Source organism: Ralstonia soli (assembly GCF_023955655.1).
Taxonomy (GTDB): Bacteria; Pseudomonadota; Gammaproteobacteria; order Burkholderiales; family Burkholderiaceae; genus Ralstonia; species Ralstonia soli.
Map to the genome: position 1 here is coordinate 1 of NZ_JAMXHT010000014.1, position 40,514 is coordinate 40,514.

36 protein-coding genes, 3 pseudogenes and 1 riboswitch are annotated in these 40,514 nt (G+C 64.4%); of the genes and pseudogenes, 15 read left to right on the forward strand and 24 right to left on the reverse strand.

Going from position 1 to position 40,514, the window contains the following annotated elements; genetic code table 11:
• From NG900_RS25710 to NG900_RS25740, 7 genes and pseudogenes are all read right to left on the reverse strand, one after another.
• Positions 1–407: pseudogene (locus tag NG900_RS25710) on the reverse strand (CbbBc protein); the annotation flags it as partial.
• A gap of 28 nt (positions 408–435) precedes the next feature.
• Positions 436–2,091, reverse strand: a complete 1,656-nt coding sequence (locus NG900_RS25715; RefSeq protein ID WP_252685097.1) for an OFA family MFS transporter — start codon at positions 2,089–2,091, stop codon at positions 436–438.
• 305 nt (positions 2,092–2,396) lie between these two features.
• Complete coding sequence (locus NG900_RS25720) at positions 2,397–2,810, reverse strand: Hpt domain-containing protein (protein ID WP_252685099.1); 414 nt, start codon at positions 2,808–2,810, stop codon at positions 2,397–2,399.
• Between the two features lie 155 nt (positions 2,811–2,965).
• A complete protein-coding gene (locus tag NG900_RS25725; protein WP_252685101.1) occupies positions 2,966–6,061 on the reverse strand; it encodes an efflux RND transporter permease subunit in 3,096 nt (1,031 codons plus the stop codon).
• Positions 6,062–6,063: 2 nt separating this feature from the next.
• Positions 6,064–7,218: an efflux RND transporter periplasmic adaptor subunit gene (locus NG900_RS25730; RefSeq protein WP_252685103.1), complete on the reverse strand. Its 1,155-nt coding sequence runs from the start codon at positions 7,216–7,218 to the stop codon at positions 6,064–6,066.
• Between the two features lie 4 nt (positions 7,219–7,222).
• Positions 7,223–8,476, reverse strand: a complete 1,254-nt coding sequence (locus NG900_RS25735) for a TolC family protein (protein ID WP_315862393.1) — start codon at positions 8,474–8,476, stop codon at positions 7,223–7,225.
• A 289-nt stretch (positions 8,477–8,765) separates the two neighbouring features.
• Complete coding sequence (locus NG900_RS25740) at positions 8,766–9,152, reverse strand: MerR family transcriptional regulator (protein WP_252685107.1); 387 nt, start codon at positions 9,150–9,152, stop codon at positions 8,766–8,768.
• 83 nt (positions 9,153–9,235) lie between these two features.
• Here NG900_RS25740 and NG900_RS25745 point away from each other — a divergent pair, with 83 nt between their 5' ends.
• Positions 9,236–9,667: a hypothetical protein gene (locus tag NG900_RS25745; RefSeq protein ID WP_252685109.1), complete on the forward strand. Its 432-nt coding sequence runs from the start codon at positions 9,236–9,238 to the stop codon at positions 9,665–9,667.
• Here NG900_RS25745 and NG900_RS25750 read toward each other — a convergent pair.
• From NG900_RS25750 to NG900_RS25785, 8 genes are all read right to left on the reverse strand, one after another.
• Positions 9,664–10,080 carry a BON domain-containing protein gene (locus NG900_RS25750; RefSeq protein ID WP_252685111.1) on the reverse strand — a complete coding sequence of 139 codons (417 nt, stop codon included), beginning with the start codon at positions 10,078–10,080 and terminating at the stop codon, positions 9,664–9,666. The genes NG900_RS25745 and NG900_RS25750 overlap by 4 nt on opposite strands.
• Before the next feature lie 55 nt (positions 10,081–10,135).
• Entirely contained in the window at positions 10,136–10,603 is a 468-nt protein-coding gene (locus tag NG900_RS25755; RefSeq protein ID WP_252685112.1) for a DoxX family protein, read from the reverse strand.
• Positions 10,600–11,376, reverse strand: a complete 777-nt coding sequence (locus NG900_RS25760) for an HvfC/BufC N-terminal domain-containing protein (protein WP_252685114.1) — start codon at positions 11,374–11,376, stop codon at positions 10,600–10,602. Before NG900_RS25760 ends, NG900_RS25755 begins: the two co-directional genes overlap by 4 nt.
• Complete coding sequence (gene bufB / locus NG900_RS25765) at positions 11,363–12,232, reverse strand: MNIO family bufferin maturase (RefSeq protein WP_252685116.1); 870 nt, start codon at positions 12,230–12,232, stop codon at positions 11,363–11,365. The genes NG900_RS25760 and bufB overlap by 14 nt, the downstream gene beginning before the upstream one ends.
• Before the next feature lie 24 nt (positions 12,233–12,256).
• Positions 12,257–12,523, reverse strand: coding sequence for a BufA1 family periplasmic bufferin-type metallophore (locus NG900_RS25770; protein WP_252685118.1), 267 nt, complete (start codon positions 12,521–12,523; stop codon positions 12,257–12,259).
• A gap of 220 nt (positions 12,524–12,743) precedes the next feature.
• Positions 12,744–13,265, reverse strand: a complete 522-nt coding sequence (locus tag NG900_RS25775; RefSeq protein WP_252685120.1) for a DNA-binding protein — start codon at positions 13,263–13,265, stop codon at positions 12,744–12,746.
• A gap of 113 nt (positions 13,266–13,378) precedes the next feature.
• On the reverse strand, positions 13,379–13,639 hold the full coding sequence (locus tag NG900_RS25780) for an H-NS family nucleoid-associated regulatory protein (RefSeq protein WP_252685122.1): 261 nt from the start codon (positions 13,637–13,639) through the stop codon (positions 13,379–13,381).
• Between the two features lie 147 nt (positions 13,640–13,786).
• A complete protein-coding gene (locus tag NG900_RS25785; RefSeq protein ID WP_252685124.1) occupies positions 13,787–14,686 on the reverse strand; it encodes a DMT family transporter in 900 nt (299 codons plus the stop codon).
• Between the two features lie 125 nt (positions 14,687–14,811).
• Here NG900_RS25785 and NG900_RS25790 point away from each other — a divergent pair, with 125 nt between their 5' ends.
• From NG900_RS25790 to ggt, 3 genes are all read left to right on the forward strand, one after another.
• Positions 14,812–15,264 (forward strand): Lrp/AsnC family transcriptional regulator, encoded by a 453-nt coding sequence (locus NG900_RS25790; protein WP_252685126.1) that lies wholly within the window; start codon positions 14,812–14,814, stop codon positions 15,262–15,264.
• A 90-nt stretch (positions 15,265–15,354) separates the two neighbouring features.
• The gene (locus tag NG900_RS25795; RefSeq protein ID WP_252685128.1) at positions 15,355–15,831 is read left to right on the forward strand and encodes an Lrp/AsnC family transcriptional regulator; all 477 of its coding nucleotides are present in this window, start codon (positions 15,355–15,357) and stop codon (positions 15,829–15,831) included.
• 166 nt (positions 15,832–15,997) lie between these two features.
• Positions 15,998–17,713 carry a gamma-glutamyltransferase gene (gene ggt, locus NG900_RS25800; RefSeq protein WP_252685130.1) on the forward strand — a complete coding sequence of 572 codons (1,716 nt, stop codon included), beginning with the start codon at positions 15,998–16,000 and terminating at the stop codon, positions 17,711–17,713.
• A gap of 60 nt (positions 17,714–17,773) precedes the next feature.
• On the opposite strand, the gene NG900_RS25805 is transcribed toward ggt, so the two are convergent.
• Both NG900_RS25805 and eutB read right to left on the reverse strand, forming a co-directional pair.
• Positions 17,774–19,027, reverse strand: a complete 1,254-nt coding sequence (locus NG900_RS25805; RefSeq protein ID WP_252685132.1) for a D-amino acid dehydrogenase — start codon at positions 19,025–19,027, stop codon at positions 17,774–17,776.
• Positions 19,028–19,173: 146 nt separating this feature from the next.
• Positions 19,174–19,269: riboswitch (glycine riboswitch) on the reverse strand.
• An 82-nt stretch (positions 19,270–19,351) separates the two neighbouring features.
• Positions 19,352–19,499, reverse strand: a pseudogene (eutB, locus tag NG900_RS25810) (ethanolamine ammonia-lyase subunit EutB); the annotation flags it as partial.
• A 236-nt stretch (positions 19,500–19,735) separates the two neighbouring features.
• On the opposite strand from eutB, the gene NG900_RS25815 reads away from it, so the two are divergent.
• The gene (locus NG900_RS25815) at positions 19,736–20,206 is read left to right on the forward strand and encodes a phosphate-starvation-inducible protein PsiE (RefSeq protein WP_252685134.1); all 471 of its coding nucleotides are present in this window, start codon (positions 19,736–19,738) and stop codon (positions 20,204–20,206) included.
• Between the two features lie 253 nt (positions 20,207–20,459).
• On the forward strand, positions 20,460–21,884 hold the full coding sequence (locus NG900_RS25820) for an aminotransferase-like domain-containing protein (protein ID WP_252685136.1): 1,425 nt from the start codon (positions 20,460–20,462) through the stop codon (positions 21,882–21,884).
• 24 nt (positions 21,885–21,908) lie between these two features.
• Here NG900_RS25820 and moaD read toward each other — a convergent pair whose 3' ends face one another.
• From moaD to fdhD, 3 genes are read right to left on the reverse strand one after another with little or no spacing between them, the layout of a single operon-like run.
• Positions 21,909–22,166, reverse strand: coding sequence for a molybdopterin converting factor subunit 1 (gene moaD, locus NG900_RS25825; RefSeq protein WP_252685138.1), 258 nt, complete (start codon positions 22,164–22,166; stop codon positions 21,909–21,911).
• Positions 22,167–22,174: 8 nt separating this feature from the next.
• Positions 22,175–22,729: a molybdenum cofactor biosynthesis protein MoaE gene (locus NG900_RS25830; protein ID WP_252685140.1), complete on the reverse strand. Its 555-nt coding sequence runs from the start codon at positions 22,727–22,729 to the stop codon at positions 22,175–22,177.
• A 26-nt stretch (positions 22,730–22,755) separates the two neighbouring features.
• The gene (fdhD, locus tag NG900_RS25835; protein ID WP_252685142.1) at positions 22,756–23,628 is read right to left on the reverse strand and encodes a formate dehydrogenase accessory sulfurtransferase FdhD; all 873 of its coding nucleotides are present in this window, start codon (positions 23,626–23,628) and stop codon (positions 22,756–22,758) included.
• A 326-nt stretch (positions 23,629–23,954) separates the two neighbouring features.
• Between fdhD and NG900_RS25840 the strand changes: the two genes are divergently transcribed.
• From NG900_RS25840 to chrA, 7 genes and pseudogenes are all read left to right on the forward strand, one after another.
• Positions 23,955–25,343 (forward strand): cytochrome ubiquinol oxidase subunit I, encoded by a 1,389-nt coding sequence (locus NG900_RS25840; protein WP_252685144.1) that lies wholly within the window; start codon positions 23,955–23,957, stop codon positions 25,341–25,343.
• Between the two features lie 4 nt (positions 25,344–25,347).
• Entirely contained in the window at positions 25,348–26,361 is a 1,014-nt protein-coding gene (gene cydB, locus NG900_RS25845; RefSeq protein WP_252685146.1) for a cytochrome d ubiquinol oxidase subunit II, read from the forward strand.
• Between the two features lie 48 nt (positions 26,362–26,409).
• On the forward strand, positions 26,410–27,330 hold the full coding sequence (locus NG900_RS25850; protein WP_252685148.1) for a bestrophin family protein: 921 nt from the start codon (positions 26,410–26,412) through the stop codon (positions 27,328–27,330).
• 52 nt (positions 27,331–27,382) lie between these two features.
• A pseudogene (locus tag NG900_RS25855) lies at positions 27,383–28,324 on the forward strand (Dyp-type peroxidase); the annotation flags it as partial.
• 318 nt (positions 28,325–28,642) lie between these two features.
• A complete protein-coding gene (locus NG900_RS25860; RefSeq protein WP_252685150.1) occupies positions 28,643–31,378 on the forward strand; it encodes an ATP-dependent Clp protease ATP-binding subunit in 2,736 nt (911 codons plus the stop codon).
• 101 nt (positions 31,379–31,479) lie between these two features.
• Positions 31,480–33,756 carry an FdhF/YdeP family oxidoreductase gene (locus NG900_RS25865; RefSeq protein ID WP_252685152.1) on the forward strand — a complete coding sequence of 759 codons (2,277 nt, stop codon included), beginning with the start codon at positions 31,480–31,482 and terminating at the stop codon, positions 33,754–33,756.
• Positions 33,757–33,842: 86 nt separating this feature from the next.
• A complete protein-coding gene (gene chrA / locus NG900_RS25870) occupies positions 33,843–35,078 on the forward strand; it encodes a chromate efflux transporter (protein WP_252685154.1) in 1,236 nt (411 codons plus the stop codon).
• Between the two features lie 10 nt (positions 35,079–35,088).
• Here chrA and NG900_RS25875 read toward each other — a convergent pair whose 3' ends face one another.
• The 3 genes from NG900_RS25875 to NG900_RS25885 are packed head-to-tail and all read right to left on the reverse strand — an operon-like array spanning position 35,089 to position 36,615.
• On the reverse strand, positions 35,089–35,784 hold the full coding sequence (locus NG900_RS25875; protein WP_252685156.1) for an aquaporin: 696 nt from the start codon (positions 35,782–35,784) through the stop codon (positions 35,089–35,091).
• A gap of 5 nt (positions 35,785–35,789) precedes the next feature.
• Entirely contained in the window at positions 35,790–36,284 is a 495-nt protein-coding gene (locus tag NG900_RS25880) for an arsenate reductase ArsC (RefSeq protein ID WP_252685158.1), read from the reverse strand.
• Positions 36,285–36,291: 7 nt separating this feature from the next.
• Positions 36,292–36,615 carry an ArsR/SmtB family transcription factor gene (locus NG900_RS25885; protein WP_252685160.1) on the reverse strand — a complete coding sequence of 108 codons (324 nt, stop codon included), beginning with the start codon at positions 36,613–36,615 and terminating at the stop codon, positions 36,292–36,294.
• A gap of 188 nt (positions 36,616–36,803) precedes the next feature.
• Between NG900_RS25885 and NG900_RS25890 the strand changes: the two genes are divergently transcribed.
• Both NG900_RS25890 and NG900_RS25895 read left to right on the forward strand, forming a co-directional pair.
• A complete protein-coding gene (locus tag NG900_RS25890) occupies positions 36,804–39,221 on the forward strand; it encodes an arylsulfatase (RefSeq protein WP_252685162.1) in 2,418 nt (805 codons plus the stop codon).
• Positions 39,222–39,264: 43 nt separating this feature from the next.
• Complete coding sequence (locus NG900_RS25895) at positions 39,265–40,182, forward strand: formylglycine-generating enzyme family protein (RefSeq protein WP_420804185.1); 918 nt, start codon at positions 39,265–39,267, stop codon at positions 40,180–40,182.
• A gap of 140 nt (positions 40,183–40,322) precedes the next feature.
• On the opposite strand, the gene NG900_RS25900 is transcribed toward NG900_RS25895, so the two are convergent.
• The coding region (locus NG900_RS25900) for a hypothetical protein (protein WP_252685166.1) at positions 40,323–40,514 on the reverse strand (192 nt) is incomplete at its 5' end.

Sequence of the window (40,514 nt, forward strand, 5' to 3'; positions counted from 1 at the left end):
GCGATCAGCGCGAAGGCGGCGTCCCACTCGATCGGGACGTACTTGTCGCTGGCCGCGTCGTAGACCATCGGGTACGTCAGGCGCCCCTGGTCTTCGAGCGCGTAGTCGGACCATTCGGCGAGTTCATGCACGGTGTGCCGGGCGAAGAACTCCGGCGTGGTGCGGCGGGACGTGGCTTCTGCTGCAACGGCTTTGACGCCGTTCTCGCAGAACTCGAACGTGGAGGCGTGATCCCGATCAGGCCATGCGCAGCCGGGGCAGTCGAAACCATCGGGCTGGTTGGCCGACAGCATCGTCTTGGCGCCCTTGGCCGCGATGCCTTGCGACAGCAGTTGATGCGCGACGCTCTTGAGCGCGCCCCAGCCACCGGCCGGATGACGGTAAAACTCGATTTTTTGGTGCTTCATTGGTGGCGGAGCGGCTTCAAATCAGGGGTCAGGAGAACAAAACTGCAGCTTTTTGCAGTGTAATCCAAACCCCCCAGCCCAACGGCAGGCCGACGGCTGCCCAGGCCAGCACCACAGCCAACGCGGAACCTGGGTGTGCCTTCCATTCCAGCGACGTTTCCGGCGCGACAACCGACGGTGTCGGGCTCTTGGTGGCAGCGGCGTGGCGCTGTTCGTCCAGCTGCGCCTCGGTCATGAAGTGCTTCGGGGCCACCGGGCGCACCAGCAGGTTGCACAAGAAGCCCAGCACCAGCAGGCCGGCCAGCAGCATCATCGTGATGTCGTACACCGCAGCGCGTTCCACACCATGGGCGATCTGGTACTCGCGCAGGTAGTTCACGAGCACGGGGCCCAGGATGCCGGCCGTCGACCATGCGGTCAGCAGGCGGCCGTGGATGGCGCCCACCATTTGCGTACCGAACATGTCCGCGAGATACGCTGGCACGGTCGCGAAACCGCCGCCGTACATCGACAGGATCACGCAGAAGGCCAGCGCGAACAGCGCGATGTTGCCCGAGTGCGACGTCCACGGAATCGATGCGTAGAGCACGACGCCGAGCACGAAGAAGATCGCATACGTCGTCTTGCGGCCCAGTCGATCCGACAGCGATGCCCAGAAGAAACGGCCGCCGATGTTGAACAGGCTCAACAGGCCCGTAAAGCCCGCAGCGATGGCCGCGATCTGGCCCTTCTGCGCCGCCGTCAGCTCGGTGAACGACGTCGACACGCCCAGAAGCTTGCCGCCAAACACTTCCTGCAGCAGCGGCGATGCCATGCCCAGCACGCCAATGCCCGCCGACACGTTCAGGCACAGCACGGCCCAGATCAGCCAGAACTGCGGCGTCTTCAGGGCAGCATTCACGTGGACGTGGCGCTGCGTGACCATGGTGTCTTTCACCTTGGCGGGCGAGGGTGTCCAGCCGGCGGGTTTCCAGCCGGTGGGCGGCACGCGATAACCCAGGGCGCCGGCCATCATGAATACAAAGTAGATACCGGCCAGCACGATGAACGTTTGCGCGACGCCCACGGATTCCGGCGTGGCGAACAGCTTCATCAGGCGGTCTGCCAGTGGGGCGCCGATCATCGCGCCGCCGCCGAAGCCCATGATGGCCATGCCGGTCGCCATGCCGCGCTTGTCCGGGAACCACTTGATCAGCGTCGATACGGGCGAGATATAGCCCAGCCCCAGGCCGATGCCGCCAATCACGCCCGAGCCTACCCACAACAGCCACAACTGGTGCAGTTGGATGCCGAGCGCCGAGAGCAGCAGCCCGCCGCACCAGCACACCGCCGACACCACACCAGCCTTGCGCGGGCCGACGCGTTCGAGCCAGCCGCCCCACATGGCCGCCGACGCGCCCAGGAAGACGAAGAACAGCGTGAACATCCAGCCCAGACTGGAGACGCGCCAGTCGCAGCTGGTGGTGAACAGCTCGGCAATCAGCGAGACATCGGCGCCGCAGGTGAGCGGCTTGCTAATGCCCAGCGCGCGGCCCAGCGGCAGCCAGAAAACAGAGAAGCCATAAGCCATGCCGATGCACAGATGGATAGCCAGCGCGGCAGGCGGAACCAGCCAGCGGTTGAACCCCACCGTGGCGATGGTGCGTTCGCGCGAAAAAAATGGATGCAGGACTGCTTCGGACATCGAATCCCCCCGGATAAGTTGAGTGCCCGTGTTGTGACGTAGTGACGTGATGAAGCGGTGCGGCCGCGCCGGTCATGGCCGGTGCGTGCCTGCCGGCTGCGGTTGCAGTGCGCCGACGTTGCCCGCGAACGATAGTGGGGGTCCGTGCTCTAGATCAATAGTTGTAATGACCCGTTGTATGGTGATTTACGCATCCCACAGCCGAACTGTTTTATTTATGTGGGGGAAAACATAACAACGCGATGAGGGATCGCCGTGCCGTGCCGCAGCTGTTCAATCGGCGTTCCGTCGAACGCCACGCTCGCCTAGCCCGCAACCGCTGAATCGGGCCACGCGCGGGTGTTTGCCAGCTGGCGGAATTCGCTGGCCAGCATGTGCAACTGGGCGAGGGCGGATTCCATCTCCGTCTTGCGTTCGTGAAACGGCCCGATGCTTTGGGCCGTGCGTTCGATGATGCGGGCGGCGTCCCCAATGGGCTGATGCCCCAGCATGCGCGCAGAGCCCACGATGCGGTGCGCGGCTTCGATGATCTGCGCATCTTCGCCACTGCGGATGGCTTTTTCCAGATTAGCAAGGTCTTGCGCAACCGTATCGGAGAAGAGGTCAACGATGAAGCGCCATTGCTGCAGGTCGTTGCCGAACAGTTCGGTGAGCGTGCCGATGACCTGCTCGGGGAGTTGCGCGGCAATGTCGGCGAGAGCGGTTTGCGTGGTTTGCATGGTGGCGGTCGGGGCGATCAGGTTTGATACGCACTGTGCCTTCCGTGCCCGCCTGCAACCATGAGATTGATCCGATTCTGGCGTGCGTTCAATGAGAAACGGGCGCACCGCCCTTGATGCGGTGCGCCCGTTTTCGCTGACAGCCTGAACGTCGATCAGGGCAGCATGGCAGCGGTGGGGCTCACATCCGAATCGCGCGAGGGCGGACGGCGGTGGCGGTGCGCCCACGTGAACACCACCGGCAACACCAGCAGCGTGAGGATCGTTGTCGTCACCATGCCGCCGACGATCACCAGCGCCAGCGGGCGTTGCGCCTCTGAGCCGATGCTGTGCGACAGCGCCGCCGGCAACAGGCCCAGGCCCGCCAGCATGGCCGTCATGATCACTGGCCGCAGGCGCAGTGCGGCGCCGTCCACGGTGGCCTCACGAATGTTCTCCGACTGCGACAGCCGGTTGACGTACGAGATCAGGATCACCCCGTCCTGGATGGCAATGCCGAACAGCGAGAGGAAGCCGATGCCCGCCGAGATCGACAGCGTCTCGTGCGCGATATGCAGCGCCAGCAGCCCGCCGATGGCTGCGAACGGCACGTTCAGCACCACCATCAGCGCGTCCTTGAAGTTGCCGAACGTGCTGTACAGCAGCAGGAAGATGACGAGGATGGTCAGCGGCACGATCACCATCAGCTTGCCCTGCGCGACCTTCATCTCGTTGAACTGGCCGTCCCACTTCACGGTGTAGCCCTCGGGCAGCTTGACGTTGCTGCCCACTACGCGCTGCGCCTCATCCACGGCGCTGCCCAGGTCACGCCCGCGCACGCCAAACTTGATGGCGATGTAACGCTTGCCTTCCTCGCGGTAGATGAAGAACGGGCCGTCGGTCATCTCCACCTTGGCGATCATCGACAGCGGAATGTGCTGGCCGTCAGGCGTATCGATCAGCAGCTCGCGGATGGCGTCGTACGATGCGCGTGCCTGCTGATTCAGCCGCACGGCGAGCCCGAACGATTTCTCGCCCTCCAGAATCTGCGTGACCGGCGCGCCGCCAATGGCGTACTGCACGAGGTTTTGCACGTCGCTCACGTTGATGTTGAAACGTGCAGCGGCCTGGCGGTCGATGGAGACATTCAGCGTCGGTTGCCCCAGTTCGCGGAAGATGCCCACATCCACGAGACCTTGCACCTTCTTGAGCTGCGCCTGGACCTCGTTGGCCTTGGCTTCCAGCACATTGAGGTCGTTGCCGAACAGCTTGACCGAGTTCTCGCCCTTCACGCCGGAGAGCGCCTCGTCCACGTTGTCCTGGATGTACTGCGAGAAGTTGTATTCGATGCCGGGAATCTTCTCCAGATGCTTTGACAGGCGCTCGACCAGCTTGCCCTTGGTCATGCCGGCCTCCCACTTGTCGGGCGGCGCGAAGTACAGACCGTACTCCTGGTTGAACACGCCGGTGGAATCGGTGCCGTCGTCCGGGCGCCCGATCTGCACCGATACCTTCTGGATTTCCGGCTGCTTGGTGAAATACGTGCGCAGGTCGTTGGCGACCGAAGCGGAGTAGTCCAGGTCCACCGTATTGGGCAGCGTGATGCGCAGCCACAGGTTGTTTTCTTCCAGCGTGGGCAGGAATTCCGTGCCGAGGAAGGTGGCGCTGTACAGGGTCAGCACAAGCGCTGCGATGGCCGTCGCAAACACCGCCATCGGGCGTGCGATCAGCTTGCGCAGCAGCGGCTTGTACCAGCGCAGAATCGCCGTGATGAACGCCGGCGAATGCGGATGCAGCGTCTTGCCGAACACGAACGATGTGGTGGCCGGCACGAAGGTCAGGCTCAGTACGATCGAAGCCAGCAGGGCAAATCCCATTGTGAAGGCCATCGGCTTGAAGATGATGCCTTCCACGCCGCCGATGAAGAACAGCGGCGAATACGCCACGATGATGATGCCGGTGGAGAAGATCATCGCGCGCTGCACTTCGCTGGTGGCCTTGACGATGGCGTCGTCGAGCCTCTCGGCGCCTTCTTCCAGGTGCCGCATGATGTTTTCCATCACGATCACGGCCGCATCGACAATCACCCCGAAGTCGATCGCCCCGAGCGAGATCAAATTGGCCGGCACGTGGAAGTGCTCCATGCTGATGAACGACACGCACAGCGCCAGCGGAATTACCGCCGCCACCACGGCCGCCGCACGCAGGTTGCCCAGGAAAACGAACAGCACCGCCAGCACCAGCGCAATGCCCACCACCAGCGTGTGTTCCACCGTGCCCATGGTGATGTCGAGCAGCACCTGGCGGTCGTAGAACGGCTTGATCTGAACCGACTTGGGCAGGATGCCGTTGTTCAGTTCAGTCACCTTCTCGCGCACCTTGGCCAGCACCTCGCTGGCATTGGCGTCGCGCTTGAGCAGCACGATGCCTTCCACCACGTCGGGCTGGTCGTTGTATTGCACCTGGCCCAGGCGCTGCACGTTGCCGACTTCCACCTCGCCGATGTCGCGCACGCGCACCGGCACGCCATTGTTGGCGTTGACCACCACGTTGCGAATGTCGTCCACCGTCTGCAGCAGGCCCACGCCGCGCACCACGAACTGCTGCTCGCCGTCCCGCAGCAAGTTGCCGCCGGTGTTGTTGTTGGCATTGCCGATGGCCGTGATGAGCTGCGACAGCGTGATGCCGTACGACTGCAGCTTCGCCGGTGACGGCACGATGTGGTACTCCTTCACCTTGCCGCCGAAGGAGCTCACATCCGCCACGCCCTGCACGTGCTTGAGCCCCTTGGAGATGTCGTAGTCCTGGTAGCTCTTGAGCGTGGTGAGGTCGACGCCGTCGCCCACCAGGCGAAAGCGCATGATCTCGCCCGTGGCATCCGAGTCGGGGCTCAAGGCGGGCTGCACACCCGTCGGCAGGTTGGCGCCCGCCAGATACTGCGAGAAGCTCTGCCGCGCCTTGAAGCTGTCGGTGCCTTCCTTGAACTTGAGCGTCACCACCGACAGCCCGAACAGCGACACCGAGCGGAACGACTGCACATCCGGCACACCGGCCAGCGCGTTCTCAATGGGGATGGTGATCTGCTGCTCGACTTCCGTGGTGCTGCGTCCCGGCCACTGCGTAATGGCCTGCACCGACAGCGGCGCCACGCCCGGATACGCCTGCAGCGGCAGCTCGCGGAACGACAGCACGCCCGCCACCAGCAGCGCGATCGCCAGGAAGACGATCAGCAGCCGTCGCTTGAGGATGCCCGCGATGGGGTTGAACTGCATGCTCAAGCTCCTGCCTTCACGATCATCTCGTTGAGCAGCGCCGCGCCACGCACCACCACCTGCGAGGACGCATCGAGCCCCGCCGCGACGGCGAAGTTGCCGTCAGCGCCGGCATCCTTGCCGTGCACCTCAACGCGCTTGAAGTGCTTGGCGTCACTCTGCACGATCACGTAGTAGCTGCCGTGGTCTTTCACAAGCGCGGATTTGGGCACCACGGTGGCCTGGCCGCTGCCGGTCTGGATGCGCGCCGTGGCGTACATCTCGGGGCGCAGCAGGCCGTCGGGGTTAGGCACATCGCAGCGCACGGTGAGTGTGTGTGTGGCCGGATCGATGTTGGGCGCGATAAAGCTCACGCGGCCCGTGAATTCGCGCTCCGGATAGGCCGAGGTGTGCAGCGAGATCGCCTGGCCGATGTGCACGCTGGCAATGTCGTTCTCATACACATTGCCGGTAAACCACAGCACGCGCGTGTCCACGATGCTCATGAACGAGTCGCCCACGTTCAGGAAGGCGCCGGGGTCCATGTTGCGCTTGACGATGGTGCCCGAGATGGGCGCACGCAACGTCAGGTGCTCGGCTGGCGTACCGCGCTTGGCGATCTGCGTGACTTCCGCATCGGACATGCCAAGCACGTGCAGGCGGCCGGCGGCGGATTGCACGGTCATGTCTGCGTCGTCCTGCAGGTCCTTCATGTTGGAGCCCTTGAGCTGGCGGGCGGTATTCAACGCCAGCAGGTATTCCTTCTGCGCGGAGATGAAATCCGGCGCGTACAGCTGCGCAATGGGCTGGCCTTCGCGCACCAATGCGCCTTCGAACAGGAGGATCTGGTCCAGCCGGCCGGCCACGCGCGCCGATGCCAGCTTGGTGCGCTCGGCGTTGTAGGCAAGCTTGCCCGGCGTGGAGAGCTCCACCGGCACCGAGACCCGGCTGACCTGCGCGACCTGCACCTGTTGCGGATCAAATCCGCCATCTGGAATTTCAACGGAGTCCGGCGTCAGACGCGCAGGCGCATTGGCCGCCGGAGCCGAGGCGGCGTCCGTAGCGGGCTTGGCGGCATCAGCAGGTGCGGCGGCTGGCCACTTGCGTCCGACCACCACGCCAACAGCGAGGGCTGCCGCCACGGCGATCACAGCGACGAGGGGAGAAAACTTCTTCATGATCTTATTGAGCTTGAACCGGCGAACGGCCCGTGGCCGCGAGCAGCGAGTGATAGGCCTGCAGGGCCGTGGCCTGCGCCTGCGCGACCGCCAGTTCCGCGTTCTTGAGCGCGCCCTGGGCGGTGAGCAGGTCGTTGAAGTTGGCGTTGTTGCTGGCGTAATTGGTCATCGTCACGCGATACGCCGCCAGCGCCTGTGGCAGTTGCCGCTGCTTGTTGAAGTCGAGCTGCGCGAGTGTCTGGCGCAACGTGTTGTAGGCGGTGTCGACAGCCAATAACGTTTGCTGTCGCACCGACGTATCGTTGGCCTCGCTGGCGATCTGGCTCTCCACCGCCTGGTTCACGCCGTACTTTTCTTTGGTGAAGAACCAGAACGGGATGATCACGTCCAGCTCGATCTGGTAGCTGTTCGGACGCACACCGTAGGGCGGGTTCTCCGTCGTCACGGTTGCGATGACCTGGAAGTCGGGCAGATACGCCTTGCGCGCCAGCGTCACGCTCTTGCGTGCGGCGTCCATCAGCTCAGCCGAAGCCTTGATCGACGGGTGCTCGCGCAGCGCCTGGTTTTCCAACTCGAGCAGCGGCTCTTCCGGCAGGCGCACGGCGTCGTCATCGGCACGCAGCACGAGCGGGAAGCTCGGGTCTTTGCCGATCAGCGTGTTGAGCGTCTGGACCGTGCTGTCGTACTGGCGTTGCGCGGCAAACAGGTCGTTCTGTGCGCTGCTCTGCATCACCTGCGCGTTGAGGAAGTCGGCGTAGGCGGCGGCGTTGTTGGCATAGCGCACGCGGGTGATCTGCTTGACCTGCTCCAGGCGCGTGATGGCCAGCTTCTGCACGTCGATCTGCTTTTGCAGGGCGATTGCCTGGTAGTACGTGGTGGAAAGCTGCGCGTAGAGCTGCAGATACAGCGCATCGTTCTGCGCATTGAGCGACTCGGCCTGCCGGTCGGCGATCTCGGCCGCCAGCGATTTCTTGCCCGGAAACGGAATCTGCTGCGTCAGGTTGTACTGGCTGCCCCCGGCGCGGTTGACCGCCAGTGGGAAGCCCTTCGGGACGCTGTTCCAGATGTAGCCGAGCTGCGGATTGTTGGGTGCCGCCAGCTGCGGCGGGATCGACTTGGCTGACAGGTAGTTATGGCGGCCCTGGATCAGTTGTGGATTGTTGCCTTTGAGCTCTTCCAGCAGTTCGACCAGATTGAAGCCGGGGCCAGTGACGCCGGGCACCGACGGCTTGATCGGCGGCATGACGGCCACTGGCATGCTGGCCGCAGCCGGTGCCGGTGCCGGCGCTGGCACCGGCGTGGCTGCCCAGGCAGCGGCAAATGGCAAGCAGGCCACCGCGCATAGCGTGGCCCTCGCCCGTGGATGTAATGCACCCCGATATTTCACTGCAGCAGACTCCCCTTGAGACGGGTGCGTTTTTACCGGCGCGAACTTTCAAGCGCCTTTCACGGCTTTGCAAGCCGCCGGCGCGTGTCATGTGGAACGCCTGAGAACCGTCCCGAGGCGGCAGTCTGCGTCAGTTATATGACAGGACATGAAGGCCGTTTCAGGCGCTTGCAAGCGGACAAGGCATCCCCACACGGGCGGCGAGTGCATCGCGCGTGGCCTGCAGGCTGGCGATACGCGCGTCGATGGCGACCAGTTTTTCGCGCAGCAGCGCGGTGATTGCGGCATCGATGTCCGGCTGCTGCCACACCTGCGTCATACCCTCGCTGATTTCTGCCAGCGTAAAACCCAACTGCTGCGCGGTGCGCACGTAGCGCACCAGTTCAACCGCTTCGGGCGGATAGGCGCGATAACCGTTGCTGCGCCGGCGCGCCCGGATCAGCCCGCGCGTTTCGTAAAAGCGCAGGCCATCGCGCGAGACGCCAGTGGCGGCGGCCAGGTCGCCAATGGAGAGATCGTGAGAGGGGGCTGGAAGGGGCGTCGGCATGGTGGCTCCACAACAGAGGTCGCTTGACCTTGGAGCGTACACCAGGGTTTAACGTGGTGCCTCATTCACTTGAGAGGCCCCATATGGTTTCCGAATCGACGTTTGTACGGATCGTGCGCGCGAGCGCCTGGTATGACCTGATTGTGAGCGCGCCGTTTGCCACGCCGTGGACCTTCGCCTGGCTGCATCAGGCGCTGAATGCACTGGCTGGCGCCCTCGGCATCGGCACGTTGCCCGACTTTGCACCCGAGCATTTGTTGATGGCCAACCTGATGGGGTCAGTGGTGTGCGTGTGGTCGGTGTTGCGCCTGCGGCAGACGAGCGTAGCGCTCGGCCGCTACGATGCCGCCGCGCGGTGGCTTTTTGCGGCGTGGCAGGCGTATGCGGTGCTATCAGGAGGCACGCTGCTAGTGGTGCCGTTCCTGGTGGTGGAAATGGGTTTCGGGCTGCTGCAATCCATGCCCGTGGGCAGCGTGCCCGGGCGAACGGGCACGCGGGCAGCCCGAGCGGGTTAGCGCGCGGCCGGAGCGCTGGCCGGGGCCTCAGGCGGCAATCCTGCCGGGATGTACGGGCCGCCGCCCAGCACCTGCATGCGCGAGAGCACGCGCAACTGGTTGTCGAACTTGGCCGGCTCGACAAAGCGCTTGACGTCGTCGCCTGCGCGGCGGGCCATCTCGGGGGTATCGACCCAGCCCGTGAGCGTGACTTTGCCGTCAGGCGTGGTGTGGATGCGGATCTGGCGAGGGTTGAGTGCGGTGTCCTGGTCCAGCGCCGCCTTGACCTGGTACGACAGCAGCGAATCGTCGGTCATGCGGGCGCCGGTGCTGTTCGGGCTATCGCCCCATGCGCAGGCCGTGAGCAGCGCTGCCGCGCCGATTGCAGCCAGTACGCCGGCCGGGACCATGAGGGGCAGCTGTGGAAAGCGCATCGATACTCCTGAAGAAGATGGCGACAGGCTCACATGATAAGCCCGCGCTGCCCCCTTATTTCGACCGACGTTGCCACAGAGTGTGTACGGCCAGCCAGCCCGGGCCCACCGTTGCAACGATGGCGATCAGCACCCCCCAGACAAAGTGGAACTCGATGGCCGAGGCCGACAGGTTGGCCCAGTACGACACTGCTGCCACGAGGTTGACGAAGAACAGCCCCACCGCGGCCAGCCGCGGCACGATGCCCGCCAGCATCAGCGAGGGGAAGACCAGCTCGCCGAACGTGCCAAGCGCCGCTGCCAGTGCGGGCGGCAGCAAGGGCACTCTGTATTCCTCGGTGAAGAGCAGCAGTGTGGTGTCCCAGTCGTGCAGCTTGGTCAGCCCGGATCGGAAGAACACGTAAAAGAGATACGCGCGCGCGATCAGCAGAACGACGGAGCAGAGGCCACTCTGCGGGCCCGCAAGGCGGTCGAGCGTGGTGCGAACGCGCGTGAGCGGCGCAACGGTGGTGAGTGTGTTCATGACATGTCTCCCGGATGGGTGATGTGGAATGCAGGGCATGCAGACAGCGCCAGCAGCCCCGCGCGATAGAGCCCGGCCAAGCAAGCGGTCAGGTCAAAATCTGCCCGCTGGGCCAGCGTGGTCTCGAGGGCCGCCTGCAGCGACGGCGTCGCCTCGCAAGCGGCAAGGAACACGGCGGTGGGCGCATCCAGATCAAGCACGGCGACGTGATTTCCGCGCACGGTCACGACTGCCGCTTCGGCCACACCCAGGTCGATCTGGTTGAGCGAAAGGTCGGCGCCCGGCTGGTGCGCGCGCCAGATCGACGCTACCGGCCACGAAGACGCAACGCACCGTGCGCTGTCGACCAGCCCGGCGCGAATCGCATCGGCGGGCCGGGCGAGCATGTCGCCCAGCGTGCCGGTGTTCAGCGCTTCGACGTCGGCATCGGGTGCGTAATGTGCCCAGTGCACGCACCACTCCAGCCGTGCCACGTCTGCCAGATAGGGCACGCTGTCGGCTAGCGGCGATTGCGCAATGACCGTGGGCAGCGCATCCCCGTAGCGATGCAGGTTTGGCGACGTGGACGTCTGCACGGCGAGCGTGTCGCGCACCAGGGCATCAAAGCAATCCTCGCCGACGAGCGTGCGGCAGACCGGATAAGCCGCCGCCAGCGCATTGCGCAGGATGACCAGCCGCGCGTTGCGATAGACCGCCACGCCGCGAGCCTCGTCGCCAGGCGCCGCCGTTGTGAGGGCGTGGATCAGATGCGCTTCCCAGTCAGGCAGTCGCATGGCGGGGCTCCTGCATGGGCGTGTTGGCATGGCGATCGAGCATCGCCTGGGCGCGCGCGGCTTCCTGCAGCAATATGTGCACGGGCGGAATGTCGGCATCCCATTCGATCAGCGTCGGGCGTGCGCCGTGCGCGGCAATCCACGCGTCGTACAGGGCCCAGACAGGCGCATGCACCGGCGCGCTGTGCGTGTCGATCAGCAGGCCGTCTTCCTCGCTGAAACCCGCCAGGTGGATCTCGCCGACCAGCACGGGATCGAGCTCGGCGAGCACCGGTTCCACCGCCACACCGTGGTTGACGCTGTTCACATACAGATTGTTCAGGTCCAGCAGGATGCCGCAGCCGGTGCGGCGTGCGAGCGCGGTCAGGAATGCGCCTTCGGAGACGGCCTCGTCCGCATCCACCAGCGCCCGGCAGTCGATATAGGCGGCGATGTTCTCGATCAACAGCGGCCGCTTGAGGATGTCCTGCGCGCGCATGACGTTGGCGCAGACGATGTCGAGCGACTCGCGTGAATACGGCAGGGGCAGCAGATCGTTGACGACCTGCGCGCCGCTGCGGTTGAAGCACAGGTGTTCGGAAATGGCGGCAGGCGCGACCGCATCGGCCAGCGCGGCGATGGCGCGCACGTGCTCGACGTCCAGCCCATCCGCGTTGCCGAGCCCCATGCCCACGCCGTGCAGGCTGACGGGCTGGTGCGCCCGTGCGGCCAGAAGCGCGGCGCGTGCGGGGCCGCCATACAGATAGTTCTCGCTGTGCACTTCCACCCATGGGAAACGGGCTTGCCTGTGCAGCAGGGCGGGAAAGTGCGGGGCGCGCAGGCCGGCGCCGGCGCAGGTTGGCAGAGCGGTCTGCATGGCGGTCACCCGACTGGCGCGGCGTTACTTGGCCGGGGCCTGCATCATGCCGCCCATCTGCATGCAGGTGCCGGCGGGCACGTATTTCCACGAGGTCGGGTCCTTGTCGATCTTCGACTGGCCAGCACAGGCGTGGGCGCTGCCGGGGCTGGCGCAATCGTTCTGGCCGGCCTTCGCCACGCCGTAGCATTTTTCCTTGCCGGCGGCGTCGGCGGCCTGTACCGGGGTGGACAGTGCGCCCAGCGCGAGCAGGCTACCCAGAGCGGCGGCGATCATGGCGTGTTGTTTCATTTGCGTTCTCCTTGAGTGAACAGGTGTCGTTGAACGGCAGACGGGCGAAAGCCCTTGCCGTACGGTGCATTGCGGCATGCGCATGCGTGTTCCGTGCAACTTCGTCGGGGCACGTGCGCGTTCCTGACACGGAGAACAGATTTTTTTTTGGGGCGGGTAAACCAGCAGCAAAAAAAAGGCGACCCAAGCGGGCCGCCTTCAGGCAGAGAACAGGAAAGATTTACTTGGCGTGGTGCGACGCGCGTGTACGGGCGGCCTTCTTGGCGGCTGCCGACCGGCCCGCCGCGCCCTTGGTTGCGGCCCCCTTCTTGGCTGCGGCAGAGCGCTCGCTGCTCGACCGCTTGGATGCCGCGCTATGGGCCTGCTTGGACAACGCCGACTTGGACGCCGCCGCGTGGCCTTCCTTCTTCAGCGTGCGCGTCGTGGTCTTGCTGCGCTTGGCGGTCGATTCCTTGCTGGCGCTGGCATGGCTGCTCTTCTTGCTGCCCGCCTTCATGTCCTGGGCGGCCTTCTTGCGCGTGGCTGCCGAGGCTTTGCCTTCCCCGGGCGGCTTGACGGCAACGCCGGCGCGGCGCGCCTTGGACAGCCCGATCGCGATGGCCTGCTTGGTGTTTTTCGCACCGTGCTTGCCCTCGCGGATGTGATCCATCTCTTCCTTCACGAAGTTGCCCGCCTGGGTCGAGGCGGCCTTGCCGTGGCGCTTGTCGGCGCGCGCACGTTCCACGGTTTTGCGTTCCGGCATGATGACGTCCTCCGTTGGGTTGGAGCGCCGCCCGGTGATGCAGTGTCAGATCGATAGACCGGCGGCGCTTGCACCCACAACCACGCAACCCGCGTACCTGCGCGGCGCGGGCATCAGCCGATGCGGAAATGTTCGATGCTCTGGCCGGCGTTGACCGCGCGCTGCAGCCAGTCGGGCATGTCGCCGATGCCGTCCCAGCGCTGGCCATCGGCGCTCATATAGAGCGGACCGACGGGTGCGGGCGGCGGAGGCGGCGCGTCAAAGCAACCGTGCGTCTGCAAATCTTCGACGGACAAATCGTAGGTTTGCATTTGTTCCAGGATCCAGGCGATCGCGGCTTCGCGGCCCGGGCCCGGCGGGTGACCTTCCTTCATCTTGTACGTATGTCTTGGTTTTTTTGTCCGCCGGCTGCCAAGGGGGAGAGAGGCAGACGCAGGGCGCGTCTGGCGCCAGCGGATAACGCACAAGAATAACAGCAGTTGGGCCGCCCACTCCTGTTCGAAATGCTGCAGCCCATTGCATTATTTGACGGCGGCGGATTTCCCCGCTCGCAACCACCGATACGGCGACCAGCCCAGGTTCATGCCTGCCGCCGCCAGCAGGATCGCCCCGGCGCCCAGGAACTGCGCCAGCTGCAGCCGATGGCCGAAGGCAACGATGTCCACCGCGATGGCAACGATGGGGTAAATGAACGACAGCGACCCCGTCAGATGCGTCGGCAGCCGCTGGATGGCGCCGTAGAGCAGGATGTACATGAGGCCCGTGTGCACCACGCCCACCGTGACGAGGATCACCCACGTGTGCGCATCCGCCGGCGGATGCGACAGGTTGGCCAGCGGCGCCAGCATCAGCACACCCACGCACACCTGGATGAGCGCGATCAGGTGCGGCGGCGTGCCGGCGAGCTTCTTGGTGATGATGGCGGCCACCGCATACGCAAACGCCGCGCCCAGCGCCAGTGCAATCCCCATCAGGTAATCGGTGCCCGCGCTGGCGGCCGGCCCCACCTGCACGATCAGCACCACACCGATGAAGGCGATGGCCAGCCACGTGAGCTTGGCCGCCGTCAGCTTCTCTGACAGAAACAGCGCTCCGAGTCCGACCAGCATGAACGGCTGCGTGTTGTAGACCGCCGTGGCAATCGAAATGGACGCCCGCGGATACGCCGCAAACAGCAGCAGCCAGTTGATGACGATGGCCACGCCGCCCAGTGCGGCAATGCCCGCACGCCGCCAGGTGATGGCACCCCGCAGCAGCCCCAGCCCCGCACACACCGCCAGGAGCGTGAGCGCGCCGAACAGGCAGCGCCAGAACACCACGTCCATGACCGGCTGGCCCGAGCGGACCACGAACCAGCCGATCGTTCCGGAAATCGTCATGGCGGTGGTCATCTCGACCGTGCCGCGTGTCTTCTCGTTCATGCCTGCCACCTTGTGCGTTGGATGCATGAAGGATCGCATGTGGATCGCCCGGCTTCCATTGCTTTTCTAAGGCAAAATGGTCGTAGTTTTTTTATAAATAAGGTAAATCGCCATCTGGAGGTGCGATGAGCACGATTGACGCGCTGGACCAGCGGATTCTCGATGTCCTGCTGAGCGATTCCCGTATCTCGCTCAAGCAGTTGGCCGAGCAGGTGGGGCTGTCGTCCCCGAGCGTGTCGGAGCGGCTGCGGCGACTGGAGGAACGCGGCGTGATTCGCCAGTACACGGTCGACATCGACCCGAATGCGCTGGGCTACCCGCTGCAGGCCATCGTGCGGGTGCGGCCCATGCCCGGCAAGCTGCATATCGTGCAGAAGCTGATCGAAGAGATTCCCGAGATTGGGGAATGCGACAAGGTCACGGGTGAGGACTGCTTCATCGCCCGGCTATACGTGCGCTCGATCGACCAGCTCGACCACATTCTCGACCGCGTGGCCGATCACGCCGAGACCAACACCGCCATCGTGAAGGCGCAGCCGGTGCGGCGGCGCGCCCCGCCGTTTCCTGCGGCGGATTGAAGGCCACTGCGAAAAACCACGGCGCCCCAGTGGGGGAAATTGCACTATTCTGCGCAGCTCCGCGCAAAAAATTCTCACTGGAAGCCCGCCATGGCCGCACAGAAATCGCTCGAACTGGATGCCTTCGATATCGCCATCCTCAACGCCGTGCAGCGTTGCTACACCACGCCGCTGCGCGTGATCGGCGAGCAGGTGAACCTGTCGACGGCGGCGGTGCAGCGGCGCATCAAGCGGATGGAGGAGGCCGGCATCATCGTCGGCAACGTGGCGGTGGTGGACCCTGAGCGGGTGGGCAAGCCCATCACCGTGATCGTCGAGGTGCATGCCGAACGCACCAATACTGCGGCGATGGCGGCGCTCAAGAAGGCGCTGTCCGGGCCGGAGGTCCAGCAGTGCTACTACGTGACCGGCGAGGCAGACTTCGTCCTCATCCTGAACGTGGCCACGATGACGGAGTACGAGGCCCTGGCGCGCCGCCTGTTCGACGACAACGACAACATCAAGTGGTATCGCACGGCAGTGGTGCTCAACCGGGTAAAGGTCGGGCTCGAAGTGCCGCTGGCCTAGCACTGCAGGCCGTTCCACTGCCGGCGTAATGCGTCAATACGGGGATGAGGCTATAGTGCGCCGGCGCGCCGCTTGATAAGGTTCGCGCGCCGATAACGCGCACGCCGGCACAACCGGCGTCCAGGAAGGAAGAAAAGGAGCTCCTATGCAGAATCCAAGAACAGGCATGCGGTGGATCGCCGCCGCAATCGTTTCACTCAGCCTCACGACTGTGGCCCCCGCCCAAGCCGCATCCGTGGCACCGGTTGCCGCAGAAAACGGCATGGTCGTCTCGGCCCAGCATCTCGCCACCATGGTCGGCGTGGATGTGCTCAAGCGCGGCGGCAATGCCGTGGATGCCGCAGTGGCCGTGGGCTACGCACTGGCCGTGGTCTATCCGGCAGCCGGCAACCTCGGCGGCGGCGGTTTCATGACCATCCAGCTGGCCGATGGCCGCAAGACCTTCCTCGACTTCCGTGAAGTCGCCCCGAAGGCCGCCACCGCCAACATGTACCTGGACAAGGACGGCAACGTCATCAAGGGTGCGTCCACCAAGGGCCATCTGGCCGTGGGCGTGCCGGGCACCGTGTCGGGCATGGAATACGCGCGCCAGAAGTACGGCACCATGCAACGCGCTGCACTGATCGCGCCGTCCATCGCGCTGGCCGAGAAGGGCTTCACCCTCGACCAGGGTGACGTCGACATGCTGCACACCTCCACCAAGGACTTCCAGGAAGACGCCGCTTCCGGCGCGATCTTCCTGAACAAGGGCCAGCCGTTCCAGGTGGGCGAGAAGCTGGTGCAGCGTGACTTGGCCAAGACGCTGCGCGAGATCAGCAACAAGGGCACCGACGGCTTCTACAAGGGCTGGGTCGGCGAAGCCATTGCTGCATCGAGCAAGGCGGGCGGCGGTCTGATCACGACTGCAGACCTGACGAGCTACAAGACGCGCGAACTGGCACCGGTCGAGTGCGATTACCGTGGCTACCACGTGGTGTCCGCACCGCCCCCGAGCTCGGGCGGCGTGATCATCTGCGAAATGCTGAACATTCTGGAGGGCTATCCGCTCAAGGAACTGGGCTGGCACTCCGCGCAGGCCACGCACTACCAGATCGAAGCCATGCGCCACGCCTATGTGGACCGCAACAGCTACCTGGGCGACCCGGACTTCGTGAAGAACCCGCTGGACCGACTGCTGAGCAAGGACTACGCGGCCAAGATCCGTGCCGTGATCGACCCGAAGAAGGCCGGCGTGTCGAAGGACATCAAGCCGGGCGTCGAGCCGCATGAAGGCAGCAACACGACGCACTACTCGATTGCCGACAAGTACGGCAACGCGGTGTCCGTCACGTACACGCTCAACGACTGGTTTGGCGCCAAGGTCACGGCTGCCAAGACGGGCGTGATCCTGAACGACGAAATGGACGACTTCACCGCCAAGGTCGGCGTGCCGAACCTGTACGGTTTGGTGCAGGGGGAGGCCAACTCGATCGCCCCGGGCAAGCGCCCGCTGTCGTCGATGAGCCCGACGATCGTCACCAAGGACGGCAAGCCCGTCATGGTGGTGGGCACGCCGGGTGGCAGCCGCATCATCACGGCCGTCATGCTGACCATGATCAACGCCATCGACTACGGCATGAACGTGCAGGAATCGGTCGACATGCCGCGCTTCCACCAGCAATGGCTGCCGGACGTGACCAATGTCGAGCCGTATGCACTGTCGCCGGATACGCGCAAGGTGCTGACCGACATGGGCCACAACCTGGGTGCACCGCAACCGGCCAACCATCTGGCCGCGATCATCGTCGGGGCGCCGTCGCTGGGCGGCAAGCCGGTCGGCAACAACAAGTTCTATGGCGCGAATGATCCGCGCCGCAACACGGGGTTGGCTGCCGGTTATTGACCAGCGCCACACCAAAAAAAGCCCGCCGAAATTCTGGCGGGCTTTTTTTCTTTGCGGTGATCAGTGCAGCGGGCAGTCGCGGGCGATGACGTTACCGATCATGGCTGCGGTGGCGCCGGACAGCGTCCACCCCAGGTGCCCGTGGCCCGTGTTGTAGAACACGCGCGCATGCCGCCCGCGGCCGACGCGCGGCATCATGTCGGGCATCATCGGGCGCAGGCCGGCCCAGGGCACCACGCGCGACGTGCCGATCGCAAAGTTGCGGCGCGTCCAGGCCACCAGCGGTTCGATCCGGTCCGCACGGATGTCACGGTTGTAGCCGTTGAACTCGGCGGTGCCGGCCACGCGGAAGCGGCCCGCGCCCAGGCGGCTCGTGACGATTTTGGCGCTCTCATCCAGCAGGCTGACCCACGGCGCGCCTTGCACGCTGGCCTCGTCGTCCAGGTGCACGGTGATCGAGTAGCCCTTGACCGGATACACGTTGATGCGGTCTCCCACCATCTGCGCGACATGCCGGCTGCCAACGCCCGCGCACACGACCAGCGCATCGGCGGAAAGATCCTGTACGACATTCGCGGCGCTGGTGGAGAGGCGATCGTCCAGCGTGGTCTGCAGCAGGAGGCGGACGCCGCGTTCGGTGGTTTGCACGTCGCGTACGTCCACGCCCTGCATGAAGCGCACGCCGCGCTTTTCACAGGCCTGCGCGAGGCCGCGCGTGAACTTATGGATGTCGCCGGTGGCGTCGGACTCCGTGAAGTAGCCGCCGTAGTAGTTGCCGCGCAGCGTGGGCTCGATGGCGGCGATCTCTTCGGGGCTCACGGCGTGGCGCTCCAGCCCGCCGGCAACCAGCAGCGCATTGGCCTTGCCCGCGGCCGTGAAGGTCGCCTTGTCGTGATAGACGTGCAGGATGCCGCGCCGCTGCAGGTCGAAATCGATCTGTTCGCGCTCGGCCATTGCAAACAGGTGCTGGCGCGCCTCGATGGCCATGCGCGTGGTTTCGATGGTGTTGCGACGGTAGTGCGCGATGCCGGCCATGAACTCGCCGATCCACGAAACCTTGTGCCACGACGGCTTGGGATTGAGCAGCAGCGGCGCGTCCTTGCGCAGCATCCACTTGATGCCCTTGAGCAGCGTACCCGTGCTGTTCCAGACTTCGGCGTTGCTGGCGGAAAGCTGCCCGCCGTTGGCGAACGAGGTTTCCATGGCCGGGTACAGATGCCGGTCGAGCACCGTGACCTGATAGCCGAGTTGCGAGAGTGTGTAAGCGGTGGTGACGCCGGAGATGCCGGCGCCGACGATGACGATGTGCGTCATGGCGGTCCCTATGGAGTGGTGTCATGACCGGACGATCCGGCCGGCTCACCCCATCTGTCTTGGGACCTGAGAGCTTGGGCACCCGCTGCGCTGGTGCCTTCCCCTTCGGTGGGCGTGCGTGATGCGCGCCTCTCTCCAGATTCGCAGTCGACGCCACAGTCCTTTTGCCTGAGAGTTTCCGGGGTGGTTGCTCCATCGGCGCCGGGCGGTCGTTTCAGCCCGGTCTCTCCTGCGGCGTGTTGCGGCTGTCGTTGGTGCGCCAGCCGCGCCTGCGTGCTGCCGGTGAGGGCAGCGGCAGGCAGTGTGTCACGGGTTGTGATGTTCGGCAAGCCGGGTAACCACGCGCTCGCCCTCGCTGGCGGCGGCGAGCCCTGCCAAGTCATCGCCGGAGCGCGCCGGGCTGCCTTCGCCAGCAACGTCTTCAGATCGTTGAAGACATGGCGCTGTGCGCCACGGTGTGGGCGAAGTGCATGATGGGATACGCGCAGAAGAGGGCATTGATGACGATGTCTATCCCGTCACTTTAGTTGCCGTTGTGCTGATGGCCGTCGCGCCAGCCTGATGGCAATGCCGTTATTGGAGCGCTGTACAACGGCGTAACCGATTGGCCTGTACTTCGCGCAGATCAGGCGAGCTGTGTCTATCGCTGGGTGTCCTGCACGATACGCTGCAAGGCAGGTTTCACTCTCGCGTGTGCCGCGCCTGCCCATGAAGACCCCGCACTTGCCGCCGCTCGTGGCCCGTCGCATTCGCCGCAGTTTCGACCGTTTCCTGAATGCCGCCGAACTCGCCGGCCTGGTCCTCATCGGGTTGGCCACTGCCTTTGCCATGGGGCAGGAGGCTTGGAAGGTGGTCCTCACCGGCGATGTCTCGCTGACCGATCTGCTGCTGATGTTCCTCTATCTGGAGGTGCTGGCCATGAACGTGCGGTACCTGCGCCAGGGGCATCTTCCGGTCCGGTTTCCGCTGTACATCGCCATGGCATCGCTGGCGCGAGACCTGATCCTGCGCGGCGTCACCGACAGCCCCACGCACATGCTGATGACGACGGTCGGCATCGTCCTGCTGGCCGTCGGGGTGCTGGTGCTGCGTTTCGGCCAGCATCGCTATCCCATGTCCGACGATGAGGCAGACGAGCTGTCCGCCAGCGATTCTTCTGAAACGCCGCCGAAAATATGATCCATAAACCGCAGAACTCGATCGAAATACAGTTGGCAATCAGTTCAGAGTTCGCGTAAAACTGTACTCTTCCATGCGGTTGTGATGTGTGCTCATAACGGGCGGCACTGTGCCTTTACGCTTCCCACATCGAATACACATGTGGCCGATTCCACCCCCTTGAGGGTCGGACAGGCCGCCAAGGGAGCACAGTCGTGGGCCACATCAGACGGAGTACAGACGCGCGCGGCGGACAGCCACAGGGGAGCGCCCGATGAAACTCTATGAAAAGTTCGCGGACGATCTCGAAAAGCTGATCCGGCAAGGGGTCTACCGGCATGGGGATCGCATTCCTTCCGTGCGCCAGGCCAGCCAGCAGCACCGCATCAGCATCACGACCGTGCTGCACGCCTACCTGCTGCTGGAAAGCCGGGGCCTGCTGGTAAGCCGGCCGCAATCGGGCTACTTCGTGAACCTGCAGCGCGGCAGCGGCGAGCTGCCCATGCGCGAGCTGCAGCCGTCCAAGCCGATGGCGATTTCGTCGTCGGTGGACGTCAGCCGGCTGGTGCTCTCGACGTTGCGCTCGATCGGCTCGCACGACGCTGTGCCGCTGGGCTCGCCGTACCCGGACCCGGCGCTGTTTCCGTTCGAAAAGCTCAATCGCTACGCCTATACGGCTGGGCGCGAGAAGGGGCTCTGGGGTGTCACGGGTGCGCTGCCGCCCGGGCATCCGCGGCTCGTGCGCCAGATCGCCCGCCGCTACCTGGAAAACGGCCTGTCGGTCGACCCAAACGAGATCATCGTCACGGTGGGCGCGACTGAGGCCATCAACCTGTGCCTCCAGGCGGTTGCCAAGCCGGGTGATGTGATTGCGGTGGAGTCGCCCACGTTCTACGCCATGCTCCACGCTATCGAGCGGATGGGGATGAAGGCGATCGAGGTGGCAACGGATCCGGAGTACGGCATCGACATCGCGGCGCTGGCCGCGATCGTGAAGTCGCAGCCGATTGCAGCCTGCATGGTGATGCCCAACTTCCAGAACCCGCTGGGTTTCCAGATGCCCGATGAGCGCAAGCGCGAGCTGGTGGAATTTCTCACGCGGATGGACATTCCCGTGATTGAGAACGGCGTCTACAACGAGCTGTATTACGGCAACGCGCACCCGAGCAGCCTGAAGTCTTACGACAAGAAGGGGATCGTGCTGCATTGCTCGTCGTTCTCGAAAAGCCTGACCGCCGCGTACCGGATCGGCTGGGCGCTGCCAGGGCGTTATCGCGACCAGGTCGAGAAGCTCAAGTTTCTGAACACGCTCACCACGCCGTCCATCCCGCAGCTGGCGATCGCCGAGTATCTGGAGCACGACGGCTACGAGCATCACCTGCGGCGCATTCGCAAGGCCTATGCGCAGCAGGCCAACCTGATGCGGGCGATGGTCTCGCGTTTCTTTCCCGCGGGCACGCGCATGTCGAGCCCCGCGGGCGGATACGTGCTGTGGGTCGAGCTGCCGCCCAAGGTGGATGCGATGCGCCTGTATCAACTGGCGCTGGAGCGCGGCATCACCATCGGGCCTGGCTACATGTTCTCGATTTCCGATGCGTACCGGAACTACATCCGCCTCAACTACAGCAGCACATGGACGAACGAAATCGAGCAGGCGGTGATCACGGTCGGCAAGCTTGTCGCCCTGTGTGACCGATGAACGCCGCCACGTGCCGGCGGCGTGTCAGCCGCCGGTGACGGGCGGAAAGAACGCGACCTCGCAATCCTCGCGCACAACGAACGAGCCGTCGACGATTTCCTTATTGACGGCGGCCCGGACCGGCCTGCCGATGCGCAGCGCTTCGGCCGACTGCGCGTTTCTCGCGGCGAGGCTGGCGCGCAGCGCATCGACGGACAGCTCGGCGGCGTCGATGTCGATCGTTTCTTGCGCCGTGCCCAGATGCTCGCGGATGCTGGCGAAATACTTGATGGTGAGTTTCATGGCCGCGGTCATCCCCACCGCTTCATGGCTTGTTCGTCGCCGGTCTTGGCTTCGACCCATTCCGATGCGCCGCTGCGCACGATTTCCTTTTTCCAGAACGGTGCATGCGTCTTGAGAAAATCCATCAGGAACTCGCAGGCATCGAAAGCGGACGCGCGATGCGGGGCCGCCACGGCAACCAGCACCACGGGGTTACCCAGCGCAATGCGGCCCACACGGTGGACGACCTTCACGGCTTCCACCTGCCATCGGGCGGCGGCTTCTTCGATCAGGCTCCAGAGCGTCTGCTCGGTCATGCCGGGGTAGTGTTCCAGCTCAAGCGCGACCACCTCGTCGAGGTCTCCGGACTCGCGCACGACGCCGACAAAGTTCACGACCGCACCGACTTTCGGGTTGCGCATGATCGGTTCGATTTCGGCTTGCACGTCGATCGGCTCGTATTGCAGGCGCACCTCGAAGCCGGCCGTGATGTTCAGCTTCCGGTCGATGAGCGGTGCCGTTGGATCGTCAGTGGCTTCGCCGTGTTCGGGGGCGGTGTCGGCCTGGTCTCGGGTAGGTGTCATCGCTATGCTCCATGAGCGTTGCCGCATCAGTGGGAAACGCAGCACGCCATCTCGGGCGCCGGGGTGTGAGCCGGCGCTTCGGCGCTGGGCGAGGTGTACTCGACAAAGCCGCTTCCACGGCAAAAGCCGAGGAGCCGGATGCCGGCCTGCTGTGCAATCTGAATCGCAAGCGAGGTGGGAGCGGAGATGGTCGCGATCATGGGAATCTGCATGCGCGCGGCCTTGCGGACCAGTTCATAGCTGGCGCGGCTGGAGAGGAAGACGAACCCCGTGCGGGGGTCGATGCGCTTGCGGGCGAGCTGGCCGATCAGCTTGTCGAGTGCGTTGTGGCGGCCGACGTCTTCAAACACGTGGAGCACGGCGCCATCACGCGAGCACCATGCCGCGGCATGAATGCCGCCGGTCTGGAGCATCAGCACCTGATGCTCGGGCAGCTCGCGCGCGGCACGCTCCACCGCGTCGGCCGGAATATCGTTTGCAATGCCTGCGTGCTCGAGGCGTGTTGGCTGCAGGTCCAGCAGCTCGATGCTTTCGATGCCGCAGACGCCGCAACCGGAGCGCCCGGCCAGCGCGCGGCGCTTGACCTTGAGTGTCATGAACGCCTGCTGCGAGACGGTGAGCTGTACCTCGGCACTGGTGGGCAGCAGCACGGTTTCGATGTCGAAGACATCCGAGGCGCGCTCGACGATGCCCTCGCTGAGCGCAAAGCCCAGCGCAAACGCTTCCAGGTCGATGGGGGTCGCCATCATCACGGCATGCGAGATGCCGTTGAAGACGAGCGCGACCGGCAGTTCTTCAACGACCTGATCGGTGGTCGATACGGGCGCACCGTTCCGATGACGGATTACCTCGCGCGGCACGCTGCCGGTGTGGTCGGAAGGCGTGAAGCATGGCTGCATGGCGTTTCTCTTGGCTGCGCATGGACCTCCAAGGTTAGGCAGGTTATCGCGCGGCCGTGAGGCACACATTCCCCGAGTTGGTCAGAGCACAGTTGCAGGGCGCGAGCGCCTGCGCGCGGCCATGCCAACGGCCATGTCAACCGCCCGATTGCGCATGAGCAGAGCACAGTTCACGTCGGATTGCCCTCGCGTGTGCGCTTTTCATGCACACCTTGCAGAAGTTGCGCGAAGCACAGTTTGGGCGCGTCGAGAATTGATTGCGGGCGACATGGGCGCACGGTACCGTCACCCACAAATTATTGTTGGCACTCGGGGCCCTAGACATCATGGAAATCTTCGATGCACTCCACCTCGCAAGGTTGCAGTTTGCGTTCACGGTGTCCTTCCATATCGTGTTTCCTGCCATCAGCATCGGTATGGCCAGCTTTCTTGCCGTACTGGAATGGCGCTGGCTGCTGACGGGGGACAAGGCTTACAAGACCATGTTCCAGTTCTGGTCGAAGATCTTCGCCATCGGCTTCGGCATGGGCGTGGTGTCGGGCGTGGTGATGGCCTATGAGTTTGGCACCAACTGGAGCGGCTTCTCGCAGGTGGCGGGCAACATCACCGGGCCGCTGCTGCACTACGAGGTGCTGACCGCGTTCTTCCTGGAGGCAGGGTTTCTCGGCATCGTGCTGTTCGGCTGGGAGCGCGTCAGCCCGCGTGCGCACTTCTTTGCCACGCTGATGGTGGCGCTGGGCACGCTGATCTCTACGTTCTGGATTCTGGCCTCGAACAGCTTCATGCAGACGCCGCAAGGGTTCGCCATCGAGAACGGCCGCATCGTGCCGGTTGACTGGCTGAAGGTGGTGTTCAACCCGTCGTTCCCGTATCGGCTGGCGCATATGACCATTGCCGCGTTCATTGTTGCCGGGTTCATGATCGCAGCCTGCGGGGCATGGCACCTGCTGCGCGGCCGGCGCGACGAGCCGGTCAAGCGCAGCTTCTCGATGGCGCTGTGGCTCATGCTGCTGCTCGCGCCCATCCAGATCTTCATTGGCGATGCGCATGGCCTGAACACCCGCGAATACCAGCCCGCGAAGATCGCCGCAATCGAAGGCCTTTGGGAGACCGAGAAGGGCGGTACCGCGCTCAACCTGTTCGGCCTGCCCGACATGGAAGCCGAGGTGACGCGCTATGCGGTACAGGTGCCGCATCTGGGCAGCCTGATCCTGACGCACAGCTGGGACGGCGAGATCCGCGGCCTGAAGGAATTCCCGAAGGCAGAGCGCCCTTACTCGCCGATCGTGTTCTGGTCGTTCCGGCTCATGGCGGGGCTGGGCATGCTGATGCTGCTGACGGCCGTGCTCGGGCTGCTGCTGAGAAAGGGTGGCCGCCTGTATGAGGCCCGCTGGTTCCAGCGCTTTGTCCTGTGCATGGGGCCGTCCGGACTGATCGCCCTGCTTGCCGGCTGGGTGACAACCGAGGTGGGCCGCCAGCCCTGGACGGTCTACGGCGTGCTGCGCACCGAAGACTCGGTGTCGCCTGTCAGCGCGCAGCTTGCTGGCGTGTCATTGCTGATCTTCGTCATCGTGTACTTCGCCGTGTTCGGGATGGGCGTCTATTACATGCTCAAGCTCATGCGTCGCGGGCCCGTCGAGGCCGACGCGCACGGTGAATCGCGCAAGCATCCGGAGTTGCACAACCGCGCCTTGGACGCGCTGCAAGGGGAGTAAAGCCATGCAAATCGATCTGCCTGTCATTTGGGCCGGGATCATCGGGTTCGGTGTCTTTCTGTACGTGATGCTGGACGGGTTCGACCTGGGCATCGGCCTGCTGTTTCCGTTCTTTGAATCCAAGGCCCACCGGCAAGTCATGATGAATACGGTGGCGCCCGTGTGGGACGGCAACGAGACCTTTCTCGTGCTGGGCGGCGCCGGGCTGTATGGTGCGTTTCCGGTGGTGTATTCGACCCTGCTGCCGGCCAACTACCTGCCGTTGATCCTGATGGTGGTGGGGCTGATCTTCCGCGGTGCGGCGTTCGAACTGCGAGCCAAGGCGCGCCGTACGCAGAACCTGTGGGATCTCGCATTCATTTGCGGTTCGGCGCTGGCGGCGTTCTGCCAGGGCATCGTGCTCGGCTCGCTGCTGCAGGGCATCAAGATTGCCGATGGCCGCTTTGTGGGCGGTGCATTCGACTGGCTGTCGCCGTTCAGCCTGTTCTGCGGATTCGGCGTGATGTTCACCTACGCGATGCTCGGTTGCGGCTGGCTCATCATGAAGACAGAGGGCCACCTGCAGCACGAGATGCGCCTGCTGATGCGTCCGCTCACGGGGATTCTGCTCGCCATCATGGCAGTGGTCAGCCTGTGGACGGTGATCGGGCTGCCGTCGGTTGCACATCGCTGGTTTGGCAGCGGCAATCTCATCTGGTTTCTCCCAGTGCCGATTCTGGTGGTGGCGTGCGTCTGGGGCATTTTTTCCACTACCCGGCGCGCGCATCACCATGCGACACCATTCCTCCTGTCGCTGGCACTGGTCTTTCTTGGGTACACCGGCCTGGTCATCAGCATCTGGCCGAACATCGTGCCGCCGTCGCTCACCATCTGGCAGGCCTCGTCGAGCCATTCGAGCCAGCTGTTCGCGCTGGTCGGCACCGTCATCGTGCTGCCCATCATCCTGGTCTACAACGCGATGCAGTACCGCGTTTTCCGGGGCAAGGTCCGCGAGGGCGATCCGGGCTATCACCACTGACCACAGCCCTTTCACCATCCAATATTTCCAGGGGAATGACCAAGCATCATGATTGTGCGGCCGCGCGAGAACTGGTTCCGCATGCTGTTCGTCTGGAACGGCTCGGTGCTGCAGTCCATCATTCCGCAACTGATGTTCATGGCGGTCTTCAGCAGCCTGGCCGTCGTGACGCAGGGGCGCATCCTGGGCGAGAAGATTCCGCTCAATACGGCGCCGTTCACGCTGTTCGGCTTCGCGCTGGCGATCTTCCTGGCGTTCCGGAACAACGCCAGCTATGCCCGGTTTGACGAGGCGCGGCACCTGTGGGGCAATCTGCTGATTGCCTCACGCGCGCTGACCTCGCAGGTGCTGTGCTACCTGCCGGCTGGCGCGGAAAAGGCCGAGCGCATTCAAGCGGCCAACACGCTGATTGCGTTCGTCTATGCGCTCAAGCATCAGCTGCGCAAGACCGATCCAACGCCGGACCTTACACGCCTGCTGGGTGAGGAACGGGCTGAAGCGCTGCGGCACAAGCACTACCGGCCGGCGGCCATCCTCAACGACCTTCGCGCCGGCCTCGTGCGGCTGCAAGGGGAAACACCGGGCTCGGATACGACGCGCTGGATGGTCGATGCGCAGCTCAATGAAATGGGCAAGACGTTGGGCGGCTGCGAGCGCATCGCTTCCACCCCGATCCCGTTTGCGTACGGCGTGCTGCTGCACCGCACCGCGTATGCGTACTGCATGCTGCTGCCCTTCGGCCTGGTGGATTCCACGGAGTTCTTCACGCCACTGCTGTGCGTGTTCATCTCATACACGCTCATTGCGCTGGAGGCGATTGCCAATGAAGTGGCGGAGCCGTTCAGCACGGCGCCGAATGCGCTTGCGCTGGACGCCATTGCGCGCACCATCGAACGGTCTGTGCTGGAACTGTGCGATCTTGAGGTGCCGCCGGAAGTCCTGCCTGAACGGCCTTATCAACTCACGTGAGGTGGGTTCTGGTACGCTCGCAGCCGTTCCGATTGCCATGGATGCCACTCAGATGCCTACCCAGAATCCCGAACCCCAAGCGGTTGCCGCGCCAATCACACGCAGCGCCATCTTCATCGTCGCCACGCTCAACGAAGGCACTCAGCACGCCGACACCGTGCGCGCGTGGTGTGGGGATGTCGCGGCGCTCGTCCGCTCGGTGGGCAAGCGCGCGCCAGGCGGCGACCTGAGCTGCGTGTGCGGCTTCAGTTCAGGTGCGTGGGATACGTTGTTCGGTGCTCCGCGTCCGGCTGCGCTGCATCCGTTCCGCGTGTTCGGCTCGGGCGACCGTGTTGCCGTTTCGACACCGGGCGACCTGCTGCTGCATATCCGCGCCGAGCAGATGGATCTCTGCTTCGAACTGGCAACCCAACTGGTCGGCCGGCTCGGCGATGCCGTCAAGGTGGTCGACGAGGTGCACGGCTTCCGCTACTTCGACCAGCGCGCCATGATCGGCTTTGTTGACGGCACCGAAAACCCGGAAGGGGAAGAGGCCGTCGATTTCACCGTCATCGGCAGCGAAGACGCCGAGTTCGCGGGTGGCAGCTACGTACTGGTGCAGAAATACCTGCACGACATGAACGGCTGGAACGCGCTCACCGTCGAGCAGCAGGAACGCATCATCGGGCGCACGAAGCTCTCCGACATCGAGCTGGAAGAGGGCGTGAAGCCGTCGTGGTCGCACAGCGCGCTGACGACGCTCGAAGAGGATGGCAAGGAGATCAAGATCCTGCGCGACAACATGCCCTTCGGCAAGCCGGGCATGGGCGAGTTCGGCACGTATTTCATCGGCTATGCGCGCTCTCCGGCTCCAATCGAACAGATGCTGGAGAACATGTTCGTCGGCAAGCCGCCCGGCAACTACGACAAGCTGCTCGACTACAGCCGCGCCGTCACGGGCAGTTTGTTTTTCGTGCCTTCCGCGGAACTGCTGGAAGCCCTCGCCGAGCGCGCCCCCGCTCGCTGAACCCGCCATCTACCTTGCACAGAACCCGCTTGCCGGCGGTTTTGCCGGCAAGCATCTGTGCTCCCCACATAACGTGGTGACCACGCAGCATCCCGCGTGAGATCAGCACCATCCACCCCCTATGACGACACAGTGACAGCGCCGATGTGCTGTACGGATGTCTGGGGCCGGCAACTGTATCTTGGAGAGCAAAAGTCGATCAGCTAACTTAAGCACACAGGCCCGGACGGCGCCATCTGCGTGGAATCTTCGCGATTCCTAGGCAGGCGTGCCGGGGCGCCCACCCTGCTTGGAGGTTGCTGCATCGTGTCTACTCTCTGCGATATCTGCAATGCCCGGCCCGCCGTTGCGCGCGTCGCTGTGGTGCAAGACGGCGAACGCAAGTCGATCTCGATTTGCGACTACCACTATCGCCAACTGATGCGGCATCAGAGCATGCTCAATCCGTTCGACTCGCTGTTGGGCGGCGGTGGGCTCTCGCGCTTCTTTGACGAGCTGGGGCATGACGGCGAACACGAAACCGGCTTCGCCGCCGAGGTGCCGCGCGAATCGGTGGATGCCACCGACGCCTTCAGCGAACAGACCCTCGACTTGCTGCAGCGCGCCGCCGAGAAGGCGCACGAACTGCACCGGCGAGAACTGGATACCGAGCACGTGCTGTACGTGCTGGCCGACACCGATGTCTGCGCCGCGCTGCTCAAGGAGCTCAAGCTCTCGCCGGATGACATCAAGCGCTATATCGACGAGCACGCCAAGACCGGCACCGATGACGATGTATCCGTCGATAAGATGACGGTGTCGCCGCGCTTGAAGAAGGCGTTTCAGCGCGCGTTTCAGGCCTCGCGTGATCTGGGGCACTCCTATGTCGGGCCGGAGCACCTGCTCATCGGCCTTGCTGCGGTGCCGGAAAGTATCGCGGGCGCGCTGCTCAAGAAGTACGGCGTGACGCCCGAGGCCCTGCGACAGAAGGTCGTGAAGGTGGTGGGCAAAGGCGCGGAAGATGGTCGCGTGGAAACGCCCAGCGGCACACCCACGCTCGACAAGTTCGGGCGCGATCTCACGGCGATGGCCCGGCAGGGCAAGCTCGACCCGGTGCTTGGGCGCGCACAGGAAATTGAAAACGCCATTGAAGTGCTGGCGCGGCGCAAGAAGAACAACCCGGTGCTGATTGGCGAGCCCGGCGTTGGCAAGACAGCCATTGTGGAAGGGCTGGCGCAGCGCATCGTCAACGGCGACGTGCCGGAAGTGCTGCGTGGCAAGCGGCTGGTGGAAGTCAACATCAACTCGATGGTGGCGGGTGCGAAGTACCGCGGCGAGTTCGAAGAGCGCGCCAAGCAGTTGATTGACGAGGTCACCGCCAAGCAGAGCGAACTGATCCTGTTCATCGACGAGCTGCACACCATTGTCGGAGCAGGGCAGGGCGGCGGCGAGGGCGGACTGGACATCGCCAACGTGCTCAAGCCGGCGCTTGCGCGTGGCGAATTGAGCCTGATCGGTGCCACCACGCTTAACGAATACCAGAAACACATCGAGAAGGACGCTGCGCTCGAGCGCCGCTTCCAGCCCGTGCTCGTGCCGGAGCCCAGCGTTGAGCAGACCATCGTCATCCTGCGCGGCCTGCGCGACAGCCTGGAGGCACACCACCAGGTGACCTTTGCTGACGATGCCTTCGTGGCCGCCGCCGAGTTTGCCGACCGTTACATCACCTCGCGCTTCCTGCCCGACAAGGCCATCGACCTGATTGACCAGGCAGCCGCGCGTGTGCGCATCGGGGCCACCTCGCGCCCGGTCGAGATTCAGGAAGGCGAGGCGGAAATCGCCCAGCTCAAGCGTGAGCAGGACTATGCAACGTCGCGCAAGCGCTTTGACGAAGCCAAGCAGTTTGAAGAGCAGATCAACGCCAAGCAGAACGCGCTCGACGAGAAGATGGAGGCCTGGCAACGCAAGACCGGTTCCGAAACGCTGGAGGTGACGGTGGCGGCCGTGGCTGAGGTGGTGTCGCGTCTGACGGGCATTCCGGTGTCGGAACTCACGCAGGAAGAGCGCCAGAAGCTGCTGAAGATGGAAGAGCGGCTCCGCGATCGCGTGGTCGGCCAGGAAGATGCGGTGGTGGCGGTCAGCGATGCGGTGCGGCTCTCGCGCGCCGGGCTTGGCCAGACACACCGGCCGATCGCCACGTTCCTGTTCCTCGGCCCAACGGGCGTCGGCAAGACCGAGCTGGCAAAGGCGCTGGCCGAAACCGTGTTTGGCGACGAGCAGTCGATCATCCGTATCGACATGTCGGAATACATGGAGCGCCACGCGGTCGCACGCCTGATCGGTGCGCCTCCGGGCTACGTCGGTTACGACGAGGGCGGCCAGTTGACCGAACGCGTGCGGCGCCGCCCGTACAGCGTGATCCTGCTCGACGAAATCGAGAAGGCGCACCCCGATGTCTACAACGTGCTGCTGCAGGTGTTTGACGACGGTCGCCTGACCGACGGCAAGGGCCGCGTGGTGGACTTCAGCAACACCATCCTGATCGCCACCAGCAACCTCGGTGCGTCGATCATCATGGACAACCTCGAGCAGCCCGAAGACAAGCGCAAGACCGACAAGGCGCTGCGCGATGCGTTGATGCAGGTGCTGAAGGGGCACTTCCGCCCCGAGTTCCTGAACCGCATCGACGAAGTGATCGTCTTCAATGCGTTGTCGAAGGAGAACATCCGCGCCATCGTGCAGATCCAGCTCGATCGGGTGATGCGCACGGCGGCGGCGCAGGACATCACGCTCAAGTTTGGCGAGCCGCTGGTCGAGCACCTGGTGGAAGCCGGCTACCAGCCCGAGTTTGGGGCGCGCGAGCTCAAGCGCCAGGTGCGCCAGACCATCGAAACGCGGCTGGCCAAGGAGATCCTGGGCGATGCGCTGAAGTCCGGCGACACCGTTGAAGTCGACTATGACAAGGCGAGCGACGAGGTCAAGTTCAACAAGCTCGAGGCACCGCCGGCGACAGAGAAGAAGACGGCCAAGCGCACCAAGCGCGCCGCTGAATCGGAGGTCTGACGCCGCCGCGCCACCCGTTTCACCTCAACCCCTGGCCGCATCGCGGCATCACTCACTACTAACGCAAGCCCCCAACTCTGATTGGGGCAATGGAGAGTCACATGGCAAATCGACGCGAAGTTCCCGGCATCCGGCCCTATGACGGCCCGGCCGGAGGCTGGGGCGCGCTGCGGGCGACGGCACAGGCTGTCCATGATCAGATGGACAAGTTCCAGGCGCCGATCACGCTGCTGCGGACCAACCAGCCCACCGGCTTCGATTGCCCGGGCTGTGCCTGGCCCGACAAGGAGCACCGCTCCACCTTTCAGTTCTGCGAAAACGGTGCCAAGGCCGTGACGTGGGAAGCGACGAACAAGCGCGTGCCGCCCGAGTTCTTCGCCAACACCACGGTCACCGAACTGCTCACGTGGTCCGACTATCAGCTGGAAGACCAGGGGCGGCTCACGCATCCATTGGTCTATGACCGCGAGAAAGACACTTTCCGCGCCGTGGAGTGGGAAGACGCCTTCGCCCGCATCGGCGAGATCCTGCGCGGGCTGCACCCCGACGAGGTGGAGTTCTACACCTCGGGCCGGGCGTCGAACGAGGCAGCGTATCTGTACCAGCTCTTCGCGCGGGAATACGGCACCAACAACTTCCCCGACTGCTCGAACATGTGCCACGAGCCGACCAGCGTGGGCTTGCCGCAGTCGATCGGCATCGGCAAAGGCACGGTCTCGCTGGACGATTTCGAGCAGTGCGAGCTGATCATCTCCATCGGCCACAACCCCGGCACCAATCACCCGCGCATGATGGGGACGCTGCACGAGGCATCCCGCCGCAACGTGCCGATCATCGTGTTCAACCCGCTGCGCGAGCGCGCGCTGGAGCGCTTTGCCGATCCGCAGAACTTCCTGGAGATGGCCACCTACGGCTCGACCCGCATCGCCTCGACGTACTACCAGGTGGACGGCGGCGGCGATGCGGCGGCGCTGATCGGCATCATGAAGGCGCTGCTGGCGATGGAAGCCACGCAAGGCGACGTGCTGGACCGCGACTTCATCGCAGAACACACGCAGGGCTTCGACGCATTTGCCGCCGAACTCGAAGCGGCCACGTGGGCCGACATCGAGAAGGCCAGCGGCCTCACCCGCGCCGAGCTGGAAGACGTTGCCGCGGCTTACGCCAAATCGAACGCCACCATCATCACCTACGGCATGGGCGTGACGCAGCACAACAAGGGCACCGCCAATGTGCGCCTGATTGCCAATCTGCTACTGATGCGCGGCAACTTCGGCAAGCCCGGCGCCGGCATCTGTCCGCTGCGTGGCCATTCCAACGTGCAGGGCAACCGCACTGTGGGCATTACCGAAAAGCCGTCGGCCAGCTTCCTGCAGAACATCGAGAACGTCTTCGGCTTCAAGCCGCCCGCGGAACACGGGCACGACGCCGTCAATGCCATGCAGGCCATGATCGACGGCAAATCCAAGGCGCTGCTTTGCCTGGGCGGTAACTTTGCCGTGGCGCTGCCCGATCCTGAGGTGAGTTTCCCTGCCATGGGCAAGCTTGACCTGAGCGTGCATATCGGGACCAAGCTCAATCGCTCGCATCTGCTGGTGGCCAAGGAAACGTATGTGTTCCCCTGTCTGGGCCGGACGGAGCTGGACATGCAGGCCGGCGGCGCGCAGTCGATCACGGTGGAAGATTCGATGTCGATGGTGCATGCCTCGGCGGGCAAGCTCACGCCGGCCTCCGAGCACCTGCGTTCCGAGCCTGCCATCGTTGCCGGCATGGCCCGCGCGACGTTGCCCAACAGCAAGGTGCCCTGGATGGACCTCATTGCCGACTACGACAAGGTCCGCGACCTGATCGAAAAGACTATCCCCGGCTTTGAGAACTTCAACGAGCGCATCCGTAAGCCCGGCGGCTTCCGCTTGCCGCTGCCCCCCACCGAGCGCCAGTGGCCCACGCCCACCGGCAAGGCGATGTTCTCGGTGTACGGCGGCGTGCAGGAAGACGCCGATGTCCTGGGCGGCGAGCACGTCCTGCGCCTGATCACGCTGCGCAGCCACGACCAGTACAACACGACCATCTACGCCCTTGATGACCGTTATCGCGGCGTGTTTGGGCGGCGCGATGTGCTGTTCATGAATGAGGCCGACATGGCTGCACGCGGGCTCGAGCACGGGGATCTGGTGGACATCGAGACCATCGTCGATGGCCGCAAGATGCGCCTGGAGAAGATCACCGCCATCGCCTACAGCATTGCGCGCGGCTCCGTGGGTGCGTACTACCCGGAGGCCAACGTGCTGGTGCCGCTGCATTACATCGACAAGGAAAGCGGCACGCCGTCGTACAAGTCGGTGCCGGTGCGGGTGTTGCGTTCCGAGGGGGCTTGATGCGCCATTGCTGATGCCTGCTCTGCTGCGATGTTCTAATACAGGCTTTCCCAACGCCGGTATTTGGCAGAGCAAGGCATCAGTTGATGACAGCCATCTCGACTTCGTCCGAAGCAAGACGCACAGGCTCAGCGCTGGAAGTGCTGGCCGTGTTCCTCAAGCTGGGCCTGACCAGTTTCGGCGGGCCCGTTGCGCATATCGGCTACTTCCGCCGCGAGTTCGTGGAGCGCCGCCGTTGGCTGGACGATGCCACGTTCACCGACCTGGTCGGGCTATGCCAGTTTCTGCCTGGGCCTGCTAGCAGCCAGGTGGGATTTTCCGTCGGCCTGCTTCGTGCCGGATGGCTCGGCGGGCTTGCGGCCTGGTGTGGTTTCACGCTGCCCTCTGTGTTCCTGCTGCTGGCTTTCGCGATGCTCGCGCCGAGCCTGGGCGGCCCCATCGGTAGCGGCTTGATCCACGGGTTGAAGCTGATGGCCGTGGCGGTGGTGGCGCAGGCCGTGTGGGATATGGCGCGCAAGCTTTGTCCCGACGCCCAGCGGGCCGCCATCGCGTTGATCGGTATTGCAATCCTCAGCGTGCTGACTACCGTGTATGCCCAGCTCATCGTCATCGTGCTTGGCGCTTTGCTGGGATGGGTATTGTGCCGGTCGCCTCTGCCGGGCAGCGGTAGCACTGCGGCAGGGCAGGGGCATGCGTTCCGGATGTCTCGTGCGGCCAGTGCGGTCAGCCTGGTGCTCTTCTGCGTGTTGCTCTTCGGGCTGCCGGTGTTGGCTGATCTATATCCATGGCTGCCGGCCAAAGTCTTCGACGCGTTCTATCGGTCGGGGGCGCTGGTCTTTGGCGGCGGCCATGTCGTGCTGCCGTTGCTGGAGCAGCAGACGGTTGCCACCGGCTGGGTGGCGCCGAGCGATTTCCTGGCCGGCTACGGTGCGGCGCAGGCGGTTCCCGGGCCGCTGTTCACGTTTGCTGCATTTCTGGGCTGGACGATCGGCCCAGGGCTCGACCATGGGGTCGGTGCGGCGCTCGCCACGGTGGGTATCTTCCTGCCGGGCCTGCTGCTGGTGATCGCAGCGCTGCCTTACTGGCAGGCATTGCGCGCCCGGCCATCCATGGCGGCGGTGCTGGCCGGCGTGAATGCTGCGGTCGTCGGGTTGCTGGCATTTGCGCTCTACTCGCCGGTCTGGACGAGCGCCGTGCATTCCGGGCGCGATTTCGCCATCGCCGCCATCGCCTTCCTGCTGCTGACACGCTGGAAGACTCCGCCGCTGGCCGTGGTGGCGCTCTGCGCTGTGGCAGGCATCGCAGGAGTCGCGCTGGGTTGATTGCGGCGGCCTAGTGCTCGCCCGAAGACTCGATCACGTTGGGATGCCCGCCCCCGGCGCCACGGGATTCGAGCAGGCGATACAGCAGCAGCCCAAGTGCAGCGCCCGCGCATTCGGCCAGCACGAAGCCAGGCAGGCTGGATGGCGCAATCCCCGCGAAGCTGTTGCTGAACATCCGCCCGAGCGCCGCCGCTGGATTGGCGAATGATGTGGAGGCCGTAAACCAGTACGCCGCGCCGATGTACGCCGCCACCATCGTCGAAGCACGGCCGTTGGGCGCCCGCAGGATCACCAGCAGCAGGCCGGCGGTCGCTACCGTCTCGGCAATCCACTGCCCCGGTCCGCTGCGCGCTTTGGTGGAAAGCTGCAGGATGGACAGGTCGAACATGGCATGTGCCAGCCAGGCACCGAGCACCGCGCCCACCAGCTGCGCCGCGACGTAGGGCAGCAATGCCGATCCGGGCAGCTCACCCCTTACGGTCATCACCGCGCTCACCACCGGGTTGAAATGCGCGCCGCTGATCGGCCCGAACATTTCGATCAGCACATACAGCCCGCCAACTGTGGCTGCGGTATTGGCCAGCAGCGCAATGGCGACGTTTCCGCCAGCAAGCCGCTCGGCCATGATGCCGGAGCCGATGACGACGGCCAGCAGCAACGCCGTACCAAGTCCTTCGGCCAGAAGCCGGTGTCGCAAAGGAGTCATGGTGTTCAACTGCGCGCGATGCGCTCAAGCGAGTCCCGCAGCTCGGCGTTGTTCAGTGTGTCGAGCGGCAGCATCAGCAGTTGCAGCATGCGGTAGCCGATGGCCTCGCGTGTCAGCTCGAACGCTTGGCGCTTGCCCTCGTCGCCGCCGGGTGCGTTGGAGGGGTCTGCATAGCCCCAGTGCACCTGGACGGGGCTGCCCGGCCAGTACGGGCATCGCTCGGCGGCCGCGCTATCGCAGACGGTAATGACGATGCGCATCTGCGGGGCGCCGTCGGCGGTGAATGTGTCCCAGCTCTTGCTGTGGTACCCGGTGGTATCGACGCCGGCATTTTCCAAGGCCTCCAGCGCAAACGGGTTGAGGCGGCCGCTGGGCGCGCTGCCTGCGCTGTGGGCGCGTACGTCCTTGCCGAGCTTCTGTGCCCAGTGGTTGAGCATCCCTTCGCTCAATACGCTGCGCGCGGAGTTGTGGGTGCAGAGGATCAAGACATGTGTGGTCATGGCGCGTTCAGCATTGGCAACCGGTGGTACTGGCGTCGAGGCAGGGCTCGCCCTGGCAGCAGTTTTCAGTCAGAAAGTTCAGCAGCCCGTTCATGTGGTCGAACGCTGCGCGGTAGATCAGGTTACGGCCGTCGCGCTCCTGCGTTACAAGCCCGGCGTGCATGAGCTCCTTCAGGTGGAACGACAAGGTCGCGCCCGGCACGTCCAACTGCTCGGCAATCGCCCCTGGCGTCAGCCCAGCAACGCCGGCGGCCACGAGCATGCGAAAGACACGCAGGCGCACCACATGCGCGAGAGCGGCCAAGGATTGGATAGCGGTAGTTTCTTCCATATTTCCAATATATTCGAAATATGGTTTGGGGAGCAACCGTGTGAACTCTGTCTTTGCCGCGTCTTGCGGGCTGGGGGCATCGGGTCCAACCCTGAATTGTCAAAAACTCAACATTCGGCACGGGCGAGCCTCGGCATGATCCCGCCTACGTTTGTCATGCCCGATGCAAGAAGATTGAGGAGCCCGTTGTGAAAGCACGTCGTCCGACCAACAACCAGCGCGCGCGCCGCGTGCGTGCCGCGCTGACTGCCATTGCGACGCTGATGCCGCTGGTGTTCGGCACCCCGTTGCGCGCGCAGCAGGTGCCACCCCTCGCGCGCGATGTTCTGCCCATCCCGCCGGCGCCGTTCAAGGGCCGCATCGAGCCGAACGCATCCGCCTCGGTACCGGACTGGCCGCAACGCGTGCAGGCACCGGCTGGTGCGCCCAACGTGCTGCTCATCATGACGGATGACATGGGGTTCGGCAGTTCCTCCGTCTTCGGCGGCCCGGTGCCCACGCCTGCGCTGGAACAGTTGGCCAGCGACGGCGTGCGTTACAACAATTTCTATACGACGGCGATGTGCTCGGCGACCCGCGCCGCGCTGCTGACGGGGCGCAACCACCACGAGGTGTCGGCGGGGGCCATTACCGACATGTCGACGGGTTTTCCGGGCTACAACTCGGCCATTCCGCGTTCGGCGGCCACCATCGCTGAAGTGCTGAAGGACAACGGCTACAACACGGCGATGTTCGGCAAGCACCACAACATCCCGAGTTGGGAAGCCACGCCGACCGGCCCGTTCGATCACTGGCCCACGGGCCTGGGCTTCGAATATTTCTACGGCTTCATCATCGGCGATACCAATCAGTGGTATCCGCGCCTGTACCGCAACACCCTCAGCGCCGACACGCCAAAGCTCAGCGACGTCACGCTGGACCACATGCTGGTGGACGACGCGATCCACTGGATCCACCAGCAGAAGGCTTCCGCGCCCGACAAGCCGTTCTTCGCCTACCTTGCCACCGGTACCGGCCACGCGCCGCACCAGGCGCCCAAGGCGTGGATCGACCGCTTCAAGGGCCGCTTCGACCAGGGCTGGGACGCGCTGCGCGAAGAAACCTTTGCGCGGCAGAAGGCGCAGGGCATCATTCCTGCCGATGCGGTGCTGACGCCGCGCCCGGCTGAATTGCCGGCCTGGTTGTCGCTCAGCCCCACGCAGCAACGGCTGTACGCGCGCTACATGGAAGTGTTTGCCGGCATGGCCGCCTACCAGGACGCGCAGATCGGCCGCCTGCTGGGCGAGCTCAAGCGCATGGGGCAGCTCGACAAGACGCTGGTCATCATGGTCCACGGCGACAACGGCGCCAGCGGCGAGGGCGGCCCCAACGGCACGCTCAATGAAGTGGGCCACTTCATCAACGGCCTGCACCGCAGCCCCGAAGATGAGGCACGTCACATTGATGAGATGGGTGGACCCAAAAGCTATCCGCTGTATCCGGCCGCGTGGGCCTGGGCGCTCGACACGCCGTTCCAGTGGACCAAGCAGATCGCGTCGCACCTGGGTGGCATCCGCAATGGCCTGATCATCCGGTGGCCGGGCCACACCAACGACAGCGCCACGCTGCGCACACAGTTTGCGCATGCGATCGACATCATGCCGACCGTGCTCGAGGCCGCGGGCGTGCCGCCGCCGCAGAGCGTCAACGGCGTCAAGCAGCAGCTCCTTGAAGGCAAGAGCCTGGAGTACGCCTTCGAGAACGCACACGCCCCCGAGCCGCCGCGCACGCAGTATTTCGAGATGCTGGGCAATCGTGCCATCTATAAGGACGGTTGGATCGCCAACACCATTCCGCAGCGCATGCCGTGGGAATTCGGTGCGGCCAGCAAGAACACCTACGGCGACTACAAGTGGCAGCTCTACGACCTGGGGCACGACTTCAGCCAGGCGCATGACGTGGCCGCGCAGTACCCCGAGAAGCTCAAGGAAATGCAGGAGCTCTTCCTCGCCGAGGCCAAGCGCAATCAGGTGCTGCCGCTGGACGACCGCCTGAATGTCGAGCGTGCAACGGCCGCCAGCCAGCACTACGACAAGCTTGGCACCCACTTCGAGTACTGGGGCAAGCAACTGAGCATCAGCAAGGAAACAGCGCCCAACTTCATGGGCCGCTCCTTCAGCGTCGAAGCCCAGGTCAACCTGCCTGACGGCCACGTAACGGGCCCGATCCTGGCGCGCGGCAGCTGGTTTGGCGGCTGGGGCTTCTATTTGAAGGACGGCAAGCCCACCGCGTTGGCGGCACGCTCCGAATGGGCGCAGGACCAGTCCAAGATCGTTGCCGACAAGGCGCTGCCGGCCGGCACGTCCATTGTCCGGTTCGATTTCACCTATGACGGTGGCGGCCTGCTCAAGGGCGGCGTGCTGTGCATCACGGTCAACGGCGTCCGCGCCAACTGCGGGCGCGTCACGTCCACCCCCAACGTGGACGCAGGCCAGGGCGAGACGCTCGACATCGGGCAGGACACGGGCGCCCCCATGACCGACGATTACGCCCAAACCGCCGTGTTCCCTGGGGACATTCTCAAGGTCACGGTCGACGTCGCGCTGCCCGCCCAGGCCGGCAAGTAAGATGGGCCTGCGCATCATGTTCGCCATCACACTTGCACGCCCCATGAAGACTGCCTCGTCAGCCAGACCCGCCATGTGTTGGATTCCGGGCGGCCCGTTCACCATGGGGTCCGACCGTCACTACCCGGACGAAGCACCCGCCAGAAACGCGCGCGTGGCAGGCTTCTGGATGGACGAAACGCCGGTGACGAACGCGCAGTTCCAGGCGTTCGTCAATGCGACCGACTACGTGACGTTCGCCGAGATCGCGCCATCGCCCGCTGACTACCCCGGTGCCGATCCCGCGCTGCTGTATGCGGGCTCCGCCGTATTCGTCGCCCCGCCTGGCCCGGTGCCGCTCAATGATCCGACGCGCTGGTGGCGCCACACGCGCGATGCCTGCTGGCACCGTCCGCTCGGCGCCGGGAGTTCCATTGACGGGCTCCAAGACCACCCGGTGGTCCACGTCACCTACGCCGACGCCAGCGCCTATGCGCGCTGGGCCGGCAAGCGCCTGCCGACCGAAGCCGAATGGGAATTCGCCGCCAAGGCCGGCCGTGACGCCGCTGAATACGCCTGGGGCCATGAGTTCGAGCCCGGTGGCCAGCCCCAGGCCAACTACTGGCACGGCGAGTTTCCCTGGCAGGACCTCAAGCAGATCAAGGGCGTGCGCACCACACCCGTACGCAGCTACTCCGCCAATGCCTTCGGCCTCTACGACATGATCGGCAACGTGTGGGAACTGACGGAGGACTGGTACCAGGCCAACCCTGCGGCGCAAGCTACCGCGCGCTGCTGTACTGCCGGCAGCCGTAGCGCAGCCGGGCAATTGAAAGTCATGAAGGGCGGCTCCCACCTCTGTGCTCCTAACTACTGCCGCCGCTATCGTCCGGCAGCGCGGTATCCGCAAACGCTCGATACGTCGACGTCGCACGTGGGCTTCCGGTGTGTGGCGGATGCCGACACCGCCGTCAATCAATAACAGCGAGCGGATAGGCGATCAGCGATGGAAGTTGTTTTTTGCCGTGCTGTAACGCCGCGCGCATCTTGGTCTCCGCGCGCGCTCGATGCGGTTTTTTGCAGGTCCGGATAGAAAGGGCTTGCACAGTTCGAAAAACTCCCCTAGTATTCGCCCCTCGCTGCAAACGACAGCGCCGAAACGAAAGCGACGGTGGGGTTGTTGAGGTGGTGGAGAAGTAGGAGTGGAGCGGGTTTGCGGGTTGTTGAGTGGTTGGCGACGGTCTGCGGTTGCGGTGAAGTTAGCGACGCGTTGAACGATAAAAATTCTTCAGCAAGTTGTTGACAGCGACGAAA

Excerpts from the sequence above, each read along its gene's own strand:
- NG900_RS25770 (WP_252685118.1), bottom strand. The coding sequence starts at position 12,523 with ATGAAACAACACGCCATGATCGCCGCCGCTCTGGGTAGCCTGCTCGCG.
- NG900_RS25850 (WP_252685148.1), top strand. The coding sequence starts at position 26,410 with ATGATTGTGCGGCCGCGCGAGAACTGGTTCCGCATGCTGTTCGTCTGG.
- NG900_RS25805 (WP_252685132.1), bottom strand. The coding sequence starts at position 19,027 with ATGACGCACATCGTCATCGTCGGCGCCGGCATCTCCGGCGTCACCACC.
- NG900_RS25715 (WP_252685097.1), bottom strand. The coding sequence starts at position 2,091 with ATGTCCGAAGCAGTCCTGCATCCATTTTTTTCGCGCGAACGCACCATC.
- NG900_RS25735 (WP_315862393.1), bottom strand. The coding sequence starts at position 8,476 with ATGCCAGTGGCCGTCATGCCGCCGATCAAGCCGTCGGTGCCCGGCGTC.
- cydB (WP_252685146.1), top strand. The coding sequence starts at position 25,348 with ATGCAAATCGATCTGCCTGTCATTTGGGCCGGGATCATCGGGTTCGGT.
- NG900_RS25875 (WP_252685156.1), bottom strand. The coding sequence starts at position 35,784 with ATGACTCCTTTGCGACACCGGCTTCTGGCCGAAGGACTTGGTACGGCG.
- NG900_RS25760 (WP_252685114.1), bottom strand. The coding sequence starts at position 11,376 with ATGCGACTGCCTGACTGGGAAGCGCATCTGATCCACGCCCTCACAACG.
- NG900_RS25730 (WP_252685103.1), bottom strand. The coding sequence starts at position 7,218 with ATGAAGAAGTTTTCTCCCCTCGTCGCTGTGATCGCCGTGGCGGCAGCC.
- NG900_RS25815 (WP_252685134.1), top strand. The coding sequence starts at position 19,736 with ATGAAGACCCCGCACTTGCCGCCGCTCGTGGCCCGTCGCATTCGCCGC.
- NG900_RS25785 (WP_252685124.1), bottom strand. The coding sequence starts at position 14,686 with ATGAACGAGAAGACACGCGGCACGGTCGAGATGACCACCGCCATGACG.
- NG900_RS25745 (WP_252685109.1), top strand. The coding sequence starts at position 9,236 with ATGGTTTCCGAATCGACGTTTGTACGGATCGTGCGCGCGAGCGCCTGG.
- NG900_RS25720 (WP_252685099.1), bottom strand. The coding sequence starts at position 2,810 with ATGCAAACCACGCAAACCGCTCTCGCCGACATTGCCGCGCAACTCCCC.
- NG900_RS25895 (WP_420804185.1), top strand. The coding sequence starts at position 39,265 with ATGAAGACTGCCTCGTCAGCCAGACCCGCCATGTGTTGGATTCCGGGC.
- NG900_RS25755 (WP_252685112.1), bottom strand. The coding sequence starts at position 10,603 with ATGAACACACTCACCACCGTTGCGCCGCTCACGCGCGTTCGCACCACG.
- NG900_RS25795 (WP_252685128.1), top strand. The coding sequence starts at position 15,355 with ATGGCCGCACAGAAATCGCTCGAACTGGATGCCTTCGATATCGCCATC.
- NG900_RS25775 (WP_252685120.1), bottom strand. The coding sequence starts at position 13,265 with ATGCCGGAACGCAAAACCGTGGAACGTGCGCGCGCCGACAAGCGCCAC.
- fdhD (WP_252685142.1), bottom strand. The coding sequence starts at position 23,628 with ATGCAGCCATGCTTCACGCCTTCCGACCACACCGGCAGCGTGCCGCGC.
- NG900_RS25840 (WP_252685144.1), top strand. The coding sequence starts at position 23,955 with ATGGAAATCTTCGATGCACTCCACCTCGCAAGGTTGCAGTTTGCGTTC.
- ggt (WP_252685130.1), top strand. The coding sequence starts at position 15,998 with ATGCGGTGGATCGCCGCCGCAATCGTTTCACTCAGCCTCACGACTGTG.
- moaD (WP_252685138.1), bottom strand. The coding sequence starts at position 22,166 with ATGAAACTCACCATCAAGTATTTCGCCAGCATCCGCGAGCATCTGGGC.
- NG900_RS25880 (WP_252685158.1), bottom strand. The coding sequence starts at position 36,284 with ATGACCACACATGTCTTGATCCTCTGCACCCACAACTCCGCGCGCAGC.
- chrA (WP_252685154.1), top strand. The coding sequence starts at position 33,843 with ATGACAGCCATCTCGACTTCGTCCGAAGCAAGACGCACAGGCTCAGCG.
- NG900_RS25865 (WP_252685152.1), top strand. The coding sequence starts at position 31,480 with ATGGCAAATCGACGCGAAGTTCCCGGCATCCGGCCCTATGACGGCCCG.
- NG900_RS25820 (WP_252685136.1), top strand. The coding sequence starts at position 20,460 with ATGAAACTCTATGAAAAGTTCGCGGACGATCTCGAAAAGCTGATCCGG.
- NG900_RS25885 (WP_252685160.1), bottom strand. The coding sequence starts at position 36,615 with ATGGAAGAAACTACCGCTATCCAATCCTTGGCCGCTCTCGCGCATGTG.
- NG900_RS25830 (WP_252685140.1), bottom strand. The coding sequence starts at position 22,729 with ATGACACCTACCCGAGACCAGGCCGACACCGCCCCCGAACACGGCGAA.
- NG900_RS25740 (WP_252685107.1), bottom strand. The coding sequence starts at position 9,152 with ATGCCGACGCCCCTTCCAGCCCCCTCTCACGATCTCTCCATTGGCGAC.
- NG900_RS25780 (WP_252685122.1), bottom strand. The coding sequence starts at position 13,639 with ATGAAGGAAGGTCACCCGCCGGGCCCGGGCCGCGAAGCCGCGATCGCC.
- NG900_RS25750 (WP_252685111.1), bottom strand. The coding sequence starts at position 10,080 with ATGCGCTTTCCACAGCTGCCCCTCATGGTCCCGGCCGGCGTACTGGCT.
- NG900_RS25725 (WP_252685101.1), bottom strand. The coding sequence starts at position 6,061 with ATGCAGTTCAACCCCATCGCGGGCATCCTCAAGCGACGGCTGCTGATC.
- bufB (WP_252685116.1), bottom strand. The coding sequence starts at position 12,232 with ATGCAGACCGCTCTGCCAACCTGCGCCGGCGCCGGCCTGCGCGCCCCG.
- NG900_RS25790 (WP_252685126.1), top strand. The coding sequence starts at position 14,812 with ATGAGCACGATTGACGCGCTGGACCAGCGGATTCTCGATGTCCTGCTG.